The sequence below is a fragment of the Stenotrophomonas sp. YJH_SMC_81 genome (assembly GCF_059370875.1).
In genome coordinates this window covers 1-54796 of sequence record NZ_JCAFUB010000003.1, presented here as the reverse complement: position 1 = coordinate 54796, position 54796 = coordinate 1, and the positions used below count along the sequence as shown (strand labels likewise).

54 protein-coding genes and 1 other RNA gene are annotated in these 54796 nt (G+C 66.8%); 21 read left to right on the top strand and 34 right to left on the bottom strand.

Annotated features, from left to right (window positions below; genetic code table 11):
- The first annotated feature begins 203 nt into the window (after positions 1–203).
- From AC5P8U_RS06800 to AC5P8U_RS06780, 5 genes are all read left to right on the top strand, one after another.
- Entirely contained in the window at positions 204–722 is a 519-nt protein-coding gene (locus tag AC5P8U_RS06800; RefSeq protein WP_229298559.1) for an RNA polymerase sigma factor, read from the top strand.
- Positions 719–1708 carry a hypothetical protein gene (locus AC5P8U_RS06795; protein WP_088497660.1) on the top strand — a complete coding sequence of 330 codons (990 nt, stop codon included), beginning with the start codon at positions 719–721 and terminating at the stop codon, positions 1706–1708. Before AC5P8U_RS06800 ends, AC5P8U_RS06795 begins: the two co-directional genes overlap by 4 nt.
- 40 nt (positions 1709–1748) lie before the next feature.
- A complete protein-coding gene (locus tag AC5P8U_RS06790) occupies positions 1749–2345 on the top strand; it encodes an IMPACT family protein (RefSeq protein ID WP_072168299.1) in 597 nt (198 codons plus the stop codon).
- Positions 2338–4110, top strand: a complete 1773-nt coding sequence (locus AC5P8U_RS06785; protein WP_447897139.1) for an ABC transporter transmembrane domain-containing protein — start codon at positions 2338–2340, stop codon at positions 4108–4110. Before AC5P8U_RS06790 ends, AC5P8U_RS06785 begins: the two co-directional genes overlap by 8 nt.
- A gap of 70 nt (positions 4111–4180) precedes the next feature.
- A complete protein-coding gene (locus tag AC5P8U_RS06780; RefSeq protein ID WP_005416191.1) occupies positions 4181–4375 on the top strand; it encodes a hypothetical protein in 195 nt (64 codons plus the stop codon).
- A gap of 259 nt (positions 4376–4634) precedes the next feature.
- Here AC5P8U_RS06780 and AC5P8U_RS06775 read toward each other — a convergent pair whose 3' ends face one another.
- From AC5P8U_RS06775 to AC5P8U_RS06765, 3 genes are all read right to left on the bottom strand, one after another.
- A complete protein-coding gene (locus tag AC5P8U_RS06775; RefSeq protein ID WP_088497661.1) occupies positions 4635–5759 on the bottom strand; it encodes a prephenate dehydrogenase in 1125 nt (374 codons plus the stop codon).
- Positions 5756–6664: a pyridoxal kinase gene (pdxY, locus tag AC5P8U_RS06770; protein ID WP_061477932.1), complete on the bottom strand. Its 909-nt coding sequence runs from the start codon at positions 6662–6664 to the stop codon at positions 5756–5758. The genes AC5P8U_RS06775 and pdxY overlap by 4 nt, the downstream gene beginning before the upstream one ends.
- Positions 6665–7226: 562 nt before the next feature.
- Positions 7227–8426, bottom strand: a complete 1200-nt coding sequence (locus tag AC5P8U_RS06765; RefSeq protein WP_072168302.1) for an MFS transporter — start codon at positions 8424–8426, stop codon at positions 7227–7229.
- A gap of 72 nt (positions 8427–8498) precedes the next feature.
- On the opposite strand from AC5P8U_RS06765, the gene AC5P8U_RS06760 reads away from it, so the two are divergent.
- A complete protein-coding gene (locus AC5P8U_RS06760) occupies positions 8499–9296 on the top strand; it encodes an AraC family transcriptional regulator (protein ID WP_065179663.1) in 798 nt (265 codons plus the stop codon).
- 122 nt (positions 9297–9418) lie between these two features.
- On the opposite strand, the gene dnaJ is transcribed toward AC5P8U_RS06760, so the two are convergent.
- From dnaJ to hrcA, 4 genes are all read right to left on the bottom strand, one after another.
- Positions 9419–10543, bottom strand: coding sequence for a molecular chaperone DnaJ (gene dnaJ, locus AC5P8U_RS06755; protein WP_072168303.1), 1125 nt, complete (start codon positions 10541–10543; stop codon positions 9419–9421).
- 154 nt (positions 10544–10697) lie between these two features.
- Positions 10698–12620: a molecular chaperone DnaK gene (dnaK, locus tag AC5P8U_RS06750; protein ID WP_005416183.1), complete on the bottom strand. Its 1923-nt coding sequence runs from the start codon at positions 12618–12620 to the stop codon at positions 10698–10700.
- Positions 12621–12801: 181 nt separating this feature from the next.
- On the bottom strand, positions 12802–13317 hold the full coding sequence (gene grpE, locus AC5P8U_RS06745) for a nucleotide exchange factor GrpE (RefSeq protein ID WP_061477936.1): 516 nt from the start codon (positions 13315–13317) through the stop codon (positions 12802–12804).
- A 63-nt stretch (positions 13318–13380) separates the two neighbouring features.
- Complete coding sequence (hrcA, locus tag AC5P8U_RS06740) at positions 13381–14445, bottom strand: heat-inducible transcriptional repressor HrcA (RefSeq protein ID WP_005416180.1); 1065 nt, start codon at positions 14443–14445, stop codon at positions 13381–13383.
- A gap of 115 nt (positions 14446–14560) precedes the next feature.
- Between hrcA and recN the strand changes: the two genes are divergently transcribed.
- Positions 14561–16222, top strand: coding sequence for a DNA repair protein RecN (gene recN, locus AC5P8U_RS06735; RefSeq protein ID WP_111007560.1), 1662 nt, complete (start codon positions 14561–14563; stop codon positions 16220–16222).
- A gap of 125 nt (positions 16223–16347) precedes the next feature.
- Here recN and AC5P8U_RS06730 read toward each other — a convergent pair whose 3' ends face one another.
- Complete coding sequence (locus tag AC5P8U_RS06730; protein ID WP_088497210.1) at positions 16348–17265, bottom strand: LysR family transcriptional regulator; 918 nt, start codon at positions 17263–17265, stop codon at positions 16348–16350.
- A 97-nt stretch (positions 17266–17362) separates the two neighbouring features.
- Between AC5P8U_RS06730 and AC5P8U_RS06725 the strand changes: the two genes are divergently transcribed.
- Entirely contained in the window at positions 17363–18607 is a 1245-nt protein-coding gene (locus AC5P8U_RS06725; protein ID WP_088497209.1) for an SGNH/GDSL hydrolase family protein, read from the top strand.
- A gap of 58 nt (positions 18608–18665) precedes the next feature.
- Here AC5P8U_RS06725 and fur read toward each other — a convergent pair whose 3' ends face one another.
- Positions 18666–19082 carry a ferric iron uptake transcriptional regulator gene (gene fur, locus AC5P8U_RS06720; protein WP_014646807.1) on the bottom strand — a complete coding sequence of 139 codons (417 nt, stop codon included), beginning with the start codon at positions 19080–19082 and terminating at the stop codon, positions 18666–18668.
- Positions 19083–19185: 103 nt separating this feature from the next.
- Between fur and AC5P8U_RS06715 the strand changes: the two genes are divergently transcribed.
- A complete protein-coding gene (locus AC5P8U_RS06715) occupies positions 19186–19578 on the top strand; it encodes an outer membrane protein assembly factor BamE (protein ID WP_005409234.1) in 393 nt (130 codons plus the stop codon).
- Positions 19579–19612: 34 nt separating this feature from the next.
- Here the strand turns inward: AC5P8U_RS06715 and AC5P8U_RS06710 are convergent, their stop codons facing one another.
- Both AC5P8U_RS06710 and AC5P8U_RS06705 read right to left on the bottom strand, forming a co-directional pair.
- The gene (locus tag AC5P8U_RS06710) at positions 19613–19870 is read right to left on the bottom strand and encodes an RnfH family protein (RefSeq protein WP_072168307.1); all 258 of its coding nucleotides are present in this window, start codon (positions 19868–19870) and stop codon (positions 19613–19615) included.
- Between the two features lie 3 nt (positions 19871–19873).
- The gene (locus AC5P8U_RS06705) at positions 19874–20299 is read right to left on the bottom strand and encodes a type II toxin-antitoxin system RatA family toxin (protein WP_061477941.1); all 426 of its coding nucleotides are present in this window, start codon (positions 20297–20299) and stop codon (positions 19874–19876) included.
- Between the two features lie 57 nt (positions 20300–20356).
- Here AC5P8U_RS06705 and smpB point away from each other — a divergent pair, with 57 nt between their 5' ends.
- On the top strand, positions 20357–20860 hold the full coding sequence (gene smpB / locus AC5P8U_RS06700; RefSeq protein WP_005416174.1) for an SsrA-binding protein SmpB: 504 nt from the start codon (positions 20357–20359) through the stop codon (positions 20858–20860).
- A 75-nt stretch (positions 20861–20935) separates the two neighbouring features.
- Here the strand turns inward: smpB and AC5P8U_RS06695 are convergent, their stop codons facing one another.
- Positions 20936–21508 (bottom strand): hypothetical protein, encoded by a 573-nt coding sequence (locus tag AC5P8U_RS06695; protein ID WP_061477942.1) that lies wholly within the window; start codon positions 21506–21508, stop codon positions 20936–20938.
- Positions 21509–21728: 220 nt separating this feature from the next.
- Here AC5P8U_RS06695 and ssrA point away from each other — a divergent pair.
- Positions 21729–22082, top strand: a transfer-messenger RNA (tmRNA) gene (ssrA, locus tag AC5P8U_RS06690).
- Between the two features lie 158 nt (positions 22083–22240).
- Positions 22241–22723, top strand: a complete 483-nt coding sequence (locus AC5P8U_RS06685) for a hypothetical protein (RefSeq protein WP_088497195.1) — start codon at positions 22241–22243, stop codon at positions 22721–22723.
- Positions 22724–22737: 14 nt separating this feature from the next.
- On the opposite strand, the gene AC5P8U_RS06680 is transcribed toward AC5P8U_RS06685, so the two are convergent.
- Positions 22738–23199, bottom strand: a complete 462-nt coding sequence (locus AC5P8U_RS06680; RefSeq protein WP_065179498.1) for a methyltransferase family protein — start codon at positions 23197–23199, stop codon at positions 22738–22740.
- Between the two features lie 146 nt (positions 23200–23345).
- Between AC5P8U_RS06680 and AC5P8U_RS06675 the strand changes: the two genes are divergently transcribed.
- On the top strand, positions 23346–25367 hold the full coding sequence (locus tag AC5P8U_RS06675; RefSeq protein WP_447897141.1) for an esterase/lipase family protein: 2022 nt from the start codon (positions 23346–23348) through the stop codon (positions 25365–25367).
- A 17-nt stretch (positions 25368–25384) separates the two neighbouring features.
- Here the strand turns inward: AC5P8U_RS06675 and AC5P8U_RS06670 are convergent, their stop codons facing one another.
- Positions 25385–26608, bottom strand: a complete 1224-nt coding sequence (locus AC5P8U_RS06670) for a cytochrome P450 (RefSeq protein WP_439426778.1) — start codon at positions 26606–26608, stop codon at positions 25385–25387.
- Positions 26609–26987: 379 nt separating this feature from the next.
- Between AC5P8U_RS06670 and hchA the strand changes: the two genes are divergently transcribed.
- From hchA to AC5P8U_RS06655, 3 genes are all read left to right on the top strand, one after another.
- The gene (gene hchA / locus AC5P8U_RS06665) at positions 26988–27860 is read left to right on the top strand and encodes a glyoxalase III HchA (RefSeq protein ID WP_072168311.1); all 873 of its coding nucleotides are present in this window, start codon (positions 26988–26990) and stop codon (positions 27858–27860) included.
- A gap of 4 nt (positions 27861–27864) precedes the next feature.
- Positions 27865–28569, top strand: a complete 705-nt coding sequence (locus tag AC5P8U_RS06660; protein ID WP_072168312.1) for a PA1136 family autoinducer-binding transcriptional regulator — start codon at positions 27865–27867, stop codon at positions 28567–28569.
- Between the two features lie 240 nt (positions 28570–28809).
- Positions 28810–29667, top strand: a complete 858-nt coding sequence (locus tag AC5P8U_RS06655; protein ID WP_072168313.1) for an endonuclease/exonuclease/phosphatase family protein — start codon at positions 28810–28812, stop codon at positions 29665–29667.
- 19 nt (positions 29668–29686) lie between these two features.
- On the opposite strand, the gene AC5P8U_RS06650 is transcribed toward AC5P8U_RS06655, so the two are convergent.
- Positions 29687–29950, bottom strand: coding sequence for a hypothetical protein (locus AC5P8U_RS06650; protein WP_049414598.1), 264 nt, complete (start codon positions 29948–29950; stop codon positions 29687–29689).
- Between the two features lie 141 nt (positions 29951–30091).
- Here AC5P8U_RS06650 and AC5P8U_RS06645 point away from each other — a divergent pair, with 141 nt between their 5' ends.
- The gene (locus tag AC5P8U_RS06645; RefSeq protein WP_049414413.1) at positions 30092–30469 is read left to right on the top strand and encodes a VOC family protein; all 378 of its coding nucleotides are present in this window, start codon (positions 30092–30094) and stop codon (positions 30467–30469) included.
- Positions 30470–30512: 43 nt separating this feature from the next.
- On the opposite strand, the gene AC5P8U_RS06640 is transcribed toward AC5P8U_RS06645, so the two are convergent.
- From AC5P8U_RS06640 to AC5P8U_RS06615, 6 genes are all read right to left on the bottom strand, one after another.
- Positions 30513–31934: an efflux transporter outer membrane subunit gene (locus AC5P8U_RS06640; protein WP_072168314.1), complete on the bottom strand. Its 1422-nt coding sequence runs from the start codon at positions 31932–31934 to the stop codon at positions 30513–30515.
- The gene (locus AC5P8U_RS06635) at positions 31928–32665 is read right to left on the bottom strand and encodes an SDR family oxidoreductase (RefSeq protein WP_072168315.1); all 738 of its coding nucleotides are present in this window, start codon (positions 32663–32665) and stop codon (positions 31928–31930) included. The genes AC5P8U_RS06640 and AC5P8U_RS06635 overlap by 7 nt, the downstream gene beginning before the upstream one ends.
- A 67-nt stretch (positions 32666–32732) precedes the next feature.
- A complete protein-coding gene (locus AC5P8U_RS06630; protein ID WP_495214012.1) occupies positions 32733–35903 on the bottom strand; it encodes an efflux RND transporter permease subunit in 3171 nt (1056 codons plus the stop codon).
- A gap of 127 nt (positions 35904–36030) precedes the next feature.
- Positions 36031–37254: an efflux RND transporter periplasmic adaptor subunit gene (locus tag AC5P8U_RS06625; protein WP_049414417.1), complete on the bottom strand. Its 1224-nt coding sequence runs from the start codon at positions 37252–37254 to the stop codon at positions 36031–36033.
- 91 nt (positions 37255–37345) lie between these two features.
- On the bottom strand, positions 37346–38116 hold the full coding sequence (locus tag AC5P8U_RS06620) for an SDR family NAD(P)-dependent oxidoreductase (RefSeq protein ID WP_447897142.1): 771 nt from the start codon (positions 38114–38116) through the stop codon (positions 37346–37348).
- Positions 38113–38340: a hypothetical protein gene (locus AC5P8U_RS06615; protein ID WP_049414419.1), complete on the bottom strand. Its 228-nt coding sequence runs from the start codon at positions 38338–38340 to the stop codon at positions 38113–38115. Before AC5P8U_RS06615 ends, AC5P8U_RS06620 begins: the two co-directional genes overlap by 4 nt.
- 147 nt (positions 38341–38487) lie before the next feature.
- Between AC5P8U_RS06615 and AC5P8U_RS06610 the strand changes: the two genes are divergently transcribed.
- Entirely contained in the window at positions 38488–39519 is a 1032-nt protein-coding gene (locus tag AC5P8U_RS06610) for a LysR family transcriptional regulator (RefSeq protein ID WP_061477953.1), read from the top strand.
- A gap of 202 nt (positions 39520–39721) precedes the next feature.
- Here the strand turns inward: AC5P8U_RS06610 and AC5P8U_RS06605 are convergent, their stop codons facing one another.
- Both AC5P8U_RS06605 and AC5P8U_RS06600 read right to left on the bottom strand, forming a co-directional pair.
- Entirely contained in the window at positions 39722–40417 is a 696-nt protein-coding gene (locus AC5P8U_RS06605) for a YiaD family glycine zipper/OmpA-like lipoprotein (RefSeq protein WP_005416156.1), read from the bottom strand.
- Between the two features lie 139 nt (positions 40418–40556).
- Entirely contained in the window at positions 40557–41972 is a 1416-nt protein-coding gene (locus AC5P8U_RS06600) for a cryptochrome/photolyase family protein (RefSeq protein WP_151355010.1), read from the bottom strand.
- Between the two features lie 109 nt (positions 41973–42081).
- Between AC5P8U_RS06600 and AC5P8U_RS06595 the strand changes: the two genes are divergently transcribed.
- Positions 42082–42666 carry an SMI1/KNR4 family protein gene (locus tag AC5P8U_RS06595; protein WP_053499158.1) on the top strand — a complete coding sequence of 195 codons (585 nt, stop codon included), beginning with the start codon at positions 42082–42084 and terminating at the stop codon, positions 42664–42666.
- Positions 42667–42685: 19 nt separating this feature from the next.
- Here the strand turns inward: AC5P8U_RS06595 and AC5P8U_RS06590 are convergent, their stop codons facing one another.
- Genes AC5P8U_RS06590 through AC5P8U_RS06575 form a run of 4 tightly spaced genes read right to left on the bottom strand, consistent with a single transcriptional unit; the run spans position 42686 to position 48303 of the window.
- A complete protein-coding gene (locus tag AC5P8U_RS06590) occupies positions 42686–43300 on the bottom strand; it encodes an inorganic diphosphatase (protein WP_447897143.1) in 615 nt (204 codons plus the stop codon).
- A gap of 10 nt (positions 43301–43310) precedes the next feature.
- Entirely contained in the window at positions 43311–44678 is a 1368-nt protein-coding gene (locus AC5P8U_RS06585) for a purple acid phosphatase family protein (RefSeq protein ID WP_072168320.1), read from the bottom strand.
- A complete protein-coding gene (locus tag AC5P8U_RS06580) occupies positions 44675–45790 on the bottom strand; it encodes an NHL repeat-containing protein (protein WP_252744980.1) in 1116 nt (371 codons plus the stop codon). Before AC5P8U_RS06580 ends, AC5P8U_RS06585 begins: the two co-directional genes overlap by 4 nt.
- A complete protein-coding gene (locus AC5P8U_RS06575) occupies positions 45790–48303 on the bottom strand; it encodes a TonB-dependent receptor (protein ID WP_289852684.1) in 2514 nt (837 codons plus the stop codon). Before AC5P8U_RS06575 ends, AC5P8U_RS06580 begins: the two co-directional genes overlap by 1 nt.
- A 217-nt stretch (positions 48304–48520) precedes the next feature.
- Here AC5P8U_RS06575 and upp point away from each other — a divergent pair, with 217 nt between their 5' ends.
- Both upp and AC5P8U_RS06565 read left to right on the top strand, forming a co-directional pair.
- Positions 48521–49153, top strand: coding sequence for a uracil phosphoribosyltransferase (upp, locus tag AC5P8U_RS06570; protein ID WP_005416149.1), 633 nt, complete (start codon positions 48521–48523; stop codon positions 49151–49153).
- Positions 49154–49338: 185 nt separating this feature from the next.
- Positions 49339–49632 carry a PsiF family protein gene (locus AC5P8U_RS06565; protein WP_049413317.1) on the top strand — a complete coding sequence of 98 codons (294 nt, stop codon included), beginning with the start codon at positions 49339–49341 and terminating at the stop codon, positions 49630–49632.
- 41 nt (positions 49633–49673) lie between these two features.
- Here the strand turns inward: AC5P8U_RS06565 and AC5P8U_RS06560 are convergent, their stop codons facing one another.
- From AC5P8U_RS06560 to AC5P8U_RS06530, 7 genes are all read right to left on the bottom strand, one after another.
- Complete coding sequence (locus AC5P8U_RS06560) at positions 49674–50561, bottom strand: MBL fold metallo-hydrolase (RefSeq protein ID WP_072168323.1); 888 nt, start codon at positions 50559–50561, stop codon at positions 49674–49676.
- 117 nt (positions 50562–50678) lie between these two features.
- On the bottom strand, positions 50679–52409 hold the full coding sequence (ggt, locus tag AC5P8U_RS06555) for a gamma-glutamyltransferase (protein WP_134972425.1): 1731 nt from the start codon (positions 52407–52409) through the stop codon (positions 50679–50681).
- Positions 52406–52687, bottom strand: coding sequence for a YfhL family 4Fe-4S dicluster ferredoxin (locus AC5P8U_RS06550; protein WP_004153175.1), 282 nt, complete (start codon positions 52685–52687; stop codon positions 52406–52408). Before AC5P8U_RS06550 ends, ggt begins: the two co-directional genes overlap by 4 nt.
- A 132-nt stretch (positions 52688–52819) precedes the next feature.
- Positions 52820–53311, bottom strand: a complete 492-nt coding sequence (locus AC5P8U_RS06545) for a hypothetical protein (protein ID WP_005409092.1) — start codon at positions 53309–53311, stop codon at positions 52820–52822.
- A 59-nt stretch (positions 53312–53370) separates the two neighbouring features.
- Complete coding sequence (gene coaD / locus AC5P8U_RS06540) at positions 53371–53880, bottom strand: pantetheine-phosphate adenylyltransferase (RefSeq protein ID WP_005416145.1); 510 nt, start codon at positions 53878–53880, stop codon at positions 53371–53373.
- A gap of 26 nt (positions 53881–53906) precedes the next feature.
- Positions 53907–54485, bottom strand: coding sequence for a 16S rRNA (guanine(966)-N(2))-methyltransferase RsmD (gene rsmD / locus AC5P8U_RS06535; RefSeq protein WP_072168325.1), 579 nt, complete (start codon positions 54483–54485; stop codon positions 53907–53909).
- A 205-nt stretch (positions 54486–54690) separates the two neighbouring features.
- Positions 54691–54796, bottom strand: a 106-nt coding sequence (locus AC5P8U_RS06530; protein ID WP_188248811.1) for an IS3 family transposase, incomplete at its 5' end; no start/stop codon positions are given.

The window sequence follows — 54796 nt, the reverse complement described above, 5'->3', positions numbered from 1 at the left end:
GACGAGCATAGCGCGCCACCCGGGGGGCAATGGAAGCCCGTAAACCCCGAATCGTGCGCCCGTACGTTTTTCCTGCTGTCCGCAGCCCCTTCCGAGCCATGACCCTCGCCCTGCCCGCCCCTGCCACCGGCTATGCGCCATCGCCTGCAGGCCTTACCCTGTACGCCGTGGAAGCCAGCGCACTGCCAACCGATGAAGCCTTGATGCTGGCCTGGGCCGGCGGCGACCTGCACGCGTTCGAAAGCCTGTATGCGCGCCATCGCAAACGACTGTTCGGCTTCCTGCTGCGCCAACTGCGCGACAACGCGCTGGCCGAGGAGATCTTCCAGGACGTCTGGCAGCGGGTGATCAGCGCCCGTGCCGGGTGGCAGCCCGAAGCGGCGTTCAGCACCTGGCTGTTCCGCATCGCCCACAACCGCCTGAACGACCATTGGCGCGCCGCCCGCCATCGCCCTGCCGCGCCGGCCGACGCCGACCTGCGCCTGGCCGCGATCGAGGACGGGCAGACCCCGGAAGCCGAACTTTCCGAATTCGAACAACGTCGCCGCATCCAGCTGGCGATGGAGCAATTGCCGCCGGAGCAGCGCGAAGTGCTGCAACTGCGGCTGGATCAGGAACTGAGCCTGGAGGAGATCGGCCAGATCACCGGCGTAGGCCGGGAAACCGTGAAATCGCGGCTGCGCTATGCGATGGACAAGCTGCGTGCGGGATTGAACGCATGAACCGAGACGAACCGCTGACGCCGGAAGAACGCGAGCTGGCCCGGCTGCTCGGCCGTCGCGCCGAGCAGGCACCACCGGCCGCACTGGACGCCGCCATCCTGGCTGCGGCGCGTGCCGCCGTGGACGCTCCGGGTACAGATGTTGCCGCCTCTCCCGAGGCGCCGCGCAAGCAGCGCACAGGCCCGCGTTGGCCAGCGGTGTTCGGCATCGCCGCTTCGATGGTGTTCGCCATCGGCATCGCCTGGCAGCTGCGTCCTGAACCGCCGCCGGTTCCGGCGGGCGAGACTGCTGTTGCCGCAGCACCGGCTGCGGCAGAAGACGTCGCGACTGCCGATCAGGCCGCTGGAAGTGGTTCGGCCCACAGCGCAGTGGCGGTTGCGGAACCAGCCGCTGCGCCGGCAGCACCCGAGTCCGCCCCTGTTTCCGCTGCCCCAGCGCCGGCCATCGCGCGTGCGCACAAGCCTGCGCCGGCCAAGACCGCTGAAGTGCCGGCCCAGGCCGCACGATCCATGGCTGCGGATGCGGCCGCCGACACCTCCTTTGCGACGCTCCCGTCCGCTCCGGCTGCAGCACCGCCCGCGCCACCTGCACCGACCGCCTACTCGGCACCCGCACCGGCATTCGCGCCAGCAGCGTCCGGGGCAATGAAAGCACGCACGGCGGCGGCACCGGCAGCCAATGCCACCGAGGCCGAGCGGGCGCAGGCGCTGGATCGGGTGGAGATCACCTCGATGAAGCGTGAGGCGCCCAGCCGTTCCGCACCGGGCGTCATGCGCCGCGGCAGCGATGCGGGCCTGAGCGCGGATGCCGTGCAGGCCGAGGTGGACGCCGACGCGCGACTGCCGCGCCGGCAGTGGCTGCAGAAAATCCGCGCGCGTCGCGACGATGGCCAGCGCGATCTGGCCCGCGCCAGCCTGGAGCGCTACGTGCAACAGTATCCGGAAGCACGCCTGCCGCGCGACCTGCGCCCGTTGCTGGACGACTGAAGCAGAACGTGATCTCCGGCGACCCCGTAGAATGACGGGAATGCTCGATACCCTCGCCCAGCCTGTCAGCCACACGCTGGAAGTCAAACACAGTCGTTTCATCGCCCATGCTGCGCCGATCGACAGCGCCGCAGCGGCCATGGCGATCCTGCAGCAGGTTGCAGCAGCCGACGCGACCCACAACTGCTGGGCCTACCGGTACGGCCAGGACTACCGCTCCAGCGACGATGGCGAGCCCGCCGGAACGGCCGGACGACCGATCCTGGCGGCGATCGATGGCCAGGGGTTCGACCGCGTGATGGTGGTGGTGACGCGCTGGTTCGGCGGCATCAAGCTGGGCGCCGGTGGACTGGTGCGCGCCTACGGTGGCGCTGCCGCCGAGTGCCTGCGCACCGCCCCCCGCCTGCCCCTGGTGGCGATGGCCCGGCTGCAGCTGCTGGCCGGCTTCGAGGACCTGGGCACCCTGCACGCCACCCTGCCCGCCTTCGGCGCCGGGAAGCTCGATGAACGGTTCGATGCCAACGGCGTGTGCCTGCGGGCCGAATTGCCGGCCGATCAGGTCGATGCATTGAAAATCCGCCTGCGCGACGCCACCCGTGACCGTATCCGCATACAAGACGACACCCAGGATGACTGACAAGGACGACGCCCCTGCCTCGACCCCGCCGCTGCGCCGCCTCGGCAGCCTGCGGACGTTGTGGCCGTTCGTGCGCCGCCATAGCGGGTTGTTCACCGCCTGGCTGCTGGCCCTGGCGGTCTCTTCGGCCGCCACGCTGAGCCTGCCCCCCGCCGTGAAGCAGATGATCGACCACGGCTTCACCAGCGGTGGCCAGATCAACCGTGCCTTCGCCCTGCTGATGCTGGTGGCGGTGGTGCTGGCACTGGCGACGGCCGCACGGTTCTTCTTCGTGTCGCTGCTGGGCGAGAAGGTCGTCGCCGACCTGCGCAGCCGCCTGTACGCACACCTGATCCAGCTCGGCGCCGGTTTCCACGACCGCAGCCGCAGCGGCGAACTGGTCTCGCGCCTGACCGCCGACAGCGAACTGCTGCGCAGCGTGGTCGGTTCGACCATGTCGGTCGCCCTGCGCAGCAGCGTCACCGTGGTCGGCAGCCTGGCGATGCTGTTCGTCACCAGCCCGCGGCTGGCCGCGTGGTCACTGCTCGGCATCCCGCTGGCGGTGCTGCCGATCATCATCGGCGCGCGCAAGCTGCGCACGGTTGCGCGCAGCAGCCAGGACCGCATCGCCGATGCCAACAGCCTGGCCAGCGAGACGCTGGGCGCCGTGCGCACGGTGCAGGCGCATGCGCGCGAGCCCTATGAGCGCGGGCGCTTTGACAAGGCGCTGGGCGATGCCATCAGTGCCGCACGCCGGCGCATCGGTGCGCAATCGCTGGTTACCGCCAGCGCCATCCTGCTGGTATTTGGCGCCATCGTTGGCGTGCTGTGGCTGGGCGCGCACGATGTCATCGACGGCCGCCTCAGTGCCGGCACGCTGGGCCAGTTCGTGTTGTACGCGCTGATCGGCGGCGGCTCGGTAGGCGCCCTGGCCGAAGTGTGGAACGAGCTGCAGCGTGCGGCCGGTGGCATGGGCCGTATCAGCGAGCTGCTGCAGGAAGACATCGAGATCCGTGCGCCGGCGCAGCCGCACGCACTGCCGCAACCGCTACGCGGCGAAATCCAGTTCGACGACGTGGTGTTCCACTACCCGCAGCGCCCGGACCAGGCCGCGCTGGACCACTTCAATCTGCATGTGCGCCCGGGTGAGACCGTGGCCCTGGTCGGCCCGTCGGGCGCAGGCAAGAGCACGGTGCTGTCGATGCTGCTGCGCTTCCACGATCCGGCCAGCGGCCGCATCTGCGTGGATGGCATCGACGTGCGCCAGGTCGATCCGGCCGAGCTGCGCGCGCAGCTGGCACTGGTACCGCAGCAGCCGACGCTGTTCGCAGCCAGTGCACGCGACAACATCCGCTACGGCAGGCTGCAGGCCAGCGACGCCGAGGTCGAGGACGCCGCACGTGCAGCAGAGGCCGATGGCTTCCTGCGGGCATTGCCGCAAAGCTACGACAGTGAGCTGGGCGAACGCGGTGCGCGCCTGTCCGGTGGCCAGCAACAGCGCGTGGCGATCGCCCGCGCGTTGCTGAAGAATGCGCCGATCCTGCTGCTGGACGAAGCCACCAGCGCGCTGGATGCGCAGAGCGAGCATGGCGTGCAGCAGGCACTTGAGCGGCTGATGGCCGGTCGCACCACGCTGGTCATCGCCCACCGCCTGGCCACCGTGCTCAAGGCCGACCGCATCGTGGTGATGGACCAAGGCCGTATCGTCGCCGAAGGTACCCATGCGCAGCTGCTGGCCGAAGGCGGACTGTACGCTGAACTGGCCCGACTGCAGTTCATCGATTGATGACGGCCGGCTAACATCGGCAAGACCAAGCTGGCCGCGCACCCGCAGCATCCGCTGAAGGAGGTACGCGATGTCGTTCCGTCAGTTCCCCGCCGTCGACAGTAATGGCGAAAGCCACATCATCATCGAATTCAAGCCCGAGGCGAACGGCAGCGGGCACCACTCCGAAGCCACGCCGCGCTATGAGCTGGATGACGGGCGCCAGCTGGTGCGCAATGGACGCGAGTTCACCACCAGTGGTGGTGAACTGCGGTTGACGATCTGAGGTTCGCCGGGCATGGCCCGGCGCTACCGCATTCGTGCTGCTCCGCGCTCGCGCTACCGGATCTCCATCCTCCGCTCTGGTAGGTGTCGACCTGGGTCGACACGCTTGTCGCCAAAAGGAGTCGAGCATGGCTCGACCCAACAAAGAAGCGCGGCCAATTTTTCGCCAGGTATCTTGACAGCCTTTCCCAGCAAGGGCTGAGCGAGGTTATCCACACATTTGCTTAGGATCCATCCACACCACCTGTGGATGAATGTGGTCAGCCGAGCACCCGCCCGATGCCGCTGGCATCCACTTCCGCAGCCGCCCGGGTGATCGCGGCCGGATCACTGCCGGCGATGAACCCGATGCGGAAGTGCACTTCGCCGCCGGGCGTACGTGAGGAATGGATCGAGGCCAGGCTGATGCGATGCTGCTCGAATACATTCAGCAGCTCACGCAGCGAGCCCGGCCGGTCTTCCGGCAGGTGCACCGACAGCGCGTTGCGCTCGGTCAGATCGGCCAGCAGATAGCCCACGCGTTCGAACGTATAGTTGCCGTCCGCCAGCGCCTGCTCACCGAAAGCACTGCGATTGGCCGACAGGAGCTGCTCGCGGAAGGCATCACGTGCACCGTCGTCCCCCTGCCCGACCTGCGCCTGCAGGGCCTGCAGCTGGCCCACCAGCCGCTCCAGCATCGGCGCCACATACGGGTTGCCGAACTGGATGTCTTCGTAGATCGCCGGGTTGAGCGACAGGATGCGCGAAATGATCGCCGTATCCAGCTCGAACGATGCCGAACGGTACGGCATCATCGCAGCCAGATCGCCCAGCTGCGGCTGGTACTGGCGCAACACGCCGGCCTGGGCCAGATGGGTGGCATGCACCATCGCCTGCACCAGCGCCATCATCTGGTCGTGGTGCTGCGGCGTGGCCCGCACGCACTCGGCCTGCAGCGCGGCGCACAGCGTATCGACCCACGCCTGCCAGAGCTGCAGCCGCGCTTCGCAGACCACCATCACCCGCCCCTTCAGGGTCGGCGCCTTCGGTGGTGCGGTCATCGGGTGCAGGCCAACCACTTCGGCCTGCGAGGCCAGCATCGCCTGCACCGGCGCCTCCTTTACCGAGGTCACATCCAGCCACAGCCTGCCCTGCTCGCGGCCCGCCGATTGCCGCACGTACTCGGCGATCAACGCCGGCGTGTGCCGGATCGGTGCCGAGAACACCAGCACATCGGCCTGCGCCAGCAGGTGTTCCGGCGTGTGCGAACCTGGGTCGGCCGGATCGTGGCCGATCACCTGCAGCTGCAGGTGCTGCTGGAAGAAGCGGGTCAGCCAGCGCCCGTAGGCGCCAGCGCTGCCGATGATGCCGACCGTGCGCGGCGTGCGTGGGTCCAGGCCGCTCATGCCACGCGTTCGGCGCGGAAGCGCATTCCTTCGGCCAGCGCCGCCGGCGCGGCGGCGACCACGTCGAATTCCTCGAAGCCGTTGTCCAGGGTCGCCTCCAGCGCCGCATGGGTGCCGGCAATCGCACGCGAAATCGCCTGCTGCATCGATTCGCCGCGCAGCAGGAACGACACCACCAGCGACATCAGCACATCGCCGGTACCGGCCACGTCCACCGGCAGCAGCGGCGAGGTCCAGCGCCAGGTTTCCTCGCGGCCGACGGCCAGGGTCACCAGTTCACCCGGGGTGCCGCCCACGCTGTGCGCGATCACCCAATGCGGGCCGCGATCCAGCAGCGTGCGCGCGGCGGCGAGGGCATCGGCCTCGGCCAGCGCCGGCATGCCGGTCAGGCGATTCAGTTCGAAAGCGTTGGGCGTCACCAGCCAGGCATGCGGCAGCAGGCGCTCGGCGAAGATCGCTTCCAGCCCGGGTTCCACGTAGGGGCCGGTGTGCGTGTCGCCAATCACCGGGTCCAGGCAATAGCGCAGCTGCGGGCAGCCCGGCAGGATGTCGTCCAGCCAGTCTGCGAAGGCGGCACCGTTGGCGGTGCTGCCGAAGTAGCCGGAGACCAGCATCTTCGCCCGCTGCGGCAGGCCGCGTTCGTGGGTGCCCAGCAGCAGGTCGGCGAACCAGTCAGCCGGCAGCACGCGGCCACGCGTGGTGTCGTAGAACGGCGCGTTGCTGAGAAGCACCGTCGGAATGCTTGCCACGCGCACGCCCAGCGCGCGCATCGGCGGTACGGCAGCGCTGTTGCCGGCGTGGCCGTAGACAAGTTGCGACTGGACCGAGATGACATCGATCGGCGACGGGCCGTCGGGCCGCTGGCGGCGGCCGTGGACCAGGTGGTTATCAAGGGATTCGCTCATGGTCGCATTCTACGCCCAAGGGGGTTTTCGGCAGGGCTTGCAGCCCTGCACCTGCCGAAGCTGCAAGTAACGGCAACGGCAAAAGCGAGCTATCCGTGGGGTAGCGGGGCGGTGTCGGAATGCGGGGACGCCGCAAGTACGTGCGTGTAGGCTTGGCAGCCGCATCCATGCGGCTGACACCCCGCACTCCGACACCGCCCCGCCTTCGACAGGTTCACGCGGCTGTTGGTAACTGCGGCTGTTGGTGGGTGTCGACCTTGGTCGACACATCTGTCAGATATCGAATGAATTCATCCACGCATGGCATGGGTCTACCGTGTCGACCAAGGTCGACGCCTACCAGAGCAGTACACCGTTCCGACAAATCGCAGGAAACTGTCGAAGGCGGGATGGGTCCGGTTGCGGCGGCGTGAGCGCCATGGATGGCGCGACCGAGCCTGCAGGGACGTATTCACGGCGTCCCCCGCAACCGGACCCACCCCGCCAATCCACGGATAGCGCGCTTCGGCTGTTGCCGTTGCCTCTGCGGGTGCAGGGCTGCAAGCCCTGCAACCCAACCCCCTCAGCGAGCAGCAGGCCGCGACGGCGGCAGCCACGCCGCCACGATGCCCAGCAACGGCAGGAACGCGGTCAGCTGGTAGACGTACTCGATGCTGGTCCTGTCCGCCAACAGGCCGAGCACGGCGGCACCCAGCCCGCCCATACCGAACGCGAAACCGAAGAACAGGCCGGACACCATGCCGATGCGGTGCGGCATCATCTCCTGCGCGTACACCACGATGGCCGAGAATGCCGAGGACAGCACGAAGCCGATCAGTACCGCGAGCACCGTGGTCCACAGCAGATCGGCATGCGGCAGCATCAACGCAAACGGCGCCACGCCGAGGATCGAGGTCCAGATGATCGGCTTGCGGCCGATCCGGTCACCCAACGGGCCGCCGAGGAAGCCGCCAGCGGCGGACGCCACCAGGAACGCGAACAGGTGCAGCTGCGCCTGCGCCACCGGAATGCCGAAATGGTGGATCAGGTAGAAGGTGAAGTAGCTGCCGATGCTGGCCATGTAGAAGTACTTGCTGAAGATCAGCACCAGCAGGATCGCCAGCACCTTGGCCACCGTGCGTGGTGGATGGCGCGGCGCCATCGAGGCGGTACTGGCTGGGCGCGGCGTGCCCAGATGCAGCGCGTACCAGCGGCCGACATAGGTCAGCAGCGCGATGCCGATCAGCGCCGCGCCTGCGAACCACGACGCGGCATGCTGGCCGTACGGCACGATCACTGCCGCCGCAATCAGGGGGCCCAACGCGGTACCGAAATTGCCCCCCACCTGGAACACCGACTGCGCGAAGCCATGACGGCCGCCCGAGGCGAGCCGCGCGATGCGCGAGGCCTCCGGATGGAAGATCGCCGAGCCGATGCCGACCATTGCCGCTGCCAGCAGCACCATCGCGTAGTTCGGTGCGAAGCCGAGCAGCAGCATGCCGCACAAGGTCGAGGCCATGCCGATCGGTAGCGAATACGGTGCCGGGCGGCGGTCGGTGGCTACACCGATCAACGGCTGGAAGATCGACGCAGTGAGCTGATAGGTCAACGTGATCAGGCCGATCTGGGTGAAGCTGAGACTGAAGCCACCCTTGATCACCGGATAGATGGCCAGGATCAGCGACTGCATCATGTCGTTGACGACGTGCGAGGTGGAAATGGCGGCCAGCACGCCGGGGGCCGCCGGGCGTGAGGTCGTTGCGGGAGAAGCCAGGGTCGACATGGACGCAGTCAGGTTGGGGGCGAGCCCCGCATGCTACGGTTGCCCTTCCCTCCCTTCTGGCGCGTTCAGGTCATGCCCTATCGCAAAAAGGACATAGCCAGTGACGTCGATCCGGCCGCGCCCTGGCGGGAGGTTCCACTGCATCGCCCGGTCACCTATCGGGTCACCCAGTACCCGGTAGGTACCCACATCCCTGGTCACAAGCATCAGCGCCACCAGCTGGTCTACGCCATCTCCGGCCTGATGGTGGTGCGGTCGGAAGTCGGGCGCTGGGTGGTGCCATCGAACCGCGCGATCTGGATGCCGGCCGGCATGGTGCACGCGGTGGACTGCATCGCCGCCGTGCACATGCGCAGCCTGTACATCGACCCGCCGTTTGCCCCGCACCTGCCGACCGAGCCGTTCGCGGTGCAGGTGTCGCCCCTGCTGCGCGAGCTGCTGCAGGCCGCCACGCTGGTCAAGGGCGAGCACATCGAGGACAGCCGCGATGGCCGCGTGGTGCGCCTTCTGCTGGACGAACTGCATCGCATGGACGTGCTGCCTCTGCACCTGCCTGCGCCAAGCGACCCGCGCCTGCTGCGGATCTGCCAACACCTGCAGAAGCACCCCGGCGACGACGCCACACTGCAGGACTGGGCACAGGCGCTGGAGGTGGACGTGAAAACCATCCAGCGGCGCTTCGCCACCGAGCTGGGCATGACCTTCGGCCAGTGGCGGCAGCAGGCACGGCTGCTGGCCGCGATGGAACGGCTGGCGGTCGGTGACAAGGTCATCGATGTCGCGCTGGCGACGGGCTACGACAGCCCCAGCGCGTTCACCAGCATGTTCAAGCGCCAGCTGGGGCAGACACCTGCGGCGTTTTTCCGGTAACGGCATCCACGCATGGCGTGGGTCCACCATCGCGGCGCATGCCCGGCGGAAACCATCGCGGATCGCAAACGAGAACGCCGGGCATGGCCCGGCGCTTCCGCTTAACGCTTCGGTTGAGAAACTCAGGACGTCATCCGGTCCCAGAAGCCCTTCACGCCGTCGATGAAGGTGGCCGACTTCGGCGAATGCTTGCGCGCTTCCTCGCCGACGAAGGTGGCTTCGAACTGCTCCAGCAGCTTGCGCTGTTCGGTGGTGAGGTTGACCGGAGTCTCCACCACCACGCGGCAATACAGGTCGCCTTCGCTGCGGCTGCGCACCGAACGCACACCCTTGCCGCGCAGGCGGAACAGCTTGCCGGTCTGGGTCTCGGCCGGAATGCGGATCTCCGCTTCGCCGCCGAGGGTAGCCACGCGCACGGTGTCACCCAGTGCCGCCTGCGAGATGCGGATCGGCACTTCGCAGTGCAGGTCGTCGCCATCGCGCTGGAAGATCGCATGCTCGCGCACGCGCACTTCCACGTACAGGTCGCCCGGCGGCGTACCGGCCGGCCCGGCTTCACCCTCGCCCTGCAGGCGGATGCGGTCACCGGTATCGACGCCCGCCGGCACCTTCACCGACAGCACCTTGTCTTCCTCGACGCGGCCGTTGCCGTGGCAGGTCTTGCAGGGCTTGGCGATGATCTGGCCACGGCCGCCGCAGTTGTGGCAGGCCTGCTGCATGGCGAAGATGCCGCGCTGGATGCGCACCTGGCCGCGGCCATGGCACACGTTGCAGGTCTCGACCTTGCCGTCCTCGGAGCCACTGCCATCGCAGTCGCCGCACTCGGCCAGGGTCGGAATCTCGATGCGGCGCTCGACGCCGCGCACGGCCTCTTCCAGATCCAGCTCCATCACGTAGCCGATGTCGGCGCCGCGACGGGCCTGGCGCGGACCACCGCCGCCACCGCCAAAGATGTTGCCGAAGATATCGCCGAAGATATCGTTCATGTCCGGGCCGCCCGGGCCGCCGCCGCCCATGCCGTGCTCGAACGCGGCGTGGCCGTGGCTGTCGTACATGCGGCGCTTGTTGCCGTCGGACAGCACTTCGTAGGCTTCCTTGCACTCCTTGAAGGAGGCCTCGGCCGCCGCATCACCCGGGTTGCGGTCCGGATGGAACTTCATCGCGCAGCGACGGTACGCCTTCTTCAGCTCGTCGTCGGTGGCGGTGCGGGCAACGCCCAGCACTTCGTAGTAATCGCGCTTGCTCATATCGTGAATCGGGTTCCGGAAAGTCGGGATTCGTCAAAGCGGAAGAGCGGAACCAGGTCCGCTCTTGCGTCGGGCGCCCCGACACGCCGGTGGGCGGTCAGGACCCTGATGCGACAACGGGACGCTGGTGGCCAGCGTCCCGCGTCGGTCCGGATCAGGACTTCTTGTCGTCCTTGACTTCGGTGAACTCAGCGTCGACCACGTCATCCTGCGCCTTGCCGGCATTGCCGGCGTCGGCACCCGGGGCACCGCCCTGGTCGGCCGAAGCAGCGGCGAACAGCGACTGGCCAGCTTCTTCCAGTGCCTTCGACTTGGCTTCGATCTGTGCCTTGTCGTCGCCCTTCATCGCGGTTTCCAGATCAGCCAGCGCTGCCTCGACCTTGCCGATGACATCGCCGCCGACCTTGCTGCCGTGCTCGGTGATGGCGCTGCGGGTGCCGTGGATCAGGGCGTCGGCCTGGTTGCGGGCCTGCACCAGTTCCTGGAACTTCTTGTCTTCCTCGCGGTTGGCTTCCGCGTCGGCAACCATGCGCGCGATCTCTTCCTCGGACAGGCCCGAACCGGCCTTGATCTCGACCTTCTGTTCCTTGTTGGTCTTCTTGTCCTTGGCCGACACGTGCAGGATGCCGTTGGCGTCGATGTCGAAGGACACTTCCACCTGCGGCAGGCCACGCGGGGCCGGCTCGATGCCGGACAGGTCGAACTTGGCCAGCGACTTGTTGAAGCGGGCCTGTTCGCGCTCACCCTGCAGCACGTGCACGGTCACGGCCGACTGGTTGTCCTCGGCGGTGGAGAACACCTGCGAGGCCTTGGTCGGGATGGTGGTGTTCTTCTCGATGATCTTGGTGAACACGCCACCCATGGTTTCGATACCCAGCGACAGTGGGGTCACGTCCAGCAGCAGCACGTCCTTGACGTCGCCGCCCAGCACGCCACCCTGGATCGCCGCACCCAGTGCCACGGCTTCGTCCGGGTTGACGTCCTTGCGCGGTTCCTTGCCGAAGAACTCGGTCACCGCCTGCTGCACCTTCGGCATGCGGGTCTGGCCGCCGACCAGGATCACTTCGCTGATGTCGCTCGAACGCAGGCCGGCATCGTTCAGGGCGACGCGGCACGGCTCGATCGACTTCTTGATCAGGTCGTCCACCAGTGCTTCCAGCTTGGCGCGGGTCAGCTTGATGTTCAGGTGCTTCGGACCCGACGCGTCAGCGGTGACGTACGGCAGGTTCACTTCGGTCTGCTGGGCGCTGGACAGCTCGATCTTGGCGCGCTCGGCAGCATCCTTCAGGCGCTGCAGGGCCAGCGGATCCTTGCGCAGGTCGATGCCCTGGTCCTTGTTGAATTCTTCAACCAGGTACTCGATGACGCGGTTGTCGAAGTCTTCGCCACCCAGGAAGGTGTCGCCGTTGGTGGCCAGCACTTCGAACTGCTTCTCGCCGTCGACATTGGCGATCTCGATCACCGAGACGTCGAAGGTGCCGCCGCCCAGGTCGTACACCACGATCTTGCGATCCTTGTTGTCGCCCTTGTCCAGGCCGTAGGCCAGCGCAGCCGCGGTCGGCTCGTTGATGATGCGCTTGACGTCCAGGCCGGCGATGCGACCGGCGTCCTTGGTCGCCTGGCGCTGGCTGTCGTTGAAGTAGGCCGGCACGGTAATGACCGCTTCGGTGACCTTCTCACCGAGGAAGTCCTCGGCGGTCTTCTTCATCTTCTCCAGCACCTTGGCCGAGATTTCCTGCGGGGCCATCTTCTTGCCGTCGCTGGTGGCGACCCAGGCATCGCCATTGTCATGGGCCAGGATGCTGTACGGGACGTGGGCGATGTCCTTCTGCACCTCGCCATCGGTGAACTTGCGGCCGATCAGGCGCTTCACCGCGTAGAAGGTGTTCTTCGGGTTGGTCACGGCCTGGCGCTTGGCCGAGGCACCGACCAGGACTTCGCCGTCCTTGGTGTAGGCGACGATCGACGGGGTGGTGCGATCGCCTTCCGAATTCTCGATGACGCGGGCCTTGCCGCCGTCCATGATCGCCACGCACGAGTTGGTGGTGCCGAGGTCGATACCAATGATCTTGCCCATGGGGGAGACTCCTGAGGATGCTTGTTGGGGTCAGTCCGGCCGTTCGGCCGGTGGATGAATACGATGTGGGGGAGGCCCGTGGAACATTCAAGCCACCTCCCGAACGCTGTGTTTCCGGTCGCCCGGCGCGTTCAGCGTCGGGCCGGGTCGCAGGTGATTCCCGCCGCCCGGCCCGGCAGGGTCAGTCGGCGGCCACCACCACCAGCGCCGGCCGCAGCAGGCGCTCGTTGAGCAGGTAGCCCTTCTGGAACACGGTCACCACGCTGCCCGGGGCAGCGCCCGGGGTCGGCGCCTGGCTGATGGCCTGGTGGTGCTCCGGGTTGAACGGCTGGCCGATCGGGTCCAGCAGGACCAGGCCGTTGTCGGCAGCGACCTTGAGCAGCTGCTTGTAGGTCAGCTCCAGGCCTTCGCGCAGCGGGTGCGGGTCGTCGCCGGCGGCCTTCAGGCCGGCATCCAGGCTGTCGAACACCGGCAACAGCTCGCCCAGCAGCTTCTCGTTGGCGAACTTGCGGGCCTGCTCGATGTCACGGGCAACACGCTTGCGCTGGTTTTCCAGGTCGGCGCGCTCACGCAGCGCATCGGCCTTGACCTGCTCGACTTCGGCGCGCAGGCGCTCGACTTCGTCGTTGACGCCGGCGGTGGCAGCCGCATCGGCGGCACTCTGCTGGGATTCGATATCTGGATGTTCGTGGTTCATGTCTGGGTCCCTGGCGGTCACTCTCCGCCTCCACCCACCCTAGTGTGGGCGGGATGCTGCGTTTCAAGCGTCGGATGTTCCCGGCGTGCGTCCGGCCGGCGAAAAGGCCGCGCCAAGCACATCGGCGGTGGCCTGGACCAGTGGGATCACCCGGTCGTAGGCCATCCGCTTGGGACCGATCACGCCCAGCACGCCCAGCACCTGGCCATTGGCGGTGTAAGGGGCAGTGACCAGCGAGACGCCCTGCAGCGGCATCATTCCGGTCTCTTCGCCGATGAAGATGCGCACCCCCGGCGCCTGGATGGTCCGCTCCAGCAGCTGCAGGATTTCGCGCTTGCTGGAGAACAGCTCGAACAGTTCGCGCAGGCGCTCCAGGTCGGACAGGTCCTGCACGCCCATCAAGCGGGTCTGCCCGGCCACCAGCATGTCGTCGGCCGCCGGCTGCAGGGCCTGCTCGGCCAGTTCGATGCTGTGGGCCAGCAACTGCTCCAGTTCGGACCGGGCGTCGCGCAGCTCCAGCAGCAGGCGGGTACGGATCTCGGCCATCGGCAGGCCGGCGAAATGCGCATTGAGGTAATTGGCGACCTGCTCCAGCTGGCCTGGCGCAAACTCCTGCCGGGTCTCGATCACCCGGTTCTGCACCTCGTTGTCGGCAAATACCAGGATCGCCAGCACCCGGCGCCCGTCCAGCGCCACGAAATCGATCTGGCGGAAGGCGAACTGCTCACGCCGCGGGGCGCTGACCACGCCGACGAAGTGGCTCATCGCCGACAGCAGCTCCGAGGCGCTGCCGAGCAGGGCCTGGGTACTGCCGCCGCCGGCCAGTTCCTGGCGCAACCGGGCCAGCTCGCCCTCGCCCGGCGGCTGCATCTGCAGCAGGCTGTCGACGAACACCCGGTAGCCATGCGCGGTCGGGACGCGGCCGGCCGAGGTATGTGGCGAGGCCAGCAGGCCCAGATCCTCCAGGTCGCCCAGGATGTTGCGGATGGTGGCCGGGCTGACCTCCAGGCCGGCCACGCGCGCCAGCGTCTGCGAGCCGACCGGCTCGCCGTCCTGGATGTATCGCGCGATCAGCGTGCGCAGCAGGTGGCGCGCACGCGGGGCAAGCTGGTCGGGAGAACCGTGCATGGAATCAACCTGTGAGACACGGACACTAGATAATGGCGGCGCATCGCCTTGGCAAGTCATTGGACCTCCCGCGCCCGCGTGCTAGCGTTGCGCGGCTGCTGACACCCCCTTACCCATGCTCAGACATCTTTCGATCAAGGATTTCGCCGTCGTCCGCGCCACCGAACTGGAGTTCGGGCCAGGCATGACCGTGGTTTCAGGCGAGACTGGCGCCGGCAAGTCGCTGATGGTCGACGCACTGGGCTTCCTGTCCGGCCTGCGCGCCGACAGCGGCGTGGTCCGCCATGGCGCCGCACGCGCCGAGCTTTCCGCCGAGTTCGCGCTGGAGCAGCTGCAGGCCGCCCGCCAGTGGCTGGCCGACAACGAGCTGGACGACGAGGACCAATGCCAGCTGCGCCGCGTAATCCGCGCCGACGGCGGCTCGCGGGCCTGGATCAATGGCCGCCCGGTGACGCTGGCACAGCTGGGCGACCTGGCCTCGCTGCTGGTGGAGATCCACGGCCAGCATGAACAGCAGGCGCTGCTGGCGCGCCCGTCGCAGCTGGCCCTGCTGGATGCCTATGCCGGCAACGAGAACGAGCGCCGCCAGGTGCGCCATGCCGCCGCGGCCTGGCAGGCACTGGTCGATGAATCGCTGGCGTTGTCGCAACAGGGCGACGTCAGTGACCGGATCGGCTTCCTGGAGCACCAGCTGCGCGAACTGGACCGCGAGGACCTTGAACCGGAGTCGATCGCCGCACTGGGTGCCAGCCACCGCCGCCAGGCCCACGCCAGCGCCCTGCTGAGCGCCTGCCAGGCGGCCAGCAACCAGCTCAACGGTGAAGACGGCAGCTCCGCGCTGGACCTGCTGCAGCAAGTGCGCCACGAGCTGTCGCGGCTGGTCGAGCACGACCCGCGCCTGGGCGAGGTGGACGGCCTGATCGAGAACGCCTCGATCCAGCTGCACGAAGCCCTGTCGCTGCTTGATCGCGTGCACGACGACCTCGACGCCGACCCGGAACAGTTCGAGGAGAACGAGCGCCGCCTCGGCCGCCTGCACGACCTGGCCCGCAAGCACCGCGTGCCGATGGACGAACTGGGCGCGCAGCGCGAGCGCATGCATGCCGAAGTGGAGCAGCTGCGTGGCGCCGACGAGCGCCTGCAGCGCCTGGCCGGCGAGATCGACAAGGCCGCCGCCGCCTGGCGCGTACAGGCTGAAGTGCTGACCGCCAGCCGCCGCAGCGCCGCCGCCGAACTGTCGGCCACCACCACCAGCATCATCGCCGAGCTGGGCATGGGCGGCGGCCAGTTCCTGATCGAACTGGAGCCACAGGACAGCGGCAAGCCCGACCCGCAGGGTGCCGAGCGCGTCGAGTTCCTGGTGGCGGCCAACGCCGGCCAGCCGCCGCGCGCCCTGCGCAAGGTGGCCTCGGGCGGTGAACTGTCACGCATCTCGCTGGCCATCGAAGTGGCCGCGCTGGACCTGGATGCAGTGCCAACCATGGTGTTTGACGAGGTCGACTCCGGCATCGGCGGCGCGGTGGCTGACATCGTCGGCCAGAAGCTGCGCGCGCTCGGCGAGAAGCGCCAGGTACTGTGCGTGACCCACCTGCCGCAGGTCGCTTCCAAGGGCCATGCCCATTACCGGGTCAGCAAGGCCCCGGTGGAAGGCATGACCCAGAGCGCAGTGGAAAAGCTGGACAACAAGGCGCGCGAGGAAGAGCTGGCGCGCATGCTCGGCGGCGTGGAAGTGAGCAAGGAAGCGCGCGCCGCCGCCCGCAAGCTGCTGCAGGCCTGAGGCCTGTTCACGGTTATCCACGCATGGCGTGGATCTACAACCCACCCGCACGGTAGTGCCGGCCGCTGGCCGGCAACCCAACACCGGTGGACGATGATCGTGAGGTTGCCGGCCAGCGACCGGCATTACCCCCGTGGCCGCGCCAGATCCACGTTCTCCACCAGGAAATCGAGGAACGCGCGCACCCGCAGCGGCAGGTAACCGCCCTGCCCCAGGAACACCGCGTGCACCTCTTCCAGGTCACCGGGATTGGCCTCTTCCAGCACCGGCAGCAAGCGCCCGGCAGCAATGTCCTCCTGCACCTGGAATGCCGCCAGCCGGGCCATGCCCAGCCCGCCCAGCACCAGCTGGCGCAGCGCATCGCCGTTGCTGGCGCGGGCATTGCCACTGGGCAGCAGCATCCGCTCGCGCCCCTCCTGCAGCAACGGCCACCCCTGCATCGCACGCGCGTGGCCGATGTCCAGCCGGTTGTGCGACTGCAGTTCCTCGGCAGTGCGTGGCAGCCCGTGCCGCTGCGCGTAGGCCGGTGCAGCCACGATCATCATCCGCGTCGCGCCCAGCCGTCGCGCCACCAGACTGGAGCTCTTCAGCGGCCCGGCCCGCACTGCCACGTCGGTGCGCTGCTCAAGCAGGTCGATCACCTCGTCGTTGAGGGTCAGGTCCACGCCCACCTGCGGGTTACGCTCAAGGAACGCCGGCAGCAGCGGCAACAGGAAATGGCGGCCAAACGGCACGTTGGAGTTGACCCGCAGCCGCCCGCGCGGCTCGGCATGGGCGCTGGCACAACGCTCGGCCTCCTCCAGGTCGGCCAGCACGCGCAGGCCACGCTCGTAGAACGCGCAGCCTTCCGGGGTCAGCTGCAGCTGGCGGGTGGAGCGTTGCAGCAGGCGCGTGCCCAGCCGTTGCTCCAGCCGCGCCACCAGCTTGCTCACCGCCGACGGGGTCATGTCCAGCGTTCGGGCGGCGGCGGAGAAGCCACCGGTCTCGATCACGCGCACGAACACTTCCAGTTCGCCGGATCGGTTGATGTCAGGTCGCGCCATGGCAATGAATCCAGTTCACAGATGATTGTCCATGCGCAGTCTAGTTCACAGATAAGCACGGAATCACCATGGCGGTCCCTCCACTCGGGACTGCCCGATGCACCGCTTGAGCCAGCTCACCGCCACCGCCCTGCTCGCCGTGTCCGGCGCCGCCAGTGCCGCATCCGCCCCGCACTGGGTCGCCAGCTGGCAGGCCAGCCCGCAGCCGGTCTGGAACGCGGATTTCCTGTTCCCGACCCTGGTCCCGGCCACACTGCAGGACCAGACCTTCCGCCAGACGGCGCGCATCAGCCTGGGCGGCCCGCGGCTGCGGGTGCGGCTGAGCAATGCCTACGGCACCCAGCCGCTGCGGATTGGAGCAGCCAGCGTGGCCGCACGCGCGGGCGCCATCCCGCAACCGCTCAGCTTCGGCGGCCAGCCCGGGGTGTTGATCGGGCCCGGTCAGGAACAGCTGAGCGATCCGCTCCCGCTGGCCACGGATGACCGCCAGGCAGTGCAGGTCAGCGTCTTTGTGCCGGGGCCGGCAACCGTTCAGACGTTCCATTGGGAAGGCCGCCAGACCAGTTGGATCGCCCCCGGCGACCAGAGCCGGGCCCAGGCCCTGAACGCAGCCAGCAGCACCACCGCCCGCCTGCTGCTGACCGGAATTGACGTCGAGGCCGGCGCCGACGCGCGCAGCGTGGTGGTGATCGGGGATTCGATCACCGACGGTGCCACCGCCAGCCTCGACCAGGACCAGCGCTGGACCGATCATCTGGCCGCGCGCCTGGCAGCGCGGGGCATAGCCGTGGTGAACGCCGGCATTTCCGGGGGGCGGCTGCTGCGCGACGGCATGGGTGAATCCGCCCTGGTCCGCTTCCGGCGCGACGCGCTGGACCAGCCTGCGGTATCCAGTGTGATCGTGCTGATGGGCATCAATGACATCAGCTGGCCAGGTACCGCATTCGCCCGCAACCAGGCCCGGCCCACGCTGGCCGAACTGCAGGCGGGGTATCGCACGCTGGCAGAACAGGCCCGCCACCGTGGCGTGCGGATCATTGGCGCCACCCTGCCGCCGTTTGCCGACGCCCTGCCCGGCACGCCACTGGACGACTACTACCACCCGGACAAGGATGCCCTGCGCCAGCGGATCAATGCCTGGCTGCGCACGGACAGCCCGTTCGACGCGGTGATTGACCTGGACGCGGCGCTGCGCGACCCGGCCGATCCCTCACGGATGGCCGCCGCCTACGACTCCGGCGACCACCTCCACCCGGGTGATGCCGGCAACCGGGCCATGGCCGAGGCGGTCGATCTTGAGGTGCTCATGGGGCCATCCACGCATGGCGTGGATCTACCGTAAGCAACGAAAAACCCCGGGCAGGCCCGGGGTTCCGTCGCATCCAGCTGGCCGGAACGGCTTACTTGCGCTTCTTGCGCACGTACAGCACCAGCGAGTGCTCTTCCAGCTCGTAGCCATGGTCTGCGGCGATCTTGCGCTGCAGCTCCTCGATCTCGTGGCTTTCGAACTCGATGATCTTGCCACTGTCCACGTCGACCATGTGGTCGTGGTGGCCGCCACGGTCCAGTTCGTAGACCGCCTGGCCGCCCTCGAAATTGTGCTTGAGCACGAGGCCGGCGGCCTCGAACTGGGTCAGCACCCGGTACACCGTGGCCAGGCCGATCTCGTCGCCGTGCTCCAGCAGCTGGCGGTAGATGTCTTCGGCGGTCATGTGATGCTGGTGGTGCTGGGCATTGCGCTGCTCGAGCAGCGCCAGGATCCGCATCCGCGGATGGGTCACCTTCAGGCCGACTTTACGCAGGTCGTGGGTTTCCATAGGTCTCCGTTCATTGGCGATTTAGCGCCAGCTGCCTCGGATTGGGTCGCGGTGGCACGCCGGGAGTGTATCATCGGTTTGATTTCCCCAACCGCCAGTCCCGATGCGCAATCTCCTGTTGGTCGCCGCCGTCGCCCTGTCCACCACCGGGTGCGGCATCATCTACAAGCAACCCATCTATCAGGGCAACCTGATCCGGGAAGATGCCGTGGCCAAGCTGCAGGTCGGGCAGAGCAAGCAGCAGGTCACCGCGCTGCTGGGCACCCCGTCCATTCCCGACCCGTTCCACGCCCAGCGCTGGGACTACACCTCCAGCCAGCGCGTGAACCGCCTGGGCCGTACCGAAGTGAAGAACTTCGTGGTGTTCTTCGAGAATGACACCGTGACCCGCTGGGAAGGCGATTACTTCCCGGGCAACGACAAGGCCCTGGCCCAGCAGACCGTGCGCCAGTTCGGCCGCAATCTGCCGAAGGACAAGAAGAAGAAGGGCCGCTGAGCCCCCTGCCCGTCCGCAGGTACGGCTGCCGGAATCAACCGCCGAGCGCGCGACGCCGGCGGTTATCCTTCGGATCTGCCAGCAGCGGGCGCAGCAGTTCGATGCGGTCGCCGTCCAGCAGAACCTGGTGCGGGCGTGCCACTACGCCATGCACGGCGACGGCGGGACAATCGGCACTGCCTTCCAGTGCGGCCGCCGCGACAGCATCGGCGACGGTGGCCCCCTCTTCCAGCTGCAGGCGGCACGACAGCACCCGCTGCGGCCAGGCCAGTACCACCTCGACCTCGATCATCGCTCAGCCCTCGTCGGCGACGCGGACGAAATCGTTGACCATGCGATCGGCCAGCCCCTGGAAGCCGATTGCCAGCGCCGGACCGAGCAGGCGCGAGCTGGGTTCGAACTCCAGGGTCAGGGTGACCTTGCAGGCATCCTCGGCCAGCGCATGGAATTCCCAGCGGCCGTGCAGCTGCTTGAACGGGCCATCGCGCAGCTGCATATCAATGCTGTGCGGTCGCCGCAGCGTGTTTTCGGTCTGGAACCAGGTGCTGAAAGAGCCCAGGCCGAGGTCCAGGCGCGCCACCAGGCGGTCCTCGCCCTGCTCCATGATCTGGGCAGCCGAGCACCAGCGGAAACGGCTCGGATAGGCCTGGACATCATTGACCAGGTCGAACATGCGCGCGGCCGAATGTTCGACCAGGGCGCTGCGGCGGATAGTAGGCATGAATACAGGACGTTTCGGCAATCGACCGGGCGGGCCCGAATCGGAGACAATACGGAAATGAGCAAGAACAGCGGCAAGGATAAAGCAAAGAGCGCGACGGCCAACAAAACCATCGCGTTGAACAAGCGTGCCCGCCACGAGTACCACATCGAAGAGCGCTTCGAGGCCGGCCTCGCCCTGCAGGGCTGGGAGGTCAAGTCGATCCGCGCAGGCCGCGGCAACATCATCGACGCCTACGCCTATGTGAAGCGCGGCGAGATCTACCTGATCGGCGCACAGATCACCCCGTTGATCCAGGCCTCCACCCACGTGGTGGCCAATGACCGGCGCGAGCGCAAGCTGCTGCTGCACCGGAACGAGATCGACAAGCTGATCGGCAAGGTCGAGCGCGATGGCTACACGATCGTGCCCACTGCGATGTACTGGAGCAAGAACAAGATCAAGCTCGAAGTCGCGCTGGCCAAGGGCAAGCAGACCCATGACAAGCGCGATGCCGCCAAGGACCGCGACTGGGCGATCGAGAAGCAGCGTGTGATGCGTCGCGGCAACCGCGACGCGTAAGGCTGTAGCGCCGAGCCATGCTCGGCTTCGGCAAGAAGGGCAGCCGAGCGCAGGCTCGGCTCTACAAAAGGCGGGTCACCCCGCCAGCATGCCCTGCCCGCGCATGCGCGGTGCCAGCGCCGCGTGCATCACGGCCAGGTGCATCACCACTGCCAGTTCCGGGGCATGCCGGTCATCGCCCGCGCGCCACTGCTGTGCCATCTGGGCCGCATCGGCCGGCAACAGGGCCAGCAACTGGGCGTCATCCAGCGAATCGGCAGCGCCCTGCAACTGGCGCGCCAGCTGCCGCGACTGCCACACATGCACGCCGATGCTGAGGCTGGCCAGCGACATCAGGACCACGGCCAGCCCGTGCTCGAACCACTGCGACAGCACTTCCGGCCCCCACAGCAGGGCCGCCAACACCGCCATGCCGGGCAGACGCCAGCCCAGCCAATGGATGCGACCGCGTTGCGACCAATGCACCACCACCGCACTGGCGACCAGTGCTGCGGCCGCTGTGGCCGGCAGTTCGGTCAGCGCGGTGGCCGCAAGCAACGCCGCCAGTACCGCCCAGACCCAGCCGGGCGGCAGCGCGCGCCGCTGGTAGTCGGCCCCGACGGGCCCGACCAGCTGTCGCAGGCTGCGTTGTTGGCTTGCCTCGGTCACCCACAGTCTCCGTGTTTGTCCTGGCCCGGATGGTCGCCGCCAGTGTGTCGCAAATTCGTGCCCATGACGTTACCAATCCGCTATGACGGAGGCTCTACAACTTGTTGTGGATTGCCAAGGTGACTGTTCAGCTGTTTTGCCGTAGCATTGCCACTGTTGGGCAGGCACTGACCGTGGCGACACGAAACAGGCCTTGTACCTTGCAGAACTTGAAGAAACCGGGGGTGCATTGGTTTCGACGGGGGTTGTGAAGTCGCCTGGCGCATGCCGAGGGGGTAGCTTTCCTCGTAAATCCAGCTGCAAAACTCTAGTTGCCAACGACGACAACTACGCTCTGGCCGCTTAAGGCCTAAGCCTCGAAACCGCTTGTGTCCATGCTCGCGGTGTAGAGTCACTATCATGGAATCGCGCTGGACGGCTGCCTGTCAGTCCGGCACTAGAACACAACAGGCTGGTTCCCGGATGCGCTTTGCGCACCGTGCTGTTCGGGGACGAGATCCAACGGTGAGCTAAGCATGTAGTGCTGGGGATGGAGTGCCTTCGGACGGCGGTTCAATTCCGCCCACCTCCACCATCTGTAAGGCCTGTCGAGGCCGCAAGAAGCCGGATCTCCCGTCAACTGGGGTTCCGGCTTTTTTGTGCCTGCACGTCGCGCAGGAGGTGTGGCGCATAATCGGGATGACACCTCCAACACAGCAGTCCCTCCATCCGCGACCGCCAGAAGGATCTGCCATGAAAGCCCCCCTCGCGATGTCCCTGCTCCTCACCGCGCTCGCCGCAGCCCCAGCCACGCACGCCGCAGCCCCGGCCATCGCGCCGCCCGGCATCGCCACGCTGGAGGCGCTGCTGGCCTGCAAGGCAGGCTCGGATTTCAGTGCGGCCGACGCCATCGATGCGCTGCAGGCGGCCGGCCTGGCCAAGAAGCCGGGCGGCACGTTCGAGCCGGAGGACAAGCCGGTCGCGCTGTTTGGCGGCACGGTCAGCAGTGCCGATGTGAATGTGGCCGAAGGCGAGAAAGGCCTCTTCGTGTACTTGAACGGCGTCGATCCCAAGCGCCTGGCCAGGGCCTGGTCGATGACCGAGGTCAACGAGCATGCCAATACCGAGGAACCTTCCTACGTGAAGCGCATCGACAAGCGCCACACCCTGCACGTGATCGCGGGTGACGATTACGAGGGCTATTCGGCGGCGGTGAAGTGCCAGATCAGCCGCTGATGGCGTAGCCGACGCTACAGCCAGCGTGGCACGCGATGACGGTACTGCGCGTACGCCTCGGGAAAGCGGACCATCAGTGCCCGCTCCTCCGGCAGGATCTGCAGCCAAGTGATGTACGCCAGGAACAGCGGCACCACCAGCAGCGCGATCAGGTTCTGCAGGTACACCATGGCACCAAACAGGACCAGCGCCTGGCCGAGATACATCGGGTTTCGGGTGCGGCGATAGATTCCGCTGGTAACCAGCGCGCTCGACGCCGAAGGTCGCAGAGGATTGACGGTGGTACCGGCGCGTCGGAAAGAGATCTTGGGCAGCAAGTTGAGCACGACACCCAGCGTCACCGTCACCCCTGCCAGCAGAACCGGCACCGGCACCCGAAGGTGCAAACCCGGCCACAGCCAGCGTGCTGCAAAGCCCATAGCGGCGAACAGCAGCATTACCACGGGCGGGGGAATACGGGTTTCCAGCCAGACCATCGCGATCACCGTGTCCTTTCCATTGGCCGCAGTGTCACACGGGAATGGCTGAATCACCCAAGGCGGCCAGGCCCAAACCGACCGTCCGGTCTATTCCGCTTTGACAGGCCCACCGCTAGAGTGGCGCCACCGCGCAGGAGCATCGCATGGCTACCACGGGCTTGGGCTTCATCGGCCGCACGACACTCATCATCACCGTGCTGCTCACCCTGGGCGGCTGCGCGGCGCTGCGCCAGTTCGGGCCGTCGGTGCAGGTTGCCTCAGTCACGCCCGGCCAGTACATCGCGCTCAAGCGCGGTGACATCCTGACCTCCGGCAAGCTCAGCGCGGCGACCATTGAGACCCTGCGCGTGGCCGGGCTCGATGAGGGCGTCTGTGCCAAGCCCGGCCTGCCCTGCATCGAGGCCATGGAAAGCAGCATCGTGGTGCGCGAGGAAGACAAGCGCTCCAGCCTGGCCGAGCTGTGGCTGCAGTATGCGATGACCCTGCCGGCGCCAAAGCGCGAGTACTCGGCATCCGGCCGCGCCAAGACGGCAATCACCGAGCTGGATGCCGACTTCCAGCCACGCCTCGATGCGTGGATGCAGGTCGCGCGCCAGGCCTATGCCTATCTGTTCTTCACCGAGCGCACGGCGAACCAGCGCGGCTTCGAAGACCGCCAGACCCAGGTGCGCGATTACTACAACCTGGCGGTGCAGGAAGCCTCGGTGCAGCTTTACAACGCCTATGCCACCGGGCGCGTGCACGGCCAGGCCAGCCATTTCCAGCTGGGCCGCTGGACCTTCGTGCTGGCCCCTTCAGACGAAGCATCGGCGCTGGACCAGCGTACCCCCAGCGAGCTGGTACCCGCCGCCTCGCTGTCGTTCACCGGCACGCTGCGAAGCGTGCATCGCCGCGATGGCTTCGGTGCCGAACTGGTGGCAGTGATGGATGACCCGGCCGGCAGCACGGCCACCACGCCTCCGGCAGCGGCGCAGGCAACGCAGGCCAGCACTTCGGCCACGCAGAGCTGGAGCGAGATGCCCTCGCCATCGATGACGGTGCTATTGCGCTTCTCGGGGAAAAACCTGTGGGAGGTGCTGCACGATGACGAGCCGGAGCTGGAGATCCACGATCCCTACCAGGTTTCGGAAGTGACCCTGCACGGCCAGCAGGTGCCACTGGCGGCCAACTTCACTGCCGGCTATGCGCTGTGGCTGGCCCGCTCCAACTTCAGCCGACAGTCGCTGCGCACGCTGTTCGGCGGCAAGGGCGGCATCGACACGCCGCATCTGTACATGATGCAGCCCTATGACCCGAACCGCCGCGTGCTGCTGATGATCCATGGCCTGGCCAGCAGTCCGGAAGCGTGGGTCAACGTGGCCAACGAACTGCTGCGCGACGACGAGATCCGCCGGGACTTCCAGGTCTGGCAGTTCTATTACCCGACCAACATGCCCATCGCGATGAGCCACGATGCGATGCGCCACACGCTGGCTGAAGTGTTCAAGCACTTCGACCCCAGCGGCAAGGCGCAGGCCTCGCATGACATGGTGCTGGTGGGGCACAGCATGGGCGGGGTGATCGCACGGTTGATGATCTCCTCCTCCGGCGACCACCTGGTCGACACCCTGCTGGCCACCGCGCAGATGACGCCCGCCCAGCGCGAACTGCTGCGCACCAAAGGCGCACCGGTGCTGACCTTCCTGCCGGAGCCGGAAGTGTCCCGCGTGGTGTTCATCGCCACGCCGCATCGCGGCACCGACGTGGCGGGCACCCGCCTCGGCCGGTGGATCGGCCGGCTGGTGCGGTTGCCACTGACCGTGCTGGAAGACGTCGCCACCATCGCCAACGACGGCCAGATCGACCGCAATGACGGCAAGCACGGCTACCAGATGAACAGCATCCAGAACCTGGACAAGGACGACCCGTTCGTCCGCGCCGTGGCTGACCTGCCGATGTCACCGAAGGTGCACTACCACTCGATCATCGCCCGCGCCAAGGCCGATGGCCCACTTGAGAAGACCGATGACGGGCTGGTGCCCTACTGGAGTTCGCACCTGCCGCACGCGGATTCGGAGAAGGTGATCGTGTCCGGACACAGCGTGCAGGAAGCTACGCCGGCCATCGTCGAGCTGCGGCGGATCCTGCATGAGGACATGCAGGCACACGGGCGAACGGGAAAGTAAGCCGCCGTCCCGACAGATCAGGCACCGGCCGTACGCCGCGAGAACGTGCCATGCAGCGCCGCCGGAATCGCAAAGCCCTCCATGCGCACCTCGGGCCGATAGTCGGCGCTGGGGGTGAAGCGGAACTCGCGTGCCAGCAGCGCGCACAGCAGTACCAGCTGTGCATTGCCGACCGCCGACCCCACGCAGGAACGCGTTGGGAAGCCGTAAGGCACATAGATGCCGGCGGTACGCTTGCGCCGTTCGGGCAACCAGCGATCAGGATCGAACTGCAGCGGGTCATCCCAGTACTTCGCCGAGCGGTGCTGGATGAACGAACTCAACTCGAACACTGTGCCTTCGGCGATGGCCTGCCCTTCCACCTGCAGATCGCAGGCGGCCACCCGGCGGTTGTTGAAGGGCGTGGAGTACAGCCGCATCACTTCCTTCAGGAAGCGCATCGTGCAGGGAATCCTGGCGATCGGCAGCGCATGGATCTCCGCATCCGAGAGCGGCGCGAATTCCTCCTCGATGCGCTGGCGCCAGTGTGGATGCATCTGCATCGCCAACAGCAGGCAGGCGGCCATCATGCCGGGCACGCCGGAAATGGCGATCAGCTGCACGGTGACCAGGTAGGTGACCTTGTCCAGGCCGATGCGCTCTCGCAGGCTCAGCAATGACTGCGCGTAGTCCAGCGCCGAACGTCCGCTGCGGACCCGGCGCTTGAGTTCGGCGGCGATCGCCCGTGATTCGGCACGGCCGATGAGGAAGTTGCGCAGCAGGTGGCGCCGATGGATGACCTGCTCGACCTGGGTGGTGTAGCGCAGATGCAGGGCGCGTTCGATGGCTGCGGTGCCGCGTGCGTCGAGCCCATCGATCACCAGTGGCACCAGCGGATGCGCCATCACCTTCCACACGGCTGGCGTGGCATCCAGCTCGCGCCCGCACAGTGCGTCCAATGCCTGCCGCATGCGCGACTGCAACGCCTCCAGAGTCTGTGCACTGGTGAGTTCAGCACTGCGCGTGGCAATCAGGCTGCGCACTTCGCTCCAGCGCACGCGTTCGTGCCGGCGGAACAGGTCGGCCAGCGACTCGACCACGAACAGGTGCTCGGAATTCTCCTTATCGACCTTGCCGGCCAGTTCCGGGCAGAAAACCCCGATACCGCCGGTTTCCAGTTTCAGCACCGGCCCTTCGCGCTCCACGCGCGCAGCCAGGCGCTCGGCAGCAATGGCGCTGCCTTCATTCGACATCCCTTGCATGCAGTGCGTCTCCGGCAGGAAGGGACTCGAAAGACGAGTCCCTTCGTCTTGCTACCGCTAGATCGCGGGTTTGGCCCGCAGGATCAGAATTCGACCCACAGAGGCCAGGTATTCCACACGCTGCTCTTTTCGTTCGGATGAATATTCAGAGTGACGCGCAATGCTCGGGCGAATCTTTTCATTTTCATTCCTTTGCTTGCTGTGTGGTTATGCCGGGATTATCCCGGCACCGGCTAGATAACACGACATAATCCCGCTGTCCAACCGGCCGGGTGGCGCACTGCAGCATCCTGGTTGCGGCCGATTGAGGGGAATCCCTCATCGCGCCTGCGCGTCCGGCCTCCTATGCTGGGCTCACTTTCCCCCAACGGAGGTCTGCATGAACACGCAAGAGCCCAGCCGCCAGCCCAGCCCCGATCCGGCCGAGCGCGATGCCTTCTTCCCGTCGCCGTATTCGCTCTCGCAGTTCACCTCGCCCAAGAGCGACCTGTCCGGCGCCGACTATCCGGATGCGCGCCGCGATGGTCGCTGGAAGGTGCTGATGATCGCCGCCGACGAGCGCTATCTGCCGACCGCCAATGGCCACCTGTTCTCCACCGGCAACCATCCGGTGGAAACCCTGCTGCCGATGTACCACCTGGACAAGGCCGGCTTCGACATCGACGTGGCGACGCTGTCCGGCAACCCGGTCAAGTTCGAATGGTGGGCCTTCCCACACAAGGACAGCGAGATCGGCGCCCTGTACGAACGCTACCAGGCACGCTTCCGCCAGCCGTTGCAGCTGGACCAGGTGGTGGCCGGCCTGGGCACCGATTCGGACTACGCCGCTGTCTTCATTCCCGGTGGGCACGGCGCGTTGATCGGCCTCCCGGAAAGCCGCGCTGTGAAGGCCACCTTGCAGTGGGCCATGGCCGAGCAGCGCCACATCATCACCCTCTGCCATGGCCCGGCGGCGCTGCTGGCAGCGGGCGTCGACGAAGCCGAGGGTGACTCGTTGTTCCGCGGCTACCGCATCTGCGCCTTCCCCGACGCAATGGACCGGCAGACACCGGAGATCGGCTACATGCCCGGGCAGCTGCGTTGGTTCTTCGGCGAACGACTGGCCCAGCAGGGCGTGCAGATCGTCAATGAGGGCATCGATGGCAGCGTGCTGCAGGATCGCCTGCTGCTGACCGGCGACAGCCCGCTGGCCGGCAATGCGTTGGGCAAGCTGGCCGCGCGTACGCTGCTCGATGCACTGGCGGGGCGCTGAGCCCATGCCTGCGCTGGTGCCCGCGCTGCTGGAACTGGAACAGGCTCGGTCATTGCCTGCGGTGGGCGGCGTGCTGCGCGCCGCCGCCTCACCCTTGGGCTACGACCGCCTGTTGGTGTTTGCCACCGGAACCGGGCTGGAGCGCGGCGCACAGCGCGTGTACTGGATCGAAGGTGACTGGTTCGGTGACGGCAGCGATACCGCACTCGCCCGCTACCTGCATGCCTGCCCGGTCAACCGTCATGTGCTGGACAGCACTGCGCCGTTCTTCTGGAGCAAGCGCCAGGGCGTGCGCGGCGAACGCTATCAGGTGGTGAAGCAGCCGCGCGGCGATGGCCTGCATGGGCTGCAGGTTCCGGTGTTCGGCCCGACCGGTCTGGAGGGTGCGGTCAGTTTTGCCGGCACCTCGATTGATGCATCCGCCAGCGCGCGTGTGCTGCTGGACATGGTCGGCACCTCCGCCTTCCGTGCGGCGCGGCGTCTGGCCGAAGCGCCGGCCGACATCCGCGCGGGCGCGCTGAGCGCACGCGAACGCGAGGTGCTGCGCTGGGTCGCCGCTGGACGGCGCCAGGCAGAGATAGCGGCCACGCTGGGGCTGTCTGCGCGCACCGTTGAGAACCACCTGCGGCGAGCACGGCAACGACTTGGCGTGGCCACCACCGCTCAGGCAGTGCGCGCGGCAGGCCGCCGTGGCGAGATTGAAGACTGATCAGGATGGAGACACTTCCTGCTGCCTGATCAGCGTGCTGCATACGCGCTGGGCATCTGCGCGATTGCAGAAGGCAGGCGACGGGATGAGCTACGACCCGTGATCGCCGGTGCGCGGTCCACCGGGTGGGACGTTCATCGCCCGCCCGGCATCCGCGAGCCACCCATCCCTGCATAACGCTGTCCGCGCATTCGTGGCATGCTCTGTGAAACCGTTTTCATGGAATGGAGGGATTCCACGATGTTGTCGCGTTTCCGTCGCCCCGTACTCTGTGCCCTGCTGGCGCTTGCCCTGCCTGCGACCAGCGCCTGGGCCGCAGCCCCTGCGCCGTTGAAGGTGATGTCGTTCAATGTGCGCACCCCGGCCGATACCGAGCCCGGCAAGCGCTGGCCCGATCGTCGCGATGCGATGGTGAAGGTCATCCTCGATGCGCACCCGGCGGTGATCGGTACCCAGGAGCTGGTGCAGGAGCAGGCCGATTACCTTGCCCAGCACCTGCCCGGCTACCGCTGGTTCGGCGAGGGCCGCCGCGGCGGCAGCGGCGACGAGCACATGGGCGTGTTCTACGACAGCAAGGTGCTGGCGATCGAGGAATCAGGCAACTTCTGGCTGTCTGATACGCCCGATGTGCCCGGCAGCATCACCTGGGGCAACCTGTATCCACGCATGGTCACCTGGGCGCTGTTCCGCCGCATCGATGACGGCCGCCGCTTCTATTTCATGGATACCCACCTGCCCTACCGCGACGAGGACGAACCACGACGGGTGAAAGGTGCCGAGCTGATCGGCAGGCGCGTGGCCGGCCTGCCGGCCGACCTGCCGGTGGTGCTGACCGGTGACTTCAACAGCGAACCCGGCGGCGACACCTACAAGGCATTCACCCGCGTATTGCACGACACCCGTACCCAGGTGAAGACACCGCAGGGCCCGCGACTGACCTTCCACGATTTCACTGGCAAGGCCACCGCGCAGCTGGACTGGGTGCTGGTGCGCGGTTTCCACGCGCGCAGCTTCCTGACCGATGACCGCCGCATCGATGGCGTGCTGCCATCGGATCATTTCCCGCTGGTGGTCGAACTGGACTGGCCACAGCACTGACCCCGCACGGCAGCCGCAGCTACAGCGGCGGCTGCCGCGACAGCAGGCGATACAGGGCCTGATGCTGATCGCGCGCCTGGCAGATGCGGGCCCCTATCGCCAGGAACACCGCCACGCCGATCAGGCCCAGTCCCAGCATCGAATCCTGCAGGCGCAGGAAACCGACCGCTGCGGCCATCGTCGCCAGCACCAGCAGTACCACGACTGCCACTGACAGCCCCGCACCCGGTGGACCCGGATCGCCGAACAACATCCGTTGGGTATCCCGCCTTCCGTCCGCCATCGCCTTCCTCCCGAGTGCCTGACCCACTAGTTACACGGCGGGCCCGAAATCCGGCAGAGTCAGAAACGTCACGAAGGTGAAGACGTACGCGGAATGCAACGCGCTACCCTGCCGCGTACCCCTCGAAGTGCGGAGCAGCACATGGCACACCAGAGCCGGCTGGCTGGATTCATCATCGACTGCCAGGACCTTCCCGCCGACGAAGGCGCCCGTTTCTGGGCCGCCGCGCTCGGCCTGCAGGCACAGGCGGCGCGTGCCGAAGGGGGCGCCGAGTATGCCGACCTGCTGGGCGCACCGGCGGGCCTGGACGTTGAGGTCCAGCGGGTCGATCACCCGTCACGGGTGCATCTGGACATCGAGAGCGACGACATCGATGCCGAAGCCGACCGCCTGGAGAAGCTCGGCGCGCGACGGATAGGCTTCGTCAAGCGCTGGTGGGTGATGGAAGCACCGAGCGGCCATCGCTTCTGCATCGTGCGCATGCGCGAGCGCGAGGTGCCGGCCAATCAGTGGCCCTGAAAGAGCAAAGGGACGGAAGCCACGGCCTCCGTCCCCCCTGGAGTCATTGCACCTGCGCCACGCTCGGTTGCTGCGGTGATTGCCCCCAGCCGCCCAGCGCCTTGTACACGCCCACCACGCTGACGTTGACCTCGGACTCGGCCGCCGCCAACGCATCATCGGCTGCCAGCTGCGTGCGCTGCGCATCCAGCAGGGTCAGGAAGTCCTCGGAGCCCTCGCGATAGCGAATCTGCGCCAGCGATTCGGCACGCCGTGCCGCCTGCGCCTGCTCGACCACGATCGCCAACCGTGCCTGCTGCTTGGAATAGCGGGTCAGCGCGTTCTCGGTGTCTTCCAGGGCCAGCAGTACCGCCTGCTCATACTGCGCGGCCACGCCTTCGGCTTCAGCCTTGCTGGCGCGCAGGCGTGCACGCACGGTGCCGAAGTCGAATGCCGCCCAGCTCAGCGACGGGGTCAGCGACCAGGCCTTGTTGCTGCCATTGACCAGGCCGCTGGCATCGCCGCCGAGGAACCCGACGAAGCCGGACAGCGACAACCGCGGGAACAGGTCCGCCGTGGCCACGCCCACGCGTGCGGTCGCAGCCGCCAGGCGACGCTCGGCCACGCGCACGTCGGCACGCTGGCGCAGCAGTTCGCGGGTATCGCCCAGCGGCAGTGCCTTGGCGAAGGCCGGTACGTCGTGCGGCGCGAGCATGTCAGTCAGCACTTCCGGGCGCTGGCCGAGCAGCACGGCCAGCCGGTTGCGCGACTGCGCCTCGGCCACTTCCAGCAACGGGATGTCAGCCTCGATCGCCTTCAGGCGGGCACGGCTGCTCTGCACATCCAGCTCGCTGCCTGCGCCCAGCTCCCAGCGCGCCTCAGTCAGCTTCTGCGTATCGCGCAGGTTTTCCAGCGTGTGCTGGGCCACCGCGATGCGCTTCTGCGTACCACGCAGCTCGAAGTAATTGCGTGCCACTTCAGCGGCGACCAGGACCTGCGCATCGGCCAGGTTGGCCTGCTCGGCACCGAGGTCGGCGCGCGCGGCTTCAGCAGCACGGCGCTTGCGGCCGAACAGATCCAGCTCCCAGCCGGCGTCGAAGCCGAGCTGGTAGCTTTCACTGAACACCCGCTGCCCACCCAGCTGCGGATCGGGTTGCTTGCGGCGGTCGTAGCTGCCGCCAGCGGTGACGTGCGGAGCCTGGTCGAGGCGGCTTTCCACGAACACCGCGCGGGCCTGGCTGACGCGGGCCACGGCCACGCGAAGGTCCAGGTTGTCCGACAGTGCGCCGTGCACCAGCTGTTCCAGCACCGGATCATCGAACTGCGCCCACCAGCTGGCGACCGGCGAAGCGGTACTGAACACCGGCTGCTGTGCACCCTGCAGGACCACCGGTTCCTGCACCGGGGCCTTGTAGTTCGGGCCGACGCTGACACAGCCCGCCAGCACCAGGCTGGAGACGGCCATCGCCAACGTGCGGATCACCATGGCAGCACCTCGCCCAGGTAGGTGAAGCTGCCGTTCGGGCCTTCATGGCCGATCAGCGCCATCTGCACGCTGGAGCGCGCGCCTTCGGCGATTTCGATTTCGCCGTGGCCGCCGTTCATGTCGGTCTTCACGTAGCCCGGGTGCACGGTGTTGACCTTGATCGGCGTGTTGCGCAGTTCGTGCGCCAGTGCCAGGGTCCAGCTGTTCACAGCGGCCTTGGAGGCGTTGTAGGCCGGAACCTTCATGTCGTAGATGCCCGACGCCGGATCGGCATGCAGGGTCTGCGAACCGAGGATGCTCGAGACATTGACGATGCGGCCTGCCTTGGCCTGCTGCAGCAGCGGCAGGAAGGCCTGGGTCACCGCGACCAGTGCGTAGACGTTGGTCTCGAAGGTGCGGCGCCAGGTGTCCAACGACTGCTCCGACGGCCGCTGCGCCGGATTTTCCAGCAACACGCCCGCATTGTTGACCAGGATGTCGAGGCGGCCGTGGCGCTCGCGCACCTGCTGCACCGCCTCGGCGATGCTGGCGCTGTCGGTGACGTCCAGCTGCAGTGCTTCCACCGGCAGGCCCTCGGCCTGCAGCTTCAGCGCCTGCTCCACGGCGGCCTCACGCTTGCGCCCGGCCAGCAGCGTATGCACGCCGTTGCTGGCCAGCTGGCGTACCGTTTCGGCGCCGATGCCACGGGTGGCGCCGGTAACCAGTGCGATCTTGTTCTGATGGGAGTTCATGGAGTCATGCCTTGATGAGGGGGAAAACCGACACCGACCGGGCGGCCAGTGTCAGCAACGTTCCCTGTCAGTGATGGATGGTCGGTTCGCCGTGCTGCACCAGCTGGCCACCACCGTTGCGGGTGACGAACTTGCGCAGGGCCACGTAGAACACGGGGGTGAGGAACAGGCCGAACAGCGTCACACCCAGCATGCCAGCAAACACGGTGATGCCGGTCACCGAGCGCACTTCGGCGCCTGCACCGTGAGACAGCACCAGCGGCACCGTGCCGGCGATGAAGGCGATGGAGGTCATCACAATCGGGCGCAGGCGCAGGCGGCAGGCTTCCAGCGCGGCTTCAACGATACCCTTGCCGCCCATCTCCAGCTCTCTGGCGAATTCGACGATCAGGATCGCGTTCTTGCACGCCAGGCCCATCAGCACCACCAGGCCGACCTGCACGAACACGTTGTTGTCACCGCCGGTCAGCCACACGCCGAACAACGCGGACAGCAGGGTCATCGGCACGATCAGGATCACCGCCAGCGGCAGCGACCAGCTCTCGTACAGCGCGGCCAGCACCAGGAAGGCCAGCATGATCGCCACCGGGAACACGATGAAGGCGGCCTTGCCCTGGGTTGCCTGCTGGTAGCTCAGGTCGGTCCATTCGGTGGTCATGCCCACCGGCAGCACCTTGCCGGCGATCTCGGTCAGCTTGGTCATCGCTTCGGCCGAGGACAGAAGGCGCGGGTCGGCTTCACCGGCCAGGTCCGCTGCCGGATAGCCATTGAAGCGCAGCACCGGGTCCGGGCCGAAGGTCTGCTTGATGGTGACCATCGAACCGATCGGCACCATCTCGCCGCGGTCGTTGCGGGTACGCAGCTTGCCGATGTCCTCGACCGTCTCGCGGTACGGACCATCTGCCTGGGCGATCACCTGCCAGGTGCGGCCGAACTGGTTGAAGTCGTTGACGTAGGCCGAACCCAGGTAGGTCTGCAACGTGTCGAACAGCTCGGTGAGCTGCACGCCCTGTGCCTTGGCCTTGACGCGGTCGACCTCGGCATCGAGCTGCGGCACGTTGGCCTGGTAGCTGGAAATCGGGAAGGCCATGCCCGGCGTCTGCGCAACGGTGCCCTGCATGGCCTGCACCGCATTCTGCAGCGCGCCGTAACCCAGGTTGCCACGGTCCTCGATGAACATCTGGTAGCCATTGCCATTGCCCAGGCCGAGGATCGGCGGCGGCATCATCGCGAACGCGAAGCCTTCCTGCAGACCGGCGATCTTCTGGTTGATCTCGGCATTGATCTGCGCGGCGGTGCGGCCATGGCGCTCGGCGAACGGCTTGAGCGGGATGAACGCCACACCGGTGTTCGGCGTATTGGTGAACTGCAGCGCGTTCAGACCGGGGAACGAGATGGTGTGAGCGACGCCATCGGTTTCCTGGGCGATCTTGGCGACCTTGCGCAGCATTTCATCGGTGCGGGCGATCGACGAACCTTCCGGCAGCTTCACACCGGCAATCAGGTACAGCTTGTCCTGGGTCGGAATGAAGCCCGGAGGCACCAGCTTGAAGATCACGCCGGTACCGACCAGCAGGATCGCGTAGACCACGAACACCGCACCGCGGCGGCCGAGGATGCGGGCCACGCCACGCTCGTACTTCTCCGAGCTGGACTTGAAGAAGCGGTTGAACGGACGGAACACCCAGCCGAACAGGCGGTCGATCAGGCGGCTCGGGCCGTCCTTCGGAGCGCCATGGGCCTTCAGCAGGCGCGCGGCCAGGGCTGGCGACAGGGTCAACGAATTGATCGCCGAGATCACCGTGGAAATGGCAATGGTGACCGCGAACTGCTTGTAGAACTGGCCGGTGACACCGGACAGGAAGGCCATCGGCACGAACACGGCACACAGCACCAGCGCGATCGCCACGATCGGGCCGGACACTTCGCGCATGGCCTGGTGGGCCGCGGCGGTGGGTGACAGGCCTTCCTCGATGTTGCGTTCAACGTTCTCCACCACCACGATCGCGTCGTCGACCACGATGCCGATCGCCAGCACCAGGCCGAACAGGCTCAGCGTATTGATCGAGAAGCCCAGCAGGTACAGCGCGGCGAACGTACCCACCACCGACACCGGCACCGCGATCAACGGAATGATCGACGCACGCCAGGTCTGCAGGAACAGGACCACGACCAGCACCACCAGGGCGATCGCTTCCAGCAGCGTGGAGACCACGGCCTTGATCGAGTCGCGCACGAAGATGGTGGTGTCATACACCGCTTCGTACTTCACATCGGCCGGCATGGTCTTCTGCATCTCGTCCATCGTCGAGATGACCTGATCGCGGATTTCCAGCGCGTTGGCACCCGGCGACTGGAAGATACCGATACCCACCGCGTTCTTGCCGTCCAGCTGCGAGCGCAGGGTGTAGTCGCCCGCACCCAGTTCCAGGCGGGCCACGTCGGACAGGCGCACGATCTCGCCATCGGTGCCGCTCTTGAGCACGATGTCGCCGAATTCCTTTTCGGTCTTCAGACGGCCCTGGGCATTGATCAGGGTCAGGAACTTGCTGTCCGGCAGCGGTTCGGCGCCGAGCTGGCCGGCCGAAACCTGCACGTTCTGCTCGCGCATGGCACGCACCACGTCGCTCGCGGTCAGGCCGCGCGAGGCCACCTTGTCCGGGTCCAGCCAGGCACGCATGGCGTAGTCGCCGCCACCGAAGATCTGCGCGTCACCCACGCCCGGAATACGCGCCAGCGCATCCTTGACGTGCAGGCGCGCGTAGTTGCGCAGGTACAGGGTGTCGTACTTGCCTTGCGGCGAGGTCAGGTGCACCACCATCAGGAAGGTCGGCGACTGCTTCTGCGTGGTCACGCCCTGCCGGCGCACGTCCTCGGGCAGGCGCGCCTGCGCCTGCGCCACGCGGTTCTGCACCTTCACCGCCGCTGCGTCCGGGTCCGTGCCCGGGCGGAAGGTGACGGTCATCTGCAGCACGCCGTCCGAGCCGGCCACCGACTTCAAGTACATCATGCCTTCGACGCCGTTGATGGCCTCTTCAAGCGGCGTGGCGACGGTCTCGGCAATGACCTTGGGGTTGGCGCCCGGATACACCGTGCGTACGACCACCGACGGCGGCACCACTTCGGGGTACTCACTGATCGGCAGGATTGGAATCGTGATCAGGCCTGCGGCGAAGATCACGATCGACAGCACCGCCGCGAAGATCGGCCTGTCGATGAAGAAGCGGGAAAAGTCCATGGAGGAATTCCTGGGAAAGGCATTCGGCGGGCAACAGCCACCCCGCCCCTCGCCGGGATGACGAAGGCAGGGAAGGCTGCCGCTGGCGCCGGCAGCTAAGCGGAAACGCGGATCAGGAGACGGCGGATCAGTGCTTCAGGGCAGCGGTGGCATCGCGGCCCGGTGCCGGCGCCGGCTGTGGCTGCATCGCCACCGCCTTGGCCTGCACCGGCATGCCCGGCATGAAGACCTTCTGCACGCCATCGATGATCACCTTGTCACCGGCGGCCAGGCCGTGCTCGACGATACGCAGGCCGTCGGCGGTGCGGCCGAGCTGGATGTCACGGCGCTGGGCCTTGCCATCCTTGTCGACCACGTACACGTACTTGCGGTCCTGGTCGGTCAGCACGGCCTTGTCGTCGATCAGCAGCGCCTGGAACTGGCCGCTGCCAAGCAGCTGCACGCGGGCGAACAAGCCCGGCGTGAACTGGCGATCGGCGTTGTCCAGCAGCGCGCGGACGCGGATGGTCCCGGTACTGCGGGCGACCTGGTTGTCGAGGAAGTCGACCTTGCCCGTGTGCGGGTAGCCTTCTTCACCGGACAGGCCGACCTTCACCGGCAGCGCGCTGTCACGCTCGCTCGGGCGCTCACCCTTGCGTGCCATCTGGGCGTAGCGCAGGAAGGTGCTTTCGTCGGCATCGAAGTAGACGAACACCGTGTCCAGCGAGACCAGCGTGGTCAGCACGCTGGCGCTGTCGCCGGCGGTGACCAGGTTGCCGGCGGTGACCATCGCGCGGCCGGCACGGCCGTCGATCGGTGCCCGCACCTTGGTGAACTCAAGATTGAGGCGGGCGGCATCCAATGCTGCCTGCGCGGCCTGCACGGCGGCGCCGGACTGGTCGGCAGCCGCACGGCGCTGCTCGGCGGTCTCGGTGGAGATCGCCTGCTGCTCGGACAGCCGCTTGGCGCGCTCGGACTCGCTGCGGGCCAGCGTGGCCTGGGTACGGGCGCGGGCCAGTTCGGCGGCTGCCCGATCGTACTCGGCCTGGTAACTGCGCGCGTCGATGGTGAAGAGCACTTCGCCCTTCTTCACTTCCTGGCCTTCAACGTAGTTGACCTTGTCGATGTAGCCGGAAACGCGCGGACGCAGTTCAACGCTCTGCACCGCTTCGACGCGGCCACTGAACTCGTCCCACTGGCTGACCTGCTTGACCAGCACCGGCGCGGCGCTGACCTGCGGCGGCGGCGGTGCACCGCCTTCTTCGGCATGGCCGCCGCTGCAGGCTGCAAGCACGGCCGCGGCGAGGATCGACACGCCGGCCATCGCAATGCGATGGCCGAAACGATGTGGGGTGGTATTGGGGGAAGTCATGGCATGCATCCGTACGGAGGGGTGGTACAGCGATATGAGAACGTGTTGCAAAAATCGGCGGCGAATACTGCGACCTCAACCATGGTCGAGGTCAAGCGATGCCTGCGGTGTCGCGCCACAGCGGAGGAACTTCCAGGTGCAGCAGGCCACGCGGCAATTCGGCATCGCTGCTGTCGCAGCGGACGATGGCGCGGTTGTCGCGGCACCCATCAAGCAGGGAGACCACACGACGACCGACCAGCAGCGAGCTGGGCCACTCGATGCAGGCATTGGCCGCGTTGGCCGGGGTACACACCGGGCTGCAGACTTCCAGCATCTGCGCGCGCACGCCCAGCGCCTGCGCTTCCTGGTGCACCACCTGCGCGTACATGCGCAGTGCGGCGGTGGTGATCGAGGTCTCGCCGTAGCCCGCCCAGGGCTTGGCGTTGGCCGGGCTGCCGATCATCACGTAGCGGCGCGCATGCACGTTGTCCTGCAGCAGCGGCAGCAGGTGGCGCACGGCGTGCACGTGCGGCATCAGGTCGGCCTGCATCGCGGCCAGCAGCTCATCGCCGTTGCGGTCGATCACCCGGCCGCGACGGTAGGGGCCACCCATGGCCGCGATCACGGCGGCCAACGGACGCGGGCGCTGCGCGATGCGTTCGGCCAGCGCGCGTGCCGAGCCGTCATCGCTGAGCGAACCCAGCAGCGTCTCCAGTCCGGGCTCATCCGCGAACTGCTCATGCAGCGCGGCCAGCCGGCCCGGATCGCGGCCAACCACCAGCACCGGGCTGCCGGCTTCCAGCAACGCGCCGACCACGCCCTGGCCGACGGCACCGGTACCGCCAAGGACCAGGACTTCGGGCGTCAGTATCCCATTCACGGGACATTTCCTCCCAAATCCGGGATAGTCCCGATTCGACGCAGGCGGTCGCCCTTGTGCGGGACCAGGCGGATGGCACCGCCACGCTGCTGACGCATGGGCGCGGTAAACTCACGAAAGTCCTTGTGTACCAAGGAACTCGGACGGGCTTCGACGGTCATCGCCAGGTCCAGGGTGTTCTGGCCGGCGTTCCGGAGTCGGGCAAGAATGTTGCGCAGGCTCATGGCGGACGGGCTCCAATTAACGAATGGCGCCACGATAGACCTCAAACCTTTACTTGATTAGTCCTGATTAAGGGGAATAATCATCCCGCACCCGGTCCAATCGTTCTGTCACGATTGTCCCATCCCCGACGTCCAGGACCCCCGACCATGTCCCACGATCTCAACGAGACGCTGATCTTCGTCAAAGTGGTCGAGCAAGGCAGCTTCATTGCTGCTGCCAAATCGCTCGGCCTGCCCAAGACCACGGTCAGCCGCAAAGTGCAGGAGCTGGAAACGCGCCTGGGCGCGCGCCTGCTGCACCGGACCACGCGCCGCCTCGGCCTGACCGAAGCCGGTTCGATCTACCACGAGCACTGCCAGCGCATCGCGCGCGAGCTGGAAGAAGCGGAGAGCGCGGTGAGCCAGCTGCAGTCCGGCCCGCGCGGCTGGCTGCGCTTCACTGTGCCCTACTCGATCGGCATCACCTGGATTGCGCCGCTGCTGGGCCAGTTCCATGCGCAGTATCCAGAGATCCGCCTGGACATGCACATGGGCAACGAGAAGCTGGACCTGATCGCCGGTGAAGCGGACTTGGCACTGCGCGTGGGTGCCCTGCCCGATTCCAATCTGGTCGCGCGCAAGCTGGGCAGCCTGCGCACGCAGGTGTTCGCCAGTCCGGCCTACATTGAGCGCTATGGCGAACCGCTGCATCCGGAAGAGCTGCAGTTCCATCGCATCCTGGCGATGCGCAAGCCGTACCATACCGGCAACTCGCCGCGCTTCACCTGGCAGCTGGGCGAGAACGGGGGCGAACTGCGCGACTTCCCGGTCACCCCGCTGATGACCGCCAACGACATGTCTGCGTTGAATGGTGCATTGGTCTGTGGCGAAGGCCTGCTGCTGACCGGTGATGTGATGGCCAAGCCGTTCGTCGAATCGGGCATGGTGCGCCGCGTGCTGGCCGGCTGGACCGGCCCGGAAGTGGATTTCAATGCCGTATTCGCCGGCGGCCGCCTGGTCTCGCCGAAGGTGCGTGCATTTGTCGACTTCCTGGTCGAGAAGCTCAACTTCGATGCCAACTACATGCTGGCGCAGTGCCCCGGCGCGAAGCTGGCACAGCAGCAGAAGGCACAGGAAGATGCCGCGCTGGAGAACAGTGGCAAGCGGATCCTGGAGAAGGTGGCCGCTTCGGCGGCGTAACCTGCAACAAGAGCGCCTATCCATCTCCTGGTAGATGCCGACCTTGGTCGGCATGGCTTACAGAGGGAGTCGAGCGCGGCTCGACTCTGCATGCGCTGTCGGCGTGCCGAGCAACGCTCGGCACCCACAAAAATGCCGCCTGCAAGGGCGGCATTTTCGTTCCGGCCGATGGCCGGACCGGCTCAAGCAGCAACGCTACGCGTTATTGCTTGAGCGGAATCACCCGAATCTCGACGCGGCGGTTCTTGGCGCGGCCGGCATCGGTGCTGTTGTCGGCAATCGGGTACGCCTTGCCGGCGCCCAGCGTTTCGATACGCACGCTCTGCACGCCCTGGCCGATCAGGTACTGCGCGACCGAGTCGGCGCGTTCCTTCGACAGGCGGTTGTTGACCGCGTCGCTGCCGATGCTGTCGGTGTGGCCAACCACCTCGATCATGGTCTGGTTGTACTCACGCAGCGTACCGGCCACGCCGTTGAGCGAGCCATAGAACTGCGGCTTCAGGGTCGCCTTGCCGAAGTCAAAGGTAATCCCGTCCGGGAGGTTCAGCATGATGTTGTCGCCCTGGCGCTGCACATCGATGCCGGTGTTGGCGGTGCGCTCGCGCAGTGCGCGTTCCTGGCGATCCTGGTACTGGCCGACGGCGGCACCGCTGAGTGCGCCGATACCGGCACCGATCAGCGCGTGCTGGCGCCGCTCGGTAGCACTGTCGCCGGTCAGCAGGCCGGCCGCCACGCCGATGGCGGTACCGATCAGCGCGTTGCGGCCGGTCCGGTTCTGCTGTTCGGTCGGGTTGCCGTACTGGTCACTCTGCACATAGGAGCCGCCGGTGGCGCAGGCCGACAGGACGGCCGCACTCATCAGGGCCAGTGCGACGTTGCGGGTGGTGTTGCGGATCATGAGGTTCTCCTTGGTTTCCGGTCGGCCGGCGGCTTGCGGGCGCAGAGAGGATAAACAGCCGAATGCGATGTCGGGATGATGATCCGGTGCGCCGACAGGGCCGCGTTCAGCTAACTGACCGGATCGCTCGGGTCACCCTTTACCCCGCCCCCGACTGGCGGTATGCCGCCAGCGCAGCATCGCGGCCCTCTGCCAGGTCCACCATCGGCGTGCGTGGGTAGTCAGGCGCGTGTGCGGCCAGGAGCAGAGGATGCTGCCACGGCGCAAACCGCGCCTTCACCGGCAGCGCCGCCAGCTCGGGCACCCAGCGGCTGATGTAGCGGGCCTGCGGATCGAACTTCTCGGCCTGGGTGACCGGGTTGAACACCCGGAAGTACGGCGCGGCATCGGCGCCGGTCCCGGCCACCCATTGCCAGCCCATCGTGTTGTTGGCCAGATCGGCATCGACCAGGGTGTCCCAGAACCAGCGCGCGCCATGCAGCCAGTGCGCGCGAAGGTGCTTGCACAGGTAACTGGCCACGATCATCCGAACCCGGTTATGCATGTAGCCGGTGTGCCACAGCTCGCGCAGTCCGGCATCAACGATCGGCACGCCGGTGTTGCCGCGCTGCCAGTCGTGCAGTTGCGCTGCAGTCGGCGCCGCCCAGGGGAAGCGGTCAAAACGCGGATTGAGGTTGTCCGTGGGCGTCTTCGGAAAGTGATGCAACAGGTGGTAGGCGAAATCACGCCAGCCCAGTTGCCGCAGATAGCCGTCGATGTCGGCATCGGTGCCGGCACTGCGCCGTCTTTCCAGCGCATGCGCGATGCGCCACGGTGCGATCTCACCGAAATGCAGGTGCGGCGACATCCGCGAGGTGCCCACGCGATCGGGCAGGTCTCGCTGCTCGCGGTAACCGCGCAAGGCGCCGTCCTCGAACACCGACAGCGCCTCCAGCGCACCGGCTTCGCCCGGCTGCCAGCGCTCCCAGAAGCCGGTATCCCAATCCAGCGTCGGTGCAAGCTGTAGATCATCAATTGCGAGGCTGTCGACCGCGTGCGTCGCCAGTGCCTGCGGTGCGGCCTGCAGTGCCGGCAGGCGCCAATGACTGAGCACGTTGCGCCAGTACGGCGTGAACACCTTGTACGGCTGTCCCTGCTGGGTGGCGATGTCCCAGGGCTCGAACAACAGGCTGCCATTGCAGCTCTGCGCGTCGACGCCCTGCTCGCGCAGCGTGCGCTTGATGGTGGCGTCGCGAGGCTGGGTGGCCGGCTCGTACTTGCGGTTCCAGTACACCGCCTCGGCGCCGGTCTGCTCGATCAGCAACTGCAGGGCCGGCAGGCTGTCACCACTGCGCAGCACCAGCGACGAGCCGCGCGTGCGCAGGTCGGCATCCAAGGCACCCAGTGAACGGTGGCGCCACGCATCGGAGGCGGCACCCGGCGTCCACTCCCCCTCTTCATGCGGCGCGTGGATGTAGACCGGCACCACATGGTGACCGGCATCCAGCGCGGCCTGCAGGGCCGGATTGTCCTGCAGCCGCAGATCACGGCGGAACCATACCAACGCTACCGACACAGGCAATGCCTTCGTTGTGGAAGGCGCACATGATAGCCAGCGGTGGTGAAGGCGATGCGCGCAGACGCCGTCTGCTAGGCTGCACGGCCGCTACCCGATGGACTCTGACATGGATGATCTTCACGCCTCATTCGCCCGCTTCGGGCTGCTGCATGCCCAGCACGAGAGCGACTGGCAGGGCCCGTTCCCGCTGCCCCCGGTACTGGCACGCTTCTACGCGCAGGTCGGGCCGCTGGGCGAAGTGATCAATGCCCGGGTAGGCACCGCCGGCATCACCGTTCCCGGCCTTGATGTCTGGATACCGCCGCTGCAACGCCTGTGGAGCCATCAGGCCGGCTATCGATGGCATGGCATCAGCGGCGAACGGATCAACGACTGGCCCTCGAACTGGCTGGTGATTGCCGATCGCAGCGCTGATCCGTTCATCCTCGATCTGGACGACGGCCGTGTGCTGTTCAGCCATCACGGTGCCGGCCTGCTGGATGCCGACGAAATGGCTGCCGACGTGCCGACCCTGATGGCAGCTCTGGCTGCAGCAGGCACGGTGTACCTCGATGCCGGCGATGACCTTTACAACGACGATGACGATGGCGGTATCCGCCCTGAACACCAGGACGCAGCCGTACAGGCGGTGGCCCGGGTACTGGGCGACCGCCTGCAGGCCGAATCGTTCATCGAGACGTTGCTGGACTGAATCCACGCATGGCGCGGATCTACATTTCGAAGCGCTTCATCGCTTCGCTGATCAGCGCCCGCGCCTCGGCGGCGTTGCCCCAACCGTTGAGCTGCACCGCGTTGCGCCCGGCCGGCAGGTCCTTGTAGACCCGGAAGAACGCTTCGATGCGCTGTCTTTCGATCTCCGGCAGATCGGCCAGGTCGCGGATGTTGGCGTAGGTCGGGTCAACCTTGTCGGTCGGCACGCCGATGATCTTCTCGTCGTGCTCGCCGCCGTCGATCATCTTCAGGTAGCCGATCGGCCGGAAGCGTACGATCACGCCCGGATGCAGGGGTTCACGGGTCAGCACCAGCGCGTCCAGCGGATCGTTGTCGCCAGCCAACGTGCGCGGCATCGAACCGTAGTTGGCCGGATAGGCGACCGGCATCGACTGGAAGCGGTCCACATGCACCAGGCCGTCTTCCTTGATCTCGTACTTGGTCACGCTGCCGGCGGGAATCTCCACCGCCAGATTCACCTCCTGCGGGGCTTCCCTTGGCTGGGCCACCAGGAACGGATGCAGCACGGTATCGGCAGCGGTCACCGCACTGGTCAGCAACAGCAGAGCGGCGCCGATGGCAGCGAGAGGAAGGATGCGACGGGGCGTGGTCATCGGCGTGTCCTCATTCCCAGCAGCGATCGGCGCGACCCTTGGCGGTCTGCGCACGCGGGCAATCACGCGGCGTGATGCGGCCTTCGGTCAGCTCCATGCGCTGTTTTCCCCCCTTGGCATCGCGGCGCAGTTCGAAGGCATCGTAGAGACGGCCGGTCACGGTGCGCGCTTCATAGCGCAGGCGCTGCGGGTCGATGTTCAACACCTGGAACAACTGGGTGTCTTCGGCCACTGGGTTCATCGTCCTGCGCGCTTCATCGGACAGGCGGTACTGCTTCGGTCCGGCTACAGTCACCACGTACTGCGGCGTCGCGGCCTGCCCCTCGCCACGACGGCCATAGGTGTGGTCGTGGCCCTGCAGCACCAGATCGACGTTGTGGCGGCGTACCACCGGCAACAGCACCTCACGCAGCGCGGCGTTCTCGCGCCCTTCGCGCGGCGAGTAGAACGGCTGGTGCAGCAACACGATGGTCCACGGCTGCGGATTGCCGGTCAACACCTTGTCCAGCCATTGCGCCTGTGCCTTGGCCGTGCCAAGGTCGAGTGCCGAAGTGCCATCGACCACCGCCACGCGCACGCCCTGCGCATCGAACCAGTAGCTGCTCTGCTGCGCAGCGCTGGCACCATTGCCCGGCAACGCGAACGTGACCGGCCAGTGGCGGCCCAGCACCCGGCGCTCCTGCGGGGTGTCCTCGAATTCCTCGAAGTACTCGTGATTGCCTATGGCCGGCGCCACCAGCATTTCCTGCGCCAGCCAGCCGACGGCGGCAAACCATTCGCCCCACTCGCTGTCATCCATGTTGTCGCCGCCGCTGACCAGGTCGCCGGCAAACAGGCTCATGCGTGCCTGCGGTGCGGCCTTCTGCGCGGCACGCACCACGCGGCTGACATGGCTGACGTTCTTGTTCTGGGTATCGCCGAAGTACAGCAGGGTCAGCGGCTGGTCGGCGGCAGCCAGCGTGCGCAGCTGGTTCCATGCACTCCAACTGCCGTTGCCCTGCACACGGTAGACGTACTGGGTATCCGGCTGCAGGCCATCGATATCTGCACGATGGTGGTGCGACAGGCCGTTCTCGGTCTGCAGCGCGCGGGTCGTCGCACGAACCTGGCGGATGCCTTCGATGGCCGGCGAATCTGCGGCCATTGCGATCTCCAGCAGCGGTGCCTGCACGCTGCCATCGGTGCGCCAGGCCACTGCGAACCCATGGCTGGAATCGGCCGCCGGCGAGGCGACGATGCGGTCCGGCACCGTCGTCGCTGCGTAGTGGCGGCTACCTGCCGGCACCTGGGTATTCGGTTCGGCCGCCGCGATCGACAGCGACGGCAGCGCCAGCAGCAGGCCCAGGGCCAGCGTGCGCATCACGAGCTGCCGGCTCATGCACCACACTCCAGCGGCAGCGCCAGTTGCTTGGCGATGCTTTCCCAGTCGAAGGCCACCACACCCTGATCGTCGTGTACGGCATACAGCGCGCCGTGCGGGAAGCGCGTGCTGGCTTGCTGCATCATCCAGATGCCGTCGGTGTTGGCCACGGTATTGCCCTGGAACGCGCCGACCGGCTTCAGCGTGTGCCGGTCGAACAGATGGAACACGCTGCGCTGCTTGCCCTGTTCGGTGGTGATCCACCAGCCATCCTTGCCGCAGGTGCGCAGGGTCACGCCTTCGGCCTGCGCCTTGAACACGTCGCGGCCGAAGGTGGTGCCGGTGAAGCGGCCCGCCAGGGTGTAGACCTTGAACTCGCTGGCGTAGCTCTCGTCTTCTTCGGCAATCAACAGGCGGTCGTTCTCGGGATCGCCCCAGATCGACTCGACCACGCGCAGCGCTCCCGCCTCGGTGGTATCGCCGATGCTGGCCACCCGCTTCGCGTCGACCTTCTCACCATTGCGTGTCACGTGATACTGGCGCACGCGCTTGTCCAGCTCGGCCAGCGGCGGCAGGACGTCACGCCCCTGTGCATCCTCGCCGTTGTCCCAGGAGTCGGTGACGTAGACGCTGTAGCCATCGGCACGACGGTCGACCCACAGTCCGTAAGGCTTGCGCAGGTCGTCCGCAGCGAACGTCGCCAGCGGCGTGAAGTCCGGCAGGCGCAGTACCTGCACGCGGTGATTGTCGCGCTCCACGATCCACAGCAGGTCGTCGATCACCGCGATACCATTTGGGCGGTCGAACTGCCCCGGTGCGGTGCCGCTGCTGCCGACGTCACGCAGGTGCTGTCCGGTGCTGCCGTCGTAGACCACCAGCTTGTCGGTGGCCTTGGCGGTGGCGATCAGCCACAGCGCGCCGTCCGGCGCGCGCCAGGCCGCGGGGGAATCGATGTTGTCGGCTGGGGTCATCGGTGACAGGAAGGCTTCGGCGATGGTGGTCACCACGCGCTCGCCTCCGGCGGCCGGCGCGGCCGCTCCCGCAGCCGGATCGGTGCCGGTGGCCGGCGTGCAGCCGGCGACCAGCGTAGCTGCCAGCGCGGCGGCCAGGACGGTGACGCCACGCCCCATCACAGCGCCACCTTCAGGCCCAGCGCATAGGTGCGGCCGTACTCTTCCATCTGCAGGGTGCGCGAACGCGTGCCCTGGTACAGCTCCAGCGGCTTGTCCAGCAGGTTCTGCGCTTCGAAGTACACGCTCACGCGCGGGGTGAACCTGTAGTCAAGCGAGAAATCGAGCTGGGTATTCGGCGCAACGTAGATATCGAACGCGCGGCCCTTGCCGATGCTGTCCAGGTACTCGCTGCGGTACACGGCCGCCAGGCGCGTGCTCAAGCCGTACTTCTCATAGCCGATGTGCGCGCTGTAGACGTGCTTGGAGGCGCGTGGCAGGGTGAAGTCCTCGCCCGCACGGTCCTTGATGCCGGCATCGAACTTCGTATCCAGCCAGGTGCCACTGGCGCCGACCAGCAGGCCATCCAGGCCGTCCGGCAGGAAGGCCAGCTGCTGCTGCCAGTTGAACTCCGCACCACGCACGGTGGCCTTGCGACCATTGATCGGCTGCGTCACATCGAATCCACCGTAGGCCGGATCATTGGTGCGCACGGTTCCGACGATGTAGCCATCGATCGACTTGTGGAACAGGCCCAGCGAAACGATGCCGCTGCTGCCGATGTACTTCTCCACCGACAGGTCGATGTTCTTCGACTCGTACGGATCCAGTTCCGGGTTGCCCAGGCGCACTTCCTCGTCACCGCGGCTGTAACCCACGCGCGGCGAGACGTCGCCGAAGGACGGGCGCGATACGGTCTTGTTGGCCGAGGCGCGCAGCACCCAGTCATCAGCCGCGTCATAGCGCAGGTGCAGGCCCGGCAGCACGTTGGTGTAGCTGCTGTTGGCCACGCGCGGGGTGACGGTGAAGCTGCGGCCGTTGGCGGCCACGTCCACCTGGTTGCCGATCGCCTTGAAGCGGGTGTTCTCCACGCGCACGCCGCCGATGATGCGCAGCGCACCCACGTCCCAGGTACCCATGGCATAGCTGGCGAAGATGTCCTCGCTGGCCACGTAATCCTCTTCCAGCGACGTCATCGCATTGCCGCCGACGTCCTGCGGGCGGGCGCTGTACTGGCTGCCGTTGGCTGCCCAGAAGGCACGCATCGCAGCCGAATCCATACCGTCGCCGAAGTTGCCGTGGCGATGTTCGGGCGAGGAGGTGGTCCAGCCCGCCAGCGTCACCTTCGGGCCGACGCGCAGTTCGCGCTCATCCACATTCACGTCGCGGTCGCGCCAGCGGCCCAGCAGACCGAACTTGATGCTGCTGCTGTCGCCGTCGAAGCGCACGTTGACCTGCGCGCTGTGCTCCTTGTCGTTCACCTGCTTGGGCGAAAGCACGAAGCGGTCGAACGCGTAGTTGCTGTTGTCCAGCCACTGCGGGTTGTCGAAGCTGTAGCTGGGCAGCCGGCTGCTCTGGTCCAGGCTGCCGTTGAACGCCTTGCCGTTGAGCTTGAAACGCGCCTCCATCTCGTCGTTCACGCGCTCTTCGGTACGGGTGTAGCCGATCCGGTAATCGACCACGGCGTTGGTCAACTTGTTCTCGCCGCCCAGGCTGGCCGCGAAGGTGTTTTCCTTCTTGGTGCGGTAGCGCATGCGCTTGTCGATCGAATCCTTCGGCATGCCATCCAGGCGGTACTGGTCGGTGCCGGTCTTGACCATCTTCGCGTCGTCGAAGTTGAAGATCACGCGCTGGCGGGTCTCCGCATCGTCGAACTGGCTGTACAGCGTGCGCAGGTAGTACCGGCTGTCTTCGTCCGGCCGCCAGTCGAGGTTGAGGTTGGCGCCGATGCGCTTGCGCTCGATCTCGTACTTGCGGTGCTGCAGGTTGATCGCGGTCACGTCACCGGGGGCGGCATCGTCCTCGCCGTCGTACTCCACTTCGGTGTTGTCCGACTCGAACCTGCGCTTCTGGTAGTTCACGCCCAGCGCCACGCCGAAGGTGTCGTTGAACACTTCGCTGTAGTTGAAGGCCGCCTTCGGGCTGGTCTCGCCGGACAGCTGCTGGTGACTGCCCTCGATCTTGCCACGCAGGCTGCGACCGTCGCGGTCGAAGGCCGAGGCCGATTCCACCAGCACGGCACCACCGATGGCATCACCGGGCATGTCCGGGGTCGGCGACTTCACCACGCGAAGGCGTTCGGTGGAATCGGACGGGATCACGTCCAGCGGCGCGGCACGGCTGGAATCCTCCGGCGTGCCCACGGCGATGCCATCCACGCTGACGCTGTTGAGATTGGCGTCCAGGCCACGGATGACCACGAAACGGCCCTCGCCCTGGTCACGGGTCACGCTGATGCCCGGCAGGCGCTGCAGTGATTCGGCCACGTTCTTGTCCGGGTACTGGCCCAGGGCATCGGAGGACACCGCGTCTTCGATGGCGTCGCTGCCGCGCTTGAGGTCGACCGCGCGGATCTGCGATTCGAGCTGGGCGCGCACCTCGATACGGTCCAGGTCGACCGCGTCGGCCGCCACGGCGCCGGTAGCGGCTACCGCCTGCTGCCCGGCGGCCTGCAGCGGTGCCGCAGCCCCCATTGCCAGGGTCAGGGTGATGGCAACGGCCAACGGAGTCTTGATATGCACTGGGAATCCCCATTCCTGTTAAGAATGGGTCTGCACGGTATGTCCGCAAGGTTGCATGGCCGTGACATGCCTCTGCACATTTCATGTACACCGGCCCCGGGCCCGGTTTGGGCTTCGCCCCGCCAATCCGGCAAAATGGCGGCCTCTCTCCCTATTCCCCTTCCCGACCATGAAGATCGTCGAAGTGCGCCACCCGCTGGTGCAGCACAAGATCGGCCTGATGCGCAACGCTGCGCTCAGCACCAAGGATTTCCGCGAACTGGCCAACGAGCTGGGTACGCTGCTGGCCTACGAGGCCACCGCCGACCTGGATACCGAGCCGCACACCCTGGCCGGCTGGGCCGGCCCGGTGACGGTGCAGCGCATTGCCGGCGCCAAGATCACCGTGGTGCCGATCCTGCGTGCCGGCCTGGGCATGCTCAGCGGCGTGCTGTCGCTGATCCCGGCAGCCCGTGTCAGCGTGGTCGGCCTGCAGCGCGATGAAGAAACCCTGCAGCCGGTGCCCTACTTCGAGCGCCTGACCGGCCGCCTGGAAGAGCGCGACGCACTGATCCTCGACCCGATGCTGGCCACCGGCGGCACGCTGATCGCCACCATCGACATGCTCAAGCGCGCCGGCGCCCGTCGCATCAAGGGCATCTTCCTGGTGGCCGCGCCCGAAGGCATCGAAGCAGTGAAGGCCGTGCACCCGGACGTGGAAATCTACACTGCGGCCATCGATGCCCAGCTCAACGACAAGGGCTACATCCTGCCCGGACTGGGCGACGCAGGTGACCGCATCTTCGGCACCCGCGTCGGCTGATCCGGCGAACCGCGGTCGGATCCCTCTCCGCAGGAGAGGGCTCTGACCCGACAACCGTTCGCGGGCGCGCTTCGCCGCGGCACGTGAACGCCCGTGGACGCGGGTGTGGCCGACGCGTGATTCTTCACGTGGCCTTGCCGGCCGGAGGCGAATGCTCCGCGCACCCGCCACCCTTGGAGCTCGCGATGAAGGCCTCATTCCTGCTGGCCGCCGTCCTGCTGGCCGGCCTGCCCCTGGCTGCCAACGCCACCACCCCGCAGCAGCAACGCATGGCCGAATGCTCGGCCAAGAACAAGGGCTTGAAGGGGGATGCCTACAAGACCGCGCAGAGCTCCTGCCTCAGTGGCCAGGCTGCCGAAACCAAGCCGGTCAATACGCAGCAGGAACGCATGCGCAAGTGCAACGCTGACGCGGGCGCGAAGAAACTGGCAGGCGATGCGCGCAAGACCTTCATGAGCAGCTGCCTGAAGGCGTCGTAACGACGAGTGATGCAGAGCCGAGCCCACGCTCGGCTCTGCCATTACCCCAGGGCGCGCGCCTTCAGCTCGCCCTGTTCGTGCAGGGTCACGAAACGTCCCTTGTCATCACGGCCCAGCTGCGCCAGCGCCACCTGCGGGTCGTGGGTGAAGAACAGCCGCACGTTGCGCGCCAGCTTGTCCTCAAGGAACTGCCGTTTCTCGTCGATCAGCAATTCGGCATTGCGGTCATAGCCCATGGTGATCGGCACGTGCACCCATGAACGACCTGGGATGAGGTCGGCACAGAACACCACGCCACCGTGCGCATCTTCACCGGCATGCGCATGACCAACGATCTCGGCCAGCATCAGCCCCGGCGTATGCCCATCGCTGTAGCTGAAGCGCACGCTGCGGCCGAGCGCCTTCGAGTACTCGCCATCCACCACTTCCAGGCGGCCACTGGCCTGCAGCAGGCCGGGCAGCTCAGGTATGAAACTGGCCCGATCGCGCGGGTGTGGCTGCACGGCGCGCTGCCAATGCTGCGCACCAACCACATAGGTTGCGTTGGGGAACAGCAGCTCGGGCTCACGCCCTTCGCTCCATGCGGCAAGCAGGCCACCGGCATGATCGAAGTGCAGGTGGCTGAGCACCACCACGTCGATGTCCTCGTGCTCGAAACCCGCTTCGCGCAGTGAATCGATCAGCACGTGCTGGCTTTCCTGCACGCCGTAGCGCTCTCGCATGCGCGGGTCGAAGAACGCACCGATACCGGTTTCAAACAGTACCGTCTTGCCTTCCAGCGGACTGGCAAGCAGCGCACGGCAGGCCAGCTCGATGCGATTGAGCTCGTCCGGAGCCGCCCATTTTTCCCACAACGCACGCGGCGCGTTGCCGAACATCGCGCCGCCGTCCAGGCGCTGCGAGTTTCCACGAATAGACCAGAGTTTCATGCGTCGATTATCGGCGCCGGACCGTTAAATAATCGCTAGAAAGGAAACAGGAAACCCCGCCGGTTGGCGGGGTCCTGGTGATCTGCGGATTGCCGGGCAGTGGCCGGCACCACCACATCAGTAGGCCGGCACGACCTGGGCACTGCCCACCGGATTGCGCGGGTCGCTGCCACCGAACAGCTTGTTCGCCTTGCGGTCCCATTCCACGGTCTGCAGGTTGCCCCACACGTGGCTGGAACCGCGACCGCCGGCGGCGACATTGCCCGGCAGGTCGATCCTGTGGCCCATCGCCTGCAGCTGCTTCACCGTCGCCGCGTCGAACGCATCATCCTCGGCTTCGATCAGGTCCGGCAGCCACTGGTGGTGATAGCGCGGCAGCGCGGCAACCTGCTGCGCGTCCAGGCCAGCGTCGTAGCCGAGGATGCCCAGCAGCACCATGGTGATGATGCGGCTGCCACCCGGGGTGCCCAGCACGATCACCTTGTCGCTGTTTTCCATGAAGGTCGGCGTCATCGAGCTGAGCATGCGCTTGCCCGGCTTCGGCGCATTGGCCTCGTAGCCCATCACGCCGAAGGCATTGGGCGTACCCGGCTTCAGCGCGAAATCGTCCATCTCGTTGTTCAGCAGCACACCGGTGCCCTTGGGAATGAGCCCCGAGCCGTACAGCAGGTTGACGGTCTGGGTGGCGCCGACGCGGTTGCCGTCGCGGTCGATGATCGAGAAGTGCGTGGTCTCGTCGTCTTCCAGCGGCGTCGGGTTGCCCGACAGCAGGTCGCTGGGCGTGGCCTTTTCCGGATGGATGGTCGCCCGCAGGCCCTGTGCGTAGTCCTTGCTGGTCAGCACCTTCTGCGGGATCTGCACGAAGTCCGGATCGCCGAGGAAGAACGTACGGTCGCGGTAGGCACGGCGCATCGACTCCACCACCAGGTGGGTACGGTGCGCCGGATCCATCTTCCTGATGTCCCAGCCTTCCAGGATCTGCAGCATGCTGGCCAGCGCGATGCCACCGGACGACGGCGGCGGCGCGGTGGTGATCTTCCAGCCGTTGTAGTTGAACACGATCGGCTCGCGCTGCTTCACGCGATAGCCGGCCAGCTCTTCGGCGGTCCACTTGCCGCCGGCCTGCTTGACGCCCGCCAGCAACAGCTTTCCGGTCTGGCCCTTGTAGAAGCCGTCGAAACCTCCAGCGGCCAGGCGCTCCAGCGTCTGCGCCAGCTCCGGCTGCTTGAACAGGTCACCGCTGGCGATCGGCTTGCCGTTGCGCAGATAGACTTCACGCGTGCCGGGATAGCGCTCCATCACTTCACGGCGCGACGCGTAGCCCTTGGCCATGCGGTCGTACACCGGGAAGCCTTCGCGTGCGATGCGGATCGCCGGCTGCAGCGAGGCCGACAACGGCAGCTTGCCGTGCCGGGCCGACAGTTCGACCAGCGCTGCGGGCAGGCCGGGAATACCCGCCGACCACGCACCGTTGACCGAGCGGTCGCGGTCCAGGTTGCCCTGCTTGTCGAGGAAGGCCTGCGGCGTGGCCGCCGCCGGTGCGGTCTCGCGTGCATCCAGCATCACGTCCTTGCCGGTGGCCGCGTCGTGCAGAAGGAAGAAGCCGCCGCCGCCGAGTCCGGAACTGATCGGCTCGACCACCGCCAGCGTGGACGAGACCGCCACCGCAGCGTCGAAGGCGTTGCCGCCCTGCGCCAGGATATCGATACCGGCCTGGGTGGCCAGCGCGTGGCCGCTGGCAATGGCTGCGCCGTCGGGGCGCTCGGCACGGGCCGGGCTGTCGGCCCAGGCCATCGGGCTCAGCAGCAGGCCGAGCAGCAACAGGGGGCGGACGATCAGCGTCTTCATTCGGATGGGGGCTCCGCATAGAGTTCGGGGTGATCGTGCTGCAGCTGGCGCAGCTTGGCCAGCAGCTGGTCTTCCGTTTCCACGATCTCCGGATCCGGGTCGATGCACTCGACCGGGCAGACGACCACGCACTGTGGCTCGTCGAAATGACCCACGCATTCGGTGCAGCGCGCAGGGTCGATCACGTAGATGGTTTCACCCATCGCAATGGCCTGGTTCGGGCAGGCCGGCTCGCAGACGTCGCAGTTGACGCAGAGCTCGTTGATTTTCAGCGACATGGCGATACTCCTCGCCCGCGCCTTGGGACAAAGGACCGGCCAGCGCGGGCGCGCGGGCCGGTCAGGTCATCAGCGGCGCCCTGGCAGGACGCCGCCCGGGCCATGCCGGAGCATGGCCGCCATGGCTCGGTATTACTTGGCTTCGACGAAAATGTACTCGGCACCGGTCGGCTGGATCGCAGCCTGCACGCGGGCGTTGTCGGCCGACTGGCCGATGAAGACGACGCGCACGCCCTTCATCGAATCCGGCGACACGTCCTTGAACACGGCCTGGATCATGTCAGCCATCTTGCCCGAGGCCGACGAACCGAAGGCCAGCATGTTGCCCGGCTGCACGCCACGGGCCACGGCCTGGGTCGCGCTCTCGGTCTGGCGCTCGTACTTGGCCTGGAAGTCCGGATCCGATTCCGGCGAGAGGTAGTACAGGAACGGGCTGTTGGTGATGTTGCCCATGTTCTGGATGGCCACTTCCTGCAGGTACTTCTTCCAGCCTGCATCGTCGTCCTTGGCCGGGGCGACCAGGGCCTGCTTGGCCTCGTCGACCGGAGCGGCCTCTTCCTTCTTGCAGGCGGTGAAGGCCAGGGCCAACGAAGCGATCAGCATCGCGCGCATGGTGGTGTTCATGGATTTCCTCCCGGAATGGTGCGTGGTGTTGTACGTAATGGGGTGCAGGTACGGCGGGCTTACGACTGTGCCGCCTTCGCTTCGCGGACCTTGCGCAGGGCTTCGAGCACCGCGGCCGGCACGAAACCGGACACGTCGCCGCCCAGGCGCGCGATCTCGCGGACCAGCGAGGACGAAATGAAGCTGTGCTGCTCGGCCGGGGTCAGGAACAGGGTCTCGACCTCGGGAATCAAGTGGCGGTTCATGCTGGCCATCTGGAACTCGTACTCGAAGTCGGACACCGCGCGCAGGCCGCGCAGCAGCACCCCGCCCTGGACCGAACGTACGAAATGGGCCAGCAGGGTATCGAAGCCGATGACTTCGACATTGCCATGGTGGGCCAGGGCGCCACGCGCCAGCTGCACGCGCTGTTCCAGCGGCAGCGCCGGGCCCTTCGACGGGCTCTGCGCCACGCCGACCACGACCTTTTCGAACAGCGGCGCGGCCCGGCTCACAAGGTCGATGTGACCGTTGGTGATCGGGTCGAACGTGCCGGGATAGACGGCGATGCGGCGGTTGGCCACGGTCATGGGCGGTAGCAGATGTTCAGATGAGGTCAAAGTGTAGCAGTGGCACGGCGGTACAGGGCAAAGCGCACCTCACGGGTGCCGCCCTCGCGGTGCAGCAGCCAGCCCTGCGGCAGCACCGGCACGTGGCCGGCCGGCGACTCCAGGTACAGCCAGGCATCGGCTGCCAGGTGCCGCGGCAGCTGGGCCAGCACGTCCTGCCACAGGCCATCGGCGAACGGCGGGTCGATGAACACCAGATCGGCCTGCTGCGCGGGCGCACCCTGCAGCCAGCGCAGGGCATCGGCCTGCACGACGCTGATCTGGTCGCTGGCCTGCAGCTTGGCGACGGCGGCGGTCAGGTTGCGTCCCAGCTGCGCATCGCGCTCGACCAGGGTGGCGTGGGCGGCACCGCGCGAGACCGCTTCCAGGCCCAATGCGCCGCTGCCGGCGAACAGGTCCAGCACACGGGCCCCGCCGAGCTTGGGCATCAGCCAGTTGAACAGGGTTTCGCGCACACGATCGCTGCTGGGCCGCAGTCCCGGCAGGGTCGGCACCGGCAGGCGGGTATTGCGCCAGCGACCGCCGATGATGCGGACCTGCCCGTCGTTGCCCCCACGGCCGCTCATTGGCGCCCCCGGCGGGAGGTATTCAAGAATTTCAGCATGAGTGGGATTGTAGTTCGGCCGGGCTTTGCCCGGCACCCGCAGAGTCCGAAGCAACGGCCGAAGCAACTTCAAAAGCTGGTTTCCTGTGGGTTGGCGGGGCGGGTCAGGTTGTGGGGGACGCCGTAAACCCGTCCATGAAGTGACCCCCGAGACTTGGACGGTGGGGTCAGGCGGCTGCTTGGGCCTGTTCCCGGTACTTTACCGGGCTTAGCCCCTTCAATTTCAATCTGATTCGCTCTTGGTTGTAGTACTTGATGTACTCCACCAGCCCG

What these genes read in the sequence shown, in the direction of transcription:
- AC5P8U_RS06780 (WP_005416191.1), top strand. Translation starts at nt 4,181, where the DNA reads ATGTCGTTCCGTCAGTTCCCCGCCGTCGACAGTAATGGCGAAAGCCAC.
- AC5P8U_RS06615 (WP_049414419.1), bottom strand. Translation starts at nt 38,340, where the DNA reads ATGAGCCTGCGCAACATTCTTGCCCGACTCCGGAACGCCGGCCAGAAC.
- rsmD (WP_072168325.1), bottom strand. Translation starts at nt 54,485, where the DNA reads ATGAGCGGCCGTGGGGGCAACGACGGGCAGGTCCGCATCATCGGCGGT.
- AC5P8U_RS06550 (WP_004153175.1), bottom strand. Translation starts at nt 52,687, where the DNA reads ATGTCGCTGAAAATCAACGAGCTCTGCGTCAACTGCGACGTCTGCGAG.
- AC5P8U_RS06675 (WP_447897141.1), top strand. Translation starts at nt 23,346, where the DNA reads ATGGCTACCACGGGCTTGGGCTTCATCGGCCGCACGACACTCATCATC.
- AC5P8U_RS06660 (WP_072168312.1), top strand. Translation starts at nt 27,865, where the DNA reads ATGCCTGCGCTGGTGCCCGCGCTGCTGGAACTGGAACAGGCTCGGTCA.
- AC5P8U_RS06610 (WP_061477953.1), top strand. Translation starts at nt 38,488, where the DNA reads ATGTCCCACGATCTCAACGAGACGCTGATCTTCGTCAAAGTGGTCGAG.
- AC5P8U_RS06790 (WP_072168299.1), top strand. Translation starts at nt 1,749, where the DNA reads ATGCTCGATACCCTCGCCCAGCCTGTCAGCCACACGCTGGAAGTCAAA.
- AC5P8U_RS06710 (WP_072168307.1), bottom strand. Translation starts at nt 19,870, where the DNA reads ATGATCGAGGTCGAGGTGGTACTGGCCTGGCCGCAGCGGGTGCTGTCG.
- AC5P8U_RS06765 (WP_072168302.1), bottom strand. Translation starts at nt 8,426, where the DNA reads ATGTCGACCCTGGCTTCTCCCGCAACGACCTCACGCCCGGCGGCCCCC.
- recN (WP_111007560.1), top strand. Translation starts at nt 14,561, where the DNA reads ATGCTCAGACATCTTTCGATCAAGGATTTCGCCGTCGTCCGCGCCACC.
- upp (WP_005416149.1), top strand. Translation starts at nt 48,521, where the DNA reads ATGAAGATCGTCGAAGTGCGCCACCCGCTGGTGCAGCACAAGATCGGC.
- AC5P8U_RS06565 (WP_049413317.1), top strand. Translation starts at nt 49,339, where the DNA reads ATGAAGGCCTCATTCCTGCTGGCCGCCGTCCTGCTGGCCGGCCTGCCC.
- grpE (WP_061477936.1), bottom strand. Translation starts at nt 13,317, where the DNA reads ATGAACCACGAACATCCAGATATCGAATCCCAGCAGAGTGCCGCCGAT.
- AC5P8U_RS06585 (WP_072168320.1), bottom strand. Translation starts at nt 44,678, where the DNA reads ATGAGCCGGCAGCTCGTGATGCGCACGCTGGCCCTGGGCCTGCTGCTG.
- AC5P8U_RS06605 (WP_005416156.1), bottom strand. Translation starts at nt 40,417, where the DNA reads ATGATCCGCAACACCACCCGCAACGTCGCACTGGCCCTGATGAGTGCG.
- AC5P8U_RS06645 (WP_049414413.1), top strand. Translation starts at nt 30,092, where the DNA reads ATGGCACACCAGAGCCGGCTGGCTGGATTCATCATCGACTGCCAGGAC.
- AC5P8U_RS06800 (WP_229298559.1), top strand. Translation starts at nt 204, where the DNA reads ATGCTGGCCTGGGCCGGCGGCGACCTGCACGCGTTCGAAAGCCTGTAT.
- AC5P8U_RS06680 (WP_065179498.1), bottom strand. Translation starts at nt 23,199, where the DNA reads ATGGTCTGGCTGGAAACCCGTATTCCCCCGCCCGTGGTAATGCTGCTG.
- AC5P8U_RS06545 (WP_005409092.1), bottom strand. Translation starts at nt 53,311, where the DNA reads ATGAACACCACCATGCGCGCGATGCTGATCGCTTCGTTGGCCCTGGCC.
- AC5P8U_RS06580 (WP_252744980.1), bottom strand. Translation starts at nt 45,790, where the DNA reads ATGGGGCGTGGCGTCACCGTCCTGGCCGCCGCGCTGGCAGCTACGCTG.
- AC5P8U_RS06775 (WP_088497661.1), bottom strand. Translation starts at nt 5,759, where the DNA reads ATGAGCGGCCTGGACCCACGCACGCCGCGCACGGTCGGCATCATCGGC.
- hrcA (WP_005416180.1), bottom strand. Translation starts at nt 14,445, where the DNA reads ATGCACGGTTCTCCCGACCAGCTTGCCCCGCGTGCGCGCCACCTGCTG.
- dnaJ (WP_072168303.1), bottom strand. Translation starts at nt 10,543, where the DNA reads ATGAGCAAGCGCGATTACTACGAAGTGCTGGGCGTTGCCCGCACCGCC.
- AC5P8U_RS06795 (WP_088497660.1), top strand. Translation starts at nt 719, where the DNA reads ATGAACCGAGACGAACCGCTGACGCCGGAAGAACGCGAGCTGGCCCGG.
- coaD (WP_005416145.1), bottom strand. Translation starts at nt 53,880, where the DNA reads ATGACCGTGGCCAACCGCCGCATCGCCGTCTATCCCGGCACGTTCGAC.
- AC5P8U_RS06590 (WP_447897143.1), bottom strand. Translation starts at nt 43,300, where the DNA reads ATGACCACGCCCCGTCGCATCCTTCCTCTCGCTGCCATCGGCGCCGCT.
- AC5P8U_RS06760 (WP_065179663.1), top strand. Translation starts at nt 8,499, where the DNA reads ATGCCCTATCGCAAAAAGGACATAGCCAGTGACGTCGATCCGGCCGCG.
- AC5P8U_RS06560 (WP_072168323.1), bottom strand. Translation starts at nt 50,561, where the DNA reads ATGAAACTCTGGTCTATTCGTGGAAACTCGCAGCGCCTGGACGGCGGC.
- AC5P8U_RS06685 (WP_088497195.1), top strand. Translation starts at nt 22,241, where the DNA reads ATGAAAGCCCCCCTCGCGATGTCCCTGCTCCTCACCGCGCTCGCCGCA.
- AC5P8U_RS06785 (WP_447897139.1), top strand. Translation starts at nt 2,338, where the DNA reads ATGACTGACAAGGACGACGCCCCTGCCTCGACCCCGCCGCTGCGCCGC.
- AC5P8U_RS06595 (WP_053499158.1), top strand. Translation starts at nt 42,082, where the DNA reads ATGGATGATCTTCACGCCTCATTCGCCCGCTTCGGGCTGCTGCATGCC.
- AC5P8U_RS06635 (WP_072168315.1), bottom strand. Translation starts at nt 32,665, where the DNA reads ATGAACTCCCATCAGAACAAGATCGCACTGGTTACCGGCGCCACCCGT.
- AC5P8U_RS06705 (WP_061477941.1), bottom strand. Translation starts at nt 20,299, where the DNA reads ATGCCTACTATCCGCCGCAGCGCCCTGGTCGAACATTCGGCCGCGCGC.
- smpB (WP_005416174.1), top strand. Translation starts at nt 20,357, where the DNA reads ATGAGCAAGAACAGCGGCAAGGATAAAGCAAAGAGCGCGACGGCCAAC.
- pdxY (WP_061477932.1), bottom strand. Translation starts at nt 6,664, where the DNA reads ATGAGCGAATCCCTTGATAACCACCTGGTCCACGGCCGCCGCCAGCGG.
- AC5P8U_RS06655 (WP_072168313.1), top strand. Translation starts at nt 28,810, where the DNA reads ATGTTGTCGCGTTTCCGTCGCCCCGTACTCTGTGCCCTGCTGGCGCTT.
- AC5P8U_RS06630 (WP_495214012.1), bottom strand. Translation starts at nt 35,903, where the DNA reads ATGGACTTTTCCCGCTTCTTCATCGACAGGCCGATCTTCGCGGCGGTG.
- AC5P8U_RS06730 (WP_088497210.1), bottom strand. Translation starts at nt 17,265, where the DNA reads ATGGCGCGACCTGACATCAACCGATCCGGCGAACTGGAAGTGTTCGTG.
- AC5P8U_RS06670 (WP_439426778.1), bottom strand. Translation starts at nt 26,608, where the DNA reads ATGCAAGGGATGTCGAATGAAGGCAGCGCCATTGCTGCCGAGCGCCTG.
- fur (WP_014646807.1), bottom strand. Translation starts at nt 19,082, where the DNA reads ATGGAAACCCACGACCTGCGTAAAGTCGGCCTGAAGGTGACCCATCCG.
- AC5P8U_RS06650 (WP_049414598.1), bottom strand. Translation starts at nt 29,950, where the DNA reads ATGGCGGACGGAAGGCGGGATACCCAACGGATGTTGTTCGGCGATCCG.
- dnaK (WP_005416183.1), bottom strand. Translation starts at nt 12,620, where the DNA reads ATGGGCAAGATCATTGGTATCGACCTCGGCACCACCAACTCGTGCGTG.
- AC5P8U_RS06725 (WP_088497209.1), top strand. Translation starts at nt 17,363, where the DNA reads ATGCACCGCTTGAGCCAGCTCACCGCCACCGCCCTGCTCGCCGTGTCC.
- hchA (WP_072168311.1), top strand. Translation starts at nt 26,988, where the DNA reads ATGAACACGCAAGAGCCCAGCCGCCAGCCCAGCCCCGATCCGGCCGAG.
- ggt (WP_134972425.1), bottom strand. Translation starts at nt 52,409, where the DNA reads ATGAAGACGCTGATCGTCCGCCCCCTGTTGCTGCTCGGCCTGCTGCTG.
- AC5P8U_RS06625 (WP_049414417.1), bottom strand. Translation starts at nt 37,254, where the DNA reads ATGACTTCCCCCAATACCACCCCACATCGTTTCGGCCATCGCATTGCG.
- AC5P8U_RS06715 (WP_005409234.1), top strand. Translation starts at nt 19,186, where the DNA reads ATGCGCAATCTCCTGTTGGTCGCCGCCGTCGCCCTGTCCACCACCGGG.
- AC5P8U_RS06640 (WP_072168314.1), bottom strand. Translation starts at nt 31,934, where the DNA reads ATGGTGATCCGCACGTTGGCGATGGCCGTCTCCAGCCTGGTGCTGGCG.
- AC5P8U_RS06575 (WP_289852684.1), bottom strand. Translation starts at nt 48,303, where the DNA reads ATGGGGGCTGCGGCACCGCTGCAGGCCGCCGGGCAGCAGGCGGTAGCC.